Annotated in this window: 50 protein-coding genes (1 of these 50 only partly in view); 20 read left to right on the top strand and 30 right to left on the bottom strand. The window is 71.1% G+C overall.

Features of this window, described 5'->3' with window-relative positions; all coding sequences use genetic code 11:
• From AB0H93_RS33285 to AB0H93_RS33275, 3 genes are all read right to left on the bottom strand, one after another.
• Window positions 1–625, bottom strand: the 5' portion of a protein-coding gene (locus tag AB0H93_RS33285; protein WP_358578251.1) for an ATP-binding cassette domain-containing protein. It extends 287 nt beyond the left edge of the window; only the first 625 of its 912 coding nucleotides appear in the window; the start codon lies at window positions 623–625; the stop codon falls past the left edge of the window.
• Window positions 626–797: 172 nt separating this feature from the next.
• Window positions 798–2,372 carry a glycerol-3-phosphate dehydrogenase/oxidase gene (locus AB0H93_RS33280; RefSeq protein ID WP_358578249.1) on the bottom strand — a complete coding sequence of 525 codons (1,575 nt, stop codon included), beginning with the start codon at window positions 2,370–2,372 and terminating at the stop codon, window positions 798–800.
• Window positions 2,373–2,483: 111 nt separating this feature from the next.
• Window positions 2,484–3,140, bottom strand: a complete 657-nt coding sequence (locus AB0H93_RS33275) for a TetR/AcrR family transcriptional regulator (RefSeq protein WP_358578246.1) — start codon at window positions 3,138–3,140, stop codon at window positions 2,484–2,486.
• Window positions 3,141–3,156: 16 nt separating this feature from the next.
• Here AB0H93_RS33275 and AB0H93_RS33270 point away from each other — a divergent pair, with 16 nt between their 5' ends.
• Window positions 3,157–4,800 (top strand): FAD-binding oxidoreductase, encoded by a 1,644-nt coding sequence (locus AB0H93_RS33270; RefSeq protein WP_358578243.1) that lies wholly within the window; start codon window positions 3,157–3,159, stop codon window positions 4,798–4,800.
• On the opposite strand, the gene AB0H93_RS33265 is transcribed toward AB0H93_RS33270, so the two are convergent.
• From AB0H93_RS33265 to AB0H93_RS33255, 3 genes are all read right to left on the bottom strand, one after another.
• Complete coding sequence (locus tag AB0H93_RS33265; RefSeq protein WP_358578240.1) at window positions 4,781–5,518, bottom strand: GNAT family N-acetyltransferase; 738 nt, start codon at window positions 5,516–5,518, stop codon at window positions 4,781–4,783. The two genes, AB0H93_RS33270 and AB0H93_RS33265, sit on opposite strands and share 20 nt — an antisense overlap.
• 91 nt (window positions 5,519–5,609) lie before the next feature.
• Window positions 5,610–6,761 (bottom strand): MFS transporter, encoded by a 1,152-nt coding sequence (locus tag AB0H93_RS33260; RefSeq protein WP_358578238.1) that lies wholly within the window; start codon window positions 6,759–6,761, stop codon window positions 5,610–5,612.
• The gene (locus tag AB0H93_RS33255; RefSeq protein ID WP_358578236.1) at window positions 6,758–7,933 is read right to left on the bottom strand and encodes an MFS transporter; all 1,176 of its coding nucleotides are present in this window, start codon (window positions 7,931–7,933) and stop codon (window positions 6,758–6,760) included. The genes AB0H93_RS33260 and AB0H93_RS33255 overlap by 4 nt, the downstream gene beginning before the upstream one ends.
• Before the next feature lie 90 nt (window positions 7,934–8,023).
• Here AB0H93_RS33255 and AB0H93_RS33250 point away from each other — a divergent pair, with 90 nt between their 5' ends.
• Window positions 8,024–8,572 (top strand): helix-turn-helix domain-containing protein, encoded by a 549-nt coding sequence (locus tag AB0H93_RS33250; RefSeq protein WP_358578234.1) that lies wholly within the window; start codon window positions 8,024–8,026, stop codon window positions 8,570–8,572.
• 72 nt (window positions 8,573–8,644) lie between these two features.
• Here AB0H93_RS33250 and AB0H93_RS33245 read toward each other — a convergent pair whose 3' ends face one another.
• A complete protein-coding gene (locus tag AB0H93_RS33245) occupies window positions 8,645–10,021 on the bottom strand; it encodes an MFS transporter (protein ID WP_358578232.1) in 1,377 nt (458 codons plus the stop codon).
• Window positions 10,022–10,088: 67 nt separating this feature from the next.
• Here AB0H93_RS33245 and AB0H93_RS33240 point away from each other — a divergent pair, with 67 nt between their 5' ends.
• Complete coding sequence (locus tag AB0H93_RS33240) at window positions 10,089–10,703, top strand: TetR family transcriptional regulator C-terminal domain-containing protein (protein WP_358578230.1); 615 nt, start codon at window positions 10,089–10,091, stop codon at window positions 10,701–10,703.
• A gap of 101 nt (window positions 10,704–10,804) precedes the next feature.
• Here AB0H93_RS33240 and AB0H93_RS33235 read toward each other — a convergent pair whose 3' ends face one another.
• The 5 genes from AB0H93_RS33235 to AB0H93_RS33215 all read right to left on the bottom strand — a co-directional run bounded on the left by AB0H93_RS33235 (window position 10,805) and on the right by AB0H93_RS33215 (window position 16,149).
• Window positions 10,805–11,197: a hypothetical protein gene (locus tag AB0H93_RS33235; RefSeq protein WP_358578228.1), complete on the bottom strand. Its 393-nt coding sequence runs from the start codon at window positions 11,195–11,197 to the stop codon at window positions 10,805–10,807.
• On the bottom strand, window positions 11,190–14,015 hold the full coding sequence (locus AB0H93_RS33230; RefSeq protein ID WP_358578225.1) for an FtsK/SpoIIIE domain-containing protein: 2,826 nt from the start codon (window positions 14,013–14,015) through the stop codon (window positions 11,190–11,192). Before AB0H93_RS33230 ends, AB0H93_RS33235 begins: the two co-directional genes overlap by 8 nt.
• A gap of 137 nt (window positions 14,016–14,152) precedes the next feature.
• Window positions 14,153–14,404, bottom strand: a complete 252-nt coding sequence (locus AB0H93_RS33225) for a hypothetical protein (RefSeq protein ID WP_358578223.1) — start codon at window positions 14,402–14,404, stop codon at window positions 14,153–14,155.
• A 134-nt stretch (window positions 14,405–14,538) separates the two neighbouring features.
• Window positions 14,539–14,799 carry a hypothetical protein gene (locus AB0H93_RS33220; protein ID WP_132488400.1) on the bottom strand — a complete coding sequence of 87 codons (261 nt, stop codon included), beginning with the start codon at window positions 14,797–14,799 and terminating at the stop codon, window positions 14,539–14,541.
• 507 nt (window positions 14,800–15,306) lie between these two features.
• The gene (locus AB0H93_RS33215) at window positions 15,307–16,149 is read right to left on the bottom strand and encodes a hypothetical protein (RefSeq protein WP_358578220.1); all 843 of its coding nucleotides are present in this window, start codon (window positions 16,147–16,149) and stop codon (window positions 15,307–15,309) included.
• Window positions 16,150–16,358: 209 nt separating this feature from the next.
• Here AB0H93_RS33215 and AB0H93_RS33210 point away from each other — a divergent pair, with 209 nt between their 5' ends.
• The gene (locus tag AB0H93_RS33210) at window positions 16,359–17,213 is read left to right on the top strand and encodes a polysaccharide deacetylase family protein (RefSeq protein ID WP_358578218.1); all 855 of its coding nucleotides are present in this window, start codon (window positions 16,359–16,361) and stop codon (window positions 17,211–17,213) included.
• A 191-nt stretch (window positions 17,214–17,404) separates the two neighbouring features.
• Here AB0H93_RS33210 and AB0H93_RS33205 read toward each other — a convergent pair whose 3' ends face one another.
• The 3 genes from AB0H93_RS33205 to AB0H93_RS33195 form a co-directional block, all read right to left on the bottom strand.
• Entirely contained in the window at window positions 17,405–17,752 is a 348-nt protein-coding gene (locus tag AB0H93_RS33205; protein ID WP_358578215.1) for a PRC-barrel domain-containing protein, read from the bottom strand.
• Window positions 17,753–17,975: 223 nt separating this feature from the next.
• Window positions 17,976–18,779 (bottom strand): lysophospholipase, encoded by an 804-nt coding sequence (locus AB0H93_RS33200; RefSeq protein WP_358578212.1) that lies wholly within the window; start codon window positions 18,777–18,779, stop codon window positions 17,976–17,978.
• Window positions 18,780–18,906: 127 nt separating this feature from the next.
• Window positions 18,907–19,605: a DUF4232 domain-containing protein gene (locus AB0H93_RS33195; RefSeq protein ID WP_358578210.1), complete on the bottom strand. Its 699-nt coding sequence runs from the start codon at window positions 19,603–19,605 to the stop codon at window positions 18,907–18,909.
• A gap of 386 nt (window positions 19,606–19,991) precedes the next feature.
• On the opposite strand from AB0H93_RS33195, the gene AB0H93_RS33190 reads away from it, so the two are divergent.
• Both AB0H93_RS33190 and AB0H93_RS33185 read left to right on the top strand, forming a co-directional pair.
• Window positions 19,992–20,786: a GH25 family lysozyme gene (locus AB0H93_RS33190; protein WP_358578207.1), complete on the top strand. Its 795-nt coding sequence runs from the start codon at window positions 19,992–19,994 to the stop codon at window positions 20,784–20,786.
• Window positions 20,787–20,972: 186 nt separating this feature from the next.
• Window positions 20,973–22,112: a hypothetical protein gene (locus AB0H93_RS33185; protein WP_358578204.1), complete on the top strand. Its 1,140-nt coding sequence runs from the start codon at window positions 20,973–20,975 to the stop codon at window positions 22,110–22,112.
• Here the strand turns inward: AB0H93_RS33185 and AB0H93_RS33180 are convergent.
• The gene (locus tag AB0H93_RS33180; RefSeq protein WP_358578201.1) at window positions 22,067–23,146 is read right to left on the bottom strand and encodes a CopD family protein; all 1,080 of its coding nucleotides are present in this window, start codon (window positions 23,144–23,146) and stop codon (window positions 22,067–22,069) included. The genes AB0H93_RS33185 and AB0H93_RS33180 overlap by 46 nt on opposite strands.
• A 953-nt stretch (window positions 23,147–24,099) precedes the next feature.
• Here AB0H93_RS33180 and AB0H93_RS33175 point away from each other — a divergent pair.
• From AB0H93_RS33175 to AB0H93_RS33160, 4 genes are read left to right on the top strand one after another with little or no spacing between them, the layout of a single operon-like run.
• On the top strand, window positions 24,100–25,089 hold the full coding sequence (locus tag AB0H93_RS33175; protein ID WP_358578198.1) for a hypothetical protein: 990 nt from the start codon (window positions 24,100–24,102) through the stop codon (window positions 25,087–25,089).
• Complete coding sequence (locus AB0H93_RS33170) at window positions 25,086–26,318, top strand: glycosyltransferase (protein ID WP_358578195.1); 1,233 nt, start codon at window positions 25,086–25,088, stop codon at window positions 26,316–26,318. Before AB0H93_RS33175 ends, AB0H93_RS33170 begins: the two co-directional genes overlap by 4 nt.
• 6 nt (window positions 26,319–26,324) lie before the next feature.
• Window positions 26,325–27,245, top strand: coding sequence for an alpha/beta hydrolase (locus tag AB0H93_RS33165; protein ID WP_358578192.1), 921 nt, complete (start codon window positions 26,325–26,327; stop codon window positions 27,243–27,245).
• Window positions 27,242–28,411 (top strand): glycosyltransferase family 1 protein, encoded by a 1,170-nt coding sequence (locus AB0H93_RS33160; protein ID WP_358578189.1) that lies wholly within the window; start codon window positions 27,242–27,244, stop codon window positions 28,409–28,411. Before AB0H93_RS33165 ends, AB0H93_RS33160 begins: the two co-directional genes overlap by 4 nt.
• Before the next feature lie 172 nt (window positions 28,412–28,583).
• Here the strand turns inward: AB0H93_RS33160 and AB0H93_RS33155 are convergent, their stop codons facing one another.
• On the bottom strand, window positions 28,584–28,922 hold the full coding sequence (locus AB0H93_RS33155; RefSeq protein ID WP_358578186.1) for a peptidase inhibitor family I36 protein: 339 nt from the start codon (window positions 28,920–28,922) through the stop codon (window positions 28,584–28,586).
• Window positions 28,923–29,267: 345 nt separating this feature from the next.
• On the opposite strand from AB0H93_RS33155, the gene AB0H93_RS33150 reads away from it, so the two are divergent.
• Both AB0H93_RS33150 and AB0H93_RS33145 read left to right on the top strand, forming a co-directional pair.
• Window positions 29,268–30,923 carry an FAD-binding dehydrogenase gene (locus AB0H93_RS33150; RefSeq protein WP_358578183.1) on the top strand — a complete coding sequence of 552 codons (1,656 nt, stop codon included), beginning with the start codon at window positions 29,268–29,270 and terminating at the stop codon, window positions 30,921–30,923.
• 45 nt (window positions 30,924–30,968) lie between these two features.
• A complete protein-coding gene (locus AB0H93_RS33145; RefSeq protein ID WP_358578180.1) occupies window positions 30,969–31,259 on the top strand; it encodes a YrhK family protein in 291 nt (96 codons plus the stop codon).
• A 33-nt stretch (window positions 31,260–31,292) separates the two neighbouring features.
• Here AB0H93_RS33145 and AB0H93_RS33140 read toward each other — a convergent pair whose 3' ends face one another.
• The 3 genes from AB0H93_RS33140 to AB0H93_RS33130 all read right to left on the bottom strand — a co-directional run bounded on the left by AB0H93_RS33140 (window position 31,293) and on the right by AB0H93_RS33130 (window position 34,231).
• Entirely contained in the window at window positions 31,293–31,655 is a 363-nt protein-coding gene (locus AB0H93_RS33140; RefSeq protein ID WP_358578177.1) for a hypothetical protein, read from the bottom strand.
• 567 nt (window positions 31,656–32,222) lie between these two features.
• Window positions 32,223–33,815, bottom strand: a complete 1,593-nt coding sequence (locus AB0H93_RS33135) for a cation acetate symporter (RefSeq protein ID WP_358578174.1) — start codon at window positions 33,813–33,815, stop codon at window positions 32,223–32,225.
• Window positions 33,812–34,231, bottom strand: coding sequence for a DUF485 domain-containing protein (locus tag AB0H93_RS33130; protein ID WP_358578172.1), 420 nt, complete (start codon window positions 34,229–34,231; stop codon window positions 33,812–33,814). Before AB0H93_RS33130 ends, AB0H93_RS33135 begins: the two co-directional genes overlap by 4 nt.
• 707 nt (window positions 34,232–34,938) lie before the next feature.
• Between AB0H93_RS33130 and AB0H93_RS33125 the strand changes: the two genes are divergently transcribed.
• From AB0H93_RS33125 to AB0H93_RS33110, 4 genes are read left to right on the top strand one after another with little or no spacing between them, the layout of a single operon-like run.
• On the top strand, window positions 34,939–37,899 hold the full coding sequence (locus AB0H93_RS33125) for a nitrate- and nitrite sensing domain-containing protein (protein ID WP_358578169.1): 2,961 nt from the start codon (window positions 34,939–34,941) through the stop codon (window positions 37,897–37,899).
• Window positions 37,900–37,953: 54 nt separating this feature from the next.
• Window positions 37,954–38,394 carry a roadblock/LC7 domain-containing protein gene (locus AB0H93_RS33120; RefSeq protein ID WP_358578166.1) on the top strand — a complete coding sequence of 147 codons (441 nt, stop codon included), beginning with the start codon at window positions 37,954–37,956 and terminating at the stop codon, window positions 38,392–38,394.
• Between the two features lie 7 nt (window positions 38,395–38,401).
• Complete coding sequence (locus AB0H93_RS33115; protein WP_358578163.1) at window positions 38,402–38,983, top strand: DUF742 domain-containing protein; 582 nt, start codon at window positions 38,402–38,404, stop codon at window positions 38,981–38,983.
• A complete protein-coding gene (locus tag AB0H93_RS33110; RefSeq protein ID WP_132488436.1) occupies window positions 38,964–39,593 on the top strand; it encodes an ATP/GTP-binding protein in 630 nt (209 codons plus the stop codon). Before AB0H93_RS33115 ends, AB0H93_RS33110 begins: the two co-directional genes overlap by 20 nt.
• Before the next feature lie 59 nt (window positions 39,594–39,652).
• Here the strand turns inward: AB0H93_RS33110 and AB0H93_RS33105 are convergent, their stop codons facing one another.
• Complete coding sequence (locus AB0H93_RS33105; protein WP_358578159.1) at window positions 39,653–40,468, bottom strand: SAM-dependent methyltransferase; 816 nt, start codon at window positions 40,466–40,468, stop codon at window positions 39,653–39,655.
• A 77-nt stretch (window positions 40,469–40,545) separates the two neighbouring features.
• Window positions 40,546–41,649 carry a winged helix DNA-binding domain-containing protein gene (locus tag AB0H93_RS33100; RefSeq protein ID WP_358578157.1) on the bottom strand — a complete coding sequence of 368 codons (1,104 nt, stop codon included), beginning with the start codon at window positions 41,647–41,649 and terminating at the stop codon, window positions 40,546–40,548.
• A 125-nt stretch (window positions 41,650–41,774) separates the two neighbouring features.
• Between AB0H93_RS33100 and AB0H93_RS33095 the strand changes: the two genes are divergently transcribed.
• Window positions 41,775–42,518: a decaprenylphospho-beta-D-erythro-pentofuranosid-2-ulose 2-reductase gene (locus tag AB0H93_RS33095; RefSeq protein ID WP_358578154.1), complete on the top strand. Its 744-nt coding sequence runs from the start codon at window positions 41,775–41,777 to the stop codon at window positions 42,516–42,518.
• Between the two features lie 249 nt (window positions 42,519–42,767).
• Here AB0H93_RS33095 and AB0H93_RS33090 read toward each other — a convergent pair whose 3' ends face one another.
• Complete coding sequence (locus tag AB0H93_RS33090; RefSeq protein ID WP_358578151.1) at window positions 42,768–43,478, bottom strand: helix-turn-helix domain-containing protein; 711 nt, start codon at window positions 43,476–43,478, stop codon at window positions 42,768–42,770.
• A 64-nt stretch (window positions 43,479–43,542) separates the two neighbouring features.
• On the opposite strand from AB0H93_RS33090, the gene AB0H93_RS33085 reads away from it, so the two are divergent.
• Complete coding sequence (locus AB0H93_RS33085) at window positions 43,543–44,331, top strand: isocitrate lyase/phosphoenolpyruvate mutase family protein (protein WP_358578149.1); 789 nt, start codon at window positions 43,543–43,545, stop codon at window positions 44,329–44,331.
• Here the strand turns inward: AB0H93_RS33085 and AB0H93_RS33080 are convergent.
• The 7 genes from AB0H93_RS33080 to AB0H93_RS33050 all read right to left on the bottom strand — a co-directional run bounded on the left by AB0H93_RS33080 (window position 44,286) and on the right by AB0H93_RS33050 (window position 52,957).
• The gene (locus AB0H93_RS33080) at window positions 44,286–45,029 is read right to left on the bottom strand and encodes an alpha/beta fold hydrolase (RefSeq protein ID WP_358578146.1); all 744 of its coding nucleotides are present in this window, start codon (window positions 45,027–45,029) and stop codon (window positions 44,286–44,288) included. The genes AB0H93_RS33085 and AB0H93_RS33080 overlap by 46 nt on opposite strands.
• A 99-nt stretch (window positions 45,030–45,128) precedes the next feature.
• Complete coding sequence (locus AB0H93_RS33075) at window positions 45,129–46,634, bottom strand: helix-turn-helix domain-containing protein (protein ID WP_358578144.1); 1,506 nt, start codon at window positions 46,632–46,634, stop codon at window positions 45,129–45,131.
• Window positions 46,631–47,710 carry a DUF917 domain-containing protein gene (locus AB0H93_RS33070; protein ID WP_358578141.1) on the bottom strand — a complete coding sequence of 360 codons (1,080 nt, stop codon included), beginning with the start codon at window positions 47,708–47,710 and terminating at the stop codon, window positions 46,631–46,633. The genes AB0H93_RS33075 and AB0H93_RS33070 overlap by 4 nt, the downstream gene beginning before the upstream one ends.
• A gap of 150 nt (window positions 47,711–47,860) precedes the next feature.
• Window positions 47,861–48,961, bottom strand: a complete 1,101-nt coding sequence (locus tag AB0H93_RS33065) for a DUF917 domain-containing protein (protein WP_358578138.1) — start codon at window positions 48,959–48,961, stop codon at window positions 47,861–47,863.
• Window positions 48,958–50,028, bottom strand: a complete 1,071-nt coding sequence (locus AB0H93_RS33060; RefSeq protein ID WP_358578135.1) for a DUF917 domain-containing protein — start codon at window positions 50,026–50,028, stop codon at window positions 48,958–48,960. Before AB0H93_RS33060 ends, AB0H93_RS33065 begins: the two co-directional genes overlap by 4 nt.
• Window positions 50,029–50,030: 2 nt before the next feature.
• Complete coding sequence (locus AB0H93_RS33055; RefSeq protein ID WP_358578133.1) at window positions 50,031–51,581, bottom strand: hydantoinase/oxoprolinase family protein; 1,551 nt, start codon at window positions 51,579–51,581, stop codon at window positions 50,031–50,033.
• A gap of 47 nt (window positions 51,582–51,628) precedes the next feature.
• Window positions 51,629–52,957, bottom strand: coding sequence for a cytosine permease (locus AB0H93_RS33050; RefSeq protein WP_358578131.1), 1,329 nt, complete (start codon window positions 52,955–52,957; stop codon window positions 51,629–51,631).
• A 167-nt stretch (window positions 52,958–53,124) separates the two neighbouring features.
• On the opposite strand from AB0H93_RS33050, the gene AB0H93_RS33045 reads away from it, so the two are divergent.
• Both AB0H93_RS33045 and AB0H93_RS33040 read left to right on the top strand, forming a co-directional pair.
• Window positions 53,125–54,033, top strand: coding sequence for an erythromycin esterase family protein (locus tag AB0H93_RS33045; RefSeq protein ID WP_358578129.1), 909 nt, complete (start codon window positions 53,125–53,127; stop codon window positions 54,031–54,033).
• Between the two features lie 52 nt (window positions 54,034–54,085).
• Window positions 54,086–56,353, top strand: coding sequence for a molybdopterin-dependent oxidoreductase (locus AB0H93_RS33040; RefSeq protein WP_358578127.1), 2,268 nt, complete (start codon window positions 54,086–54,088; stop codon window positions 56,351–56,353).
• Window positions 56,354–56,505: the final 152 nt, after the last annotated feature.

Below are 56,505 nucleotides of genomic sequence, written 5' to 3'. Positions count from 1 at the left end.
CACTGCGGATGATGCCGACCCGGTCGCAAAGCCGCTGCACCAGGTCGAGCTGGTGGCTGGAGAACACCACCGGCACCCCGGAAGCGCACTTCTCCCGCAGCACCTCGCTCATCACGTCCACCGCGACCGGGTCGAGCCCGGAGAACGGCTCGTCGAGGATCAGCACCTCCGGGTCGTGCACCAGCGCGGCGGCCAGCTGCACCCGCTGCTGGTTGCCCAGGCTGAGCTTCTGCACCTCTTCGCCGCGGCGGGCGGCGAGTCCGAGCCGTTCGGTCCACCGCTCGGCGGCGCCACGAGCGTCCGCAGTGGACAGACCGTGCAGTTCGGCGAGGTAGGCGAGCTGCTCGGCCACCTTCATCTTGGGGTAGAGACCGCGTTCCTCCGGCATGTAGCCGATCCGGCGGCGGGCCTGCAGGTCCAGCGGCGCGCCGTTCCAGCGCACCTCGCCGGAGTCGGCGGCCAGCACGCCGAGTGCGATGCGCATCGTGGTGGTCTTGCCGGCGCCGTTGCTGCCGACGAACCCGAACATCTCGCCCGCGCGGACGGAGAACGTCATCTCCCGCAGCGCGACGACGTCCCCGTAGCGCTTGGAGATCCGGTCGATCTCCAGTTCGCGATCAGGCATCCCGTCTCCCTCGATTGGTGCTCGAATATCGATTCTGCCTGGTGACGGGCGAATATGCAGGATATTTGCGTTTGCCGGGAGGCGGTGCGAGGCTGAGCCGCTCGGACTTCGTGCGTTCTGGGTCGTGCGTGTTTTGTGCTGCTACAGCAACACAAAACCGCACGGTCCGTGATCAGCCCGAAACGCCGTGCAGCGCGCGCTCGACGAGCGCTTCGACCGCCGGGAGGGCCGCCTCGCGTTCCACCGGGTTCAGCCCGACCCGGCTGCGCCGGTCCAGGACGTCCGCCGCGTCGAGCGCGCCTTCGTGGCGGATCGCCCAGAGCACCTCGGCGGCCGTGAGCCGCAGGCCCGGCGCGATCGGCTCCGCGAGATCCGGGTCGAACTCGGCCAACGCGGCGACGCGCGCGGCCTCGGTGCCGTACTTCGCGATCAGCCGAGCCGCCGCTTCGACATCGGTCAGGTGCCGCCGCGGTGCGGCGCCGACCAGCGCCACGGCCGCGGTGCGCGACGGTCCGGCGGACAGCCCGCCGGTGCGCACCGCCGCATCGACCGCCTCGGCGGCCATCTTCCGGTAGGTGGTGAGCTTCCCGCCGACCACGGTCACCACGCCGTCCGGCGAGGTCAGCACCGCGTGCCGGCGCGACAGGTCCGCCGACCCCTTGCCGCCCGGCTGCGCCAGCAGCGGCCGGAGCCCGGCGAACGAACCGAGGACGTGCTTGCGCTCCAACGGCTGCCCCAGCGCGTCGCGCACGCCCGCGAGCAGGAAGTCCACATCGGACTGCGGAACCTCGGGAACGGACGGGATCGGCCCAGGCGCCGGCTCGTCGGTCAGCCCGAGCAGGGCGCGGCCGTCGGGCTGCGGCAGGAGCAGCAGGAACCGGCCCGACTCGCCCGGGATCGGTGCGACCAGCGCGGTCCCGGCGATCCCGGCGGCCTCCGCGTCGATCAGCAGGTGCGACCCGCGCGACGGCCGCAGTTCGACGTCCGGCGCGAGCTCACCTGCCCACACCCCGGCCGCGTTCACCACCGAACGGGCCCGGATCCGCAGCGATTCGCCGGTCTGCTGGTCCACCGCGTCGGCGCCGCGGCCGTCGAGTTCGCGCACGCGCACTCGGGTCAGGATGCGAGCGCCGAAACCGGCCGCGGTGCGCGCCAGCGCGACGACCAGGCGCGCATCGTCGACGAGCTGGCCGTCGAAGCCGAGCAGGCCGCCGCGCAGGTCGGCGGAGCGCAGGCCCGGGATGAGCGCGAGCGCCTCCGCGGCGGGAATCCGCCGGGGCGGCGGGAGCACGTCGGACGGAGTGCGAGCCGTGCGGCGCAGCGCGTCGCCGGCGTGCAGCCCGGCGGCGAGCACCAGCTCGGAGCGGCGCGACACGCTGCCGTGCAGCGGGATGAGCTGCGGGAGCGTCCGCACGAGGTGCGGCGCGGTGCGCGTCATCAGCACGTTGCGCTCGACGGCGCATTCGCGCGCCAGCGCGATGTCGCCGTGCGCCAGGTAGCGCAGGCCGCCGTGCACGAGCTTGCTGGACCAGCGAGACGTTCCCCAGGCGAGGTCCTCGGCCTCCACCAGAGCGACCGAGAGCCCGCGCGCGGCCGCGTCCAGGGCCGTTGCGGCGCCGGTCACGCCGCCGCCGACCACCAGCAGGTCCACCTCGTCTTCGGCGACTGCGGACAGATCGGCGGCGCGGCGCGCGGCGTTCAGCGAGGTGGCGCGCAGCGAACCGGCGGGCAGCGGGGTGGTGATCATCGGACCTCCGGGCGGGTTGGTGGGGTTCCGGGGGCCGCAGTTTCAATTGAAACTGCGCTCAGTCGACGGGTTCGGCGCAGTTTCAATTGAAACTGCAGGAAACCGGGGTGGTCAGGCATCGGTGGGCTCCGGGCCGAGGGCACCGTCGAGGAGGTGGGCCAGTTCGGTGGTCAGGGCCGCCGGGTCGATGTCGCCGGAGGCCGGGCGGGCGGAGATGACGAACGACTGCACGAGCAGCAGCAGGGCGCGCGCCTGCACGGCCGGATCGGCGCGGCGGATCGAGCCGTCCTCGTGGCCCCGCACGAGGTACTCGCGGATGAACCCCTCGGCGGCGAGCTGGGTGCTGCCGAGCCGCTCGACCAGGTAGGGCAGCAGGAGTTCGGCGTCGGTCTCCAGCACCCGCTGCAGCAGCGGCGCCGCCTGCAGCAGCCGGATGCCGCGGACCGTCCCCGCGACCAGGAGCTGCCGGCCGTTGCCGGTCTCCTGCCCGGCTTCAGCCAGCTGCAGGATCTCGCCGAACTCCACCGTCACCAGCGCGGTGACCAGGCTGTCCACGTCGGGGAACCGCCGGTACAGCGTCATCCGGCTGACCCCGGCGCGCCGCGCGATCTCCGTCAGCGTGGTGCGCCGGACGCCGTTGGCCAGCACGCACTCCCGGGCGGCGTTCAGCAGTTCGGCATCGCCGACCCGGTTGGCCGCCTGGCGGGCCGGGCGGGCGGTCGCCGGCGGGGTGCTGTCACCTCGCGTGCTGTGACATTGCGAAGTCATGTGTAACACTGTACTGGTGAACGGCCTGATCGAACACACCCTCCGCGGCAGCTGGACCCCATCGGGGGCCTCCGCTGCGCCGTTGTCACCACACGCGCTGCGCTGGTTGCGCCAGCGAACCGGCCTGGCCGAGACCGCCACGCCGGCGGTTCCCGCCTCGCTGCTGGAGGTCGCCGAGAGCGACCTGCCGGAAGCGGCGCGCGCCGAGCTCGCGGCCCTGATCGGTGGGCAGCAGGTGCTGACCGACCCCGCCGAACGGCTCGGCCGCGCCGGCGGGATGTCGTACACGGACCTGATGCGCCGCCGCGGCGGCAGCAGGCTCGCGGTGCCCGACGCGGTGCTGCTGCCCACGGACCCGGATCTGGTGCAGGGTGTCCTGGAGATCTGCGTCCGGCACGACATCGCCGTCGTCCCGTTCGGCGGCGGCACCTCGGTGGTCGGCGGCGTCGACGCGCTGCGCGGCGGCAAGACCGCGGTCGTCGCGCTGGACCTGGCCCGGCTCGACCGGCTGGTCTCGCTCGACCCGGGCTCGCGGATCGCCGTGGTGCAGGCCGGGATGCGCGCGGCGGAAGCCGAATCCCTGCTGGCCGCGCACGGTTTCACGCTCGGCCACTTCCCCCAGTCCTACGAGCGGGCCACCATCGGCGGCTTCGCCGCGACCCGGTCGGCGGGGCAGGCCTCCGCCGGTTACGGCCGCTTCGAGGACATGGTCGAGGGCGTCCGGCTCGCGACACCGGTCGGCGAGTGGCGGCTCGGGGTGTCCCCGGCGTCGGCGGCGGGCCCCGACCTGCGGCAGCTCGCGGTCGGCAGCGAGGGCGCGCTCGGCGTGATCACCGAGGTGGCGCTGCGCGTCCGGCCCGCGCCGGCCCGGAGCCGCTACGAGGCGTTCGTGGTCGACGGCTGGCAGTCCGGCGTCGACGCGGTGCGGGCGCTGGCGCAGGGGCGCGCGCTGGCGGACGTCACCCGCTTGTCCGATGTGGACGAAACCGACGTGCAGCTGGAGCTCTCCGGCGCGCTCAAGGCCCGATCCCTGAAGACCTACTTGCGCGGCAGGGGAATCCGGCAGCCCTGCCTGCTGGTGCTCGGCTGGGACGCGGCCTCGCGCGGCGAGCTGAAGCAGCGCCGGTCGGCGACCCTGCGCGCGCTGCGCGGAATCCGCACGGTCCGGTTGGGCCGCCCGGTCGGCGAAGCCTGGCGGTCGCACCGGTTCTCGGGGCCGCGGCAGCGCGACGCGCTGCTGGATCGCGGCGTGTGCGTGGAGACGTTGGAGACCGCGACGCACTGGACCGATCTCAGCGAACTGCGCTCCGCGGTGCGGACGGCGCTGGTGCGGAGCCTGCAGGTCAACGGCAAGTCGCCGATCGTGATGTGCCACATCTCGCACGCCTACGAGACCGGCGCCTCGCTGTACTTCACGGTGCTGGCGGCCCGCGACGTCGACGACCCGCTCGGCCAGTGGCAGCGGGCGAAGATGGCCGCCTCCGACGCCATCGCGGGCCGCGGCACGATCACCCACCACCACGCGGTCGGCGCCGACCACCTGCCGTGGCTCGAAGCGGAGATCGGCGACGTCGGCGGCGCGGTCCTCGCGGCGGCGAAGAAGGCCGTCGACCCCACGGGAATCCTCAATCCGGGCAAGCTCATCCGGCCAGCGCGGTGATCGCGCGGTAGCGGTAGCCGAGCCCGCGGTACACCCGGAGCGCGGGCTCGTTGCCCGCGTCGACCATCAGCGCCACGCCGCCGTCGCGGGCGAGCTCCGCGGTCAGGAACGCGCAGAGCGCCGTGGCCAGGCCGGTGCCGCGGTGGTCGGGGTGGGTGGTGACGCCGGAGATCAGGCGGAGCAGGGGCGCGGGCCAGGAGTCGGCGCCGACGGCGAGCAGTGTGCCGTCCGCGCCGCGGATCCCGGCCCAGCGGCGGGCCCCGGGATCGTCGGGGAACAGGTACGACGTCGGGTTCGCCTTGCGCAGCAGGCTGGCGATCGCGTCTTCGTCGGCGCCGGTGAGCCACTCGACGCCCGCGGTCGGGGCGCTCGGCGGCTCGGCGGCGAGGTGCATCCACCCGAAGGTCGCGCGCACGTCCAGCCCGAGGCGCTCCGCGACGGGCCCGGCGAGTTCGGCGTCGGCGAGCGGCCGGAGCCGGTCGCTGCGCACCTCCGCCATGACCCGCGCGAGGAGCTCCGCCGCGTCGTCGGCCGGGCCGCTGAACAGCACGCGGTCGTGCCGGCACAGCTTCGGCGCGTAGACGGCCACGGCGTGGCCGTGCTGCCACGCGGCCCCGGCTTCGTGCGGGTACTCCGGTGTCAACGCCTGCGCGCCCCAGCGGACCAGCAGATCATCGGTGGCTCCGGCGACGGCGTCGGCGGATAACAGCTCCTGCATGCCCCGATCGTCCCTCGCGAGCACCCGGCCGCAGGCACGGGGCCGTGAGTGCTTTGGGGTGTGATGGCACCCCAAAGCACTCGCGGAACCTTCAGTCGCGGAGGGACAGGAGCAGCGCCACCGCGGCGAGGGCGGCGGCGATGAAGCCCAGGTGTTGAGCGCCCGCCCACTCGATCCCGATCGCGCCGATGATGCCGGACGCCGCGATGGCCAGGTAGAGGATCGCGGCGTTGAGCGACACCAGCACCGATGCCGAGCCCGGCGACAGCGTGATCAGCCGGTGCTGCTGCGGCGTCGTGATCGCGAAGGCCGCGATGCCGAAGAACACGATCTCCGCCGTCGCCAGGCCGAAGCTCCCGGTGGTCAGCGGCAGCACGAGCAGGCTGACCGCCAGCCAGGCCAGGGCGAGCGCGACGACCTTCCGCCCGCCGATCCGGTCGGCCAGCACGCCGGCCCCGAAGTTGCCGATCGTGCCGATCACCCCGAGCAAGAACATCAGCACCGCCAGCCGGATTCCGCTCCCCGCGGTGGCCGGTGCGAACACGGCGGCGATGTAGGTGTACGGCAGGTACACGGCGGTGAAGCCGATGAGCGTCGTCACCAGCACCACCAGCACCCGCCGGTCGGCCAGCGGCGCGAACCTCTCCCGCAGCGACTCGGGCGTCGGCGCCGCCACCTCGGCGGGCACCAGCCGGAGCACACCCAGCAGGCCCAGCACCGCCAGGCCGGCGACGAACCACATCGTCATCCGCCAGCCGGACACGGCGCCCAGGGCGGTGCCCAGCGGCGCGCCGAACGCGGTCGCGGCGGTGAAACCCGTTGTCACGGCGGCGATGGCGCGGCCCCGCCGGTCCTCGGGCACCAGTGCGGACGCCGTGACCGCCGCCGTCGGCACGAACAGGCCTGCCCCCGCGGCCGCGACCACCTGCGCCGCGACCACCAGCGGGAACGACGGCGCGACGGCCGTGGCGATGTTCCCGATCAGGTAGACCGCCACCGCGAGCAGCAGGACCCGGCGCCGCCGCCAGCCCGCGGTCGCGGCGACGAGCACCGGCGCGACCAGCGCGCAGGTCAGCGCGAAGGCGGTCACCACCTGGCCCGCCGTGCTCATCGAGACCAGGAGGGTGTCGCTGAGCTGCGGAAGCACGCCCGCGAGCACGAATTCGCAGGTGCCGACCGCGAAGGTGCCGAACCCGAGCACCGGCACGGCCCAGCGGCTCGGGGTGTCCACTGTGGATGTCATCGGCGGGCTCCGACCCGGTTCGCGTACTCGGACATCGCCAGGCCCGCGACTACGAACACCGCTGCTACCCAGGGCAGTGCGGCGGGGGAGAACGGCAGCGCTGCGGCGCCGATGACCCCGGCCAGCGACGCCGCGAGGTATCCCCCGGAGGCGTTGAGCGAAATGACGAAGGAAGCCGCAGCCGGTGCGGCCGCGATCAGCCGGTGCTGCTGCGGCACCGTGATGCTCCACGAGGTGAGCCCGAAGACCACGATCGCGATGACCGCGCCGGCGAAAGTGGCGGTGGACCAGGGCATCACCGCGAAGTTGAGCGCGCCGACCACCATGGCGGCGGCGATCACCCGTCGCGGCCCGATCCGGTCGGTCCAGCCGCCGGCCGCCAGGTTCCCGACGGTTCCGGCGCAGCCGGACAGGAACAGCAGCACCGCCAGCAGCATGCCGCTGCCGCCGGTCGCGGCGCCGACGATCACGCTGACGTACGTGTTGACCACGAAGATCCCGATGAAGGCGGCAACCGTGGTCAGCAGGATCGCGACGACCTTTCCGTTGCCCAGCGGCGAAAGCCGTTCGCGCAGGCCCGCGGCGGGCGGTGCCGGAACCGGCGGCAGGAGCAGCGCAACGCCGATCCCGGCGGCGAGGCCGAGCGCGGCGACGAGCCACATGGTGCCGCGCCAGGTCGCGACCGTCCCGAGCAGCGTGCCGATCGGCACGCCGAGCGCGGTGGCCGCGGTGAGTCCCAGCGTCACCAGGGAAATCGCGCGTGCGCGCTGGTCCTCCGGAGCGAGCGCGGCGACGGTCGCCCCGGCGATCGGCGTGAACATGGAGGCGCCGGCGGCGGCGAGGACGCGGGTCGCGAGCACTGCGCCGTAGGTCGGGGCGAGCGCGGTGGCGATGTTGCCGACCGCGAAGACGGCGAGCGCGGTGAGCAGGACGCGGCGGCGGGGCCAGTTGCCGGTCAGCGTCGCCATGACCGGCGAGAGCACGGCGTAGGCGATCGCGAAGACGGTCACCAGCTGCCCGGCCTCGGCGATGCTCACCTGCAGATCCGCCGAGATCTCCGGCAGGACACCGGCGACGACGAAGGCGTCCGTGCCCACGGCGAACGTGCCCAGCGCCAGCACCGCCACCCGGAGCGGGACGCGGCCGGTGGTGGGTTCAGCGGTCTTGGTCAAGGGGGCTCCCCAAAACGGTACCGATCGTTTCCATGTGGCGAACGGTACCGATCGTTTCCGTTTTGGCGCAAGCTCGGATATCGTGGCGGCATGGCAACGCGCGCTCGAGAACGTCTCGTGGAGGCCGCGGAGCAGCTCTTCTACACCGAGGGCATCCGGGCGGTCGGAGTGGAACGGCTGGTCGCCGCCTCGGGAGTCGGCCGCGCCTCGTTCTACCGGCACTTCGACAGCAAGGACGACCTGGTCGTGACCATGCTGCGCGGCTACGCCGACGGCGTGCTGGAGCGGCTGAAGGCCGACGTCGCCAACCGCGGCGGCGGGCCGCTGGCGGTCTTCGACTCCTTCGCGGAGCGCTTCGCGGCGCCGGACTTCCGCGGCTGCGCCTCGATCAACACCATGGTCGAGATGGCGGACCCGGACAGCGCGGCGCACCGCGTCGCGGCGGAGCACAAGGAAGAGGTCACCGATTACCTGGACGGCCTCCTGGCGGAAGCGGGCTACCGCGGCCACCGGCAGCTGGCCGAACAGCTGATGCTGCTGATCGACGGGGCCAACGTCACGGCCCTGCGCGAACGAACGGCGGAACCGGCCAAACGCGCCAAGGCGATTGCCGCGGCCCTGCTGGAAGCCGCCGCCTGATCCGGCCCGCGACGCGCCGGGATGTCGCCGTTTTCGCTCGAAATTCACCCTCGCGCCGGGCTCGGCGTCGCTTTAGCGGTGGCCGTCGCGGCGCGCCGGTAGCGCCGCCGCCGCGACACCGGCCGCAACGAGAATTCCCGCGCTGGCCAGGAATGCCGTGGCGTAGTCCACCGATGCCTGCGGGTCCTGGGTGCCGGAGATGGAGATCAGCGCGGCAAGTCCGAATGCTCCGCCGATCTGCTTGGTGGTGTTCATCAGGCCTGCGGCGGCACCGGCGTCGGTGGCGTCCGCTCCGGCGGTGACCGTGGTCGTGAGCGGCGTGTTCAGCAGGCCGCCGCCGAAGGAGAGGACGATCGCCGGGCCGAGGATCCCGGCCAGGTATCCGCTGTCCGCGTCGATGCGGCTCTGCCACGCGAACCCGGCCGCGGCGATCAGCGCGCCGGCGACGATCAAGGTGCGGCCGCTGACGTGGCGCATCAGCCAGGGCGTGAGGAGCCGCCCGGCCACGATGGTCACGAGGGTGTGCGGCAGGAAGCCGAGGCCCGTTTGCAGGGCGGTGTAGTGCAGCACGTCCTGCATGTAGAGCGTGAGGAAGTACCACATCGGCGCCTGGAAGCACGCTCCTACCAGCAGCATCACCGCGTTGCCCACGGCGATCGAACGGTTCTGGAACAGCCTCGGCGGCACCAGCGGTGAGGCCGCGAATCGGCTTTCGACCACCGCGAAGAGCGCCAGCGCGGCAACCCCGGCGGCGAGCGGCACCAGGGTCTGCGGGGCGGTCCAACCGAGCGGGACGTTCGTGACGCCGTAGGTCAGGCAGGTGAGACCCGCCGTGGCGAGGATCGAACCGGGCAGGTCCAGGGTCCCGCGCGCCGCGGGAGGGTGGTCGGTGGTCAGTACGCGGGCCGCGGAGACCAGCGCCAGCGCGCCGATCGGCACGTTGATCAGCAAGGTGGCCCGCCAGGACAGGAACTCGGTGAGGGCACCGCCGACGAGGTTGCCCGCGGCGCCGCCCGCCACGCTGACCGCGGTCCAGGTCGCCAGTGCGCGTGTCCGATGTGGACCTTCCGCGAACGTCGTCGTCACCATGCTGAGGGTCGCGGGGGCGAGCACCGCCGCGCCGAGTCCTTGCGCGGCGCGCGCGGCGATCAGCGCGGCGGGGCCGGTGGCCAAGCCGCCCATCAGGCTCGCCGCGGAGAACGCCGCTAGGCCGGCCAGGAAGATCCGCCGCCGGCCGTGCAGATCGGCCAATCGCCCGCCCAGCAGCAGGAAGCCGCCGAAGGTCAGCAGGTAGCCGTTCGCCACCCACTGCAGGGATTCCGGGGTGAAGCCCAGCTCGGCCTGGATCGAGGGGAGCGCGACGTTGATCACCGAGACGTCGAGCACGACCATCAGCTGCGCCGCGCAGGCCAGCGCGAGCACCGCGCCGCCGGCTCGTCCCTGTCGCAATGGAGCCCTCCGCCGTTGATGATACGTCTGTATCAGATACACTTGTATCACAACGGAGGGAGTCGCATTGCCGAAGACCGTCGACCACGACCAGCGGCGGGCGCACATTGCCGAGGGCCTGGTGCGGGTGGCCGCGCGCGAAGGCCTGCACGCGGTGACGATGCGTTCGGTGGCCGCCGAAGCCGGTGTCTCGCTGCGGCTGGTGCAGTACTACTTCCAGACCAAGGCCCAGCTGATGCACGACGCCCTGCGCCACCTGGAACGGCAGAGCCAGGAGCGGTGGGCGGCACGGCTGGAGCGGATGCCGAGCCCGCCGTCGGGTCGCGCCTTCGTCGAAGCGTTCCTCTCCGAGGCGCTACCGACCGACGAGGTGAGCCGGGCCTTCCACCTCGTCGGCGCCTCCTACGCGGTGCTGGCGATGACCGATCCGGAACTCGCCGACCAGCCTTTCGTTGCGGGACTGAACCACCTCGAAGAGCAGCTCGCCGACGCGCTGCGCAGGGCCCAGGCCGATGGCGAGTTGCCGCGAGATCGCGACGCGTCCGTGGAAGCGGCTCGCCTGATCGCGCTGAACCACGGGCTGGGCACGGCAGTGCTCGTCGGCCAGCGCACCGGCCAGGATGCCGAGGCCGTGCTGCGCTGCCACATCGACGAGCTCTTCGCTGCCCCAGGCGAGTCCTGACCAGCCGTTTCCGCTGGTCAGGGCCCATACGTGGTTTGTGTTGCTATGGCGACCAAAAACGCGCACGGGTCCAGCCGGGCGGAACGGTGTCCGTGACCTGGTCAGGAATCCTTCTTGCGGCGGGGGCGGAGGCTCGCGGCGAAGCGGGGCTTCTCGAGCGCGTTGTAGAACGCCATGTAGGCCTGCTGGACATCGCGACGGGAATCGTCCGGTGTGGACGGTGCGGCCGTGCGGTCCGGGTCGGGCATGCTCGTGACCCGCATCCACCGCTCGTTCCACAGCGCTTCCATCGCGGCGTTCCACCGCTTGCGCACGTCGTCGAACACCTTCTCGCGCTGCTCGTCGGCGGCCTCCCGGCGCTGCTTCGCCGCCGCGACCGCCTCGCCGAGCTCGCCGGCCCGCTCGCGCTCGTGCTTGCGCAGCTGCTGCGCCGCTGTGGTGGCCCGCGCGGTGATCTCCTTGTACCGCTCCGCGGCCGGAATCTGCTCAGTCACCGGCTTCCTCCCGGATCTCGCACCGCTCGTCCGCCGCTCGCGGCGCCGGGACCGCCGGCACCGGTTTCGCCTGGTCGCCGAGGTCGAAGGGCAGGATCACCTCGGGCCGGGAGTGCACCGCGCGGTCGAAGAACAGGCCGCGCCGCGCCCGCGGCGACCAGTTGACCACCTGCCCGGCCGCGAACGCCGCCAGCTCCTGGCCGTGCACGTCGAAGGCGACCCAGGCACCGATGTCGTCGACCGGGCCCATGCCGAGGGTGTTCTTCACGCGCTGCGCGCTGCGCCACCAGCCGATCACGTGCACCCGCAATTCGGGACCCTGCTTGAGGATCTTCCGGAGGTGGTCGAGCCCGCTGACGCGGGTGGTCGGGTCCTTGCGCTCCAGCGTGGTGTGCGCCGCGTCGGCGGCGTAGAGCACCAGGACGTGCGGCACGTCGGCGCCGGATCGCTGGTCGATCGTCTCGGCGGTGGCGGCCAGCGCGGCCTCGATGCCGTCCAGGCCGACCAGCTCCACGTCATGACCGTCGATGCGCAACGCCTCGGCAACGCCGCGCGCGTCGTCGTCGACGTCGTCGAGCAGGGTCGCGATGGTGAACTTGATGCTGCCCGGAACGTATTGGCGCGCCAGGGAAAGCGTCGCCGTGCCGAGCACGCTGGTCGCATCCGCCAGCACCGAGCCGATCACCGCGATGTTGCGTCCCGGCGAGCGCACGAGCCGGACCGCGGCGGCCGTGCCGTTGACGTCGATGATCTGCCCGAGCAGGACCTTCGGCACCGCCACCGGCGCCCGCAGCTTCGCGTAGTCGTCCAGTGTGGACAGCGCTGGCAGGTTCGAGCCGTCGAACAACCGCGGCGGCGGAGCGTTCTCGTCGCGCCGCTTCCACAGCTCCTGCTGCAGCGCATCGAAGGTGTTCTTCGCAGTGGCGTCCGGGATGCGCGCGATCTCATTGCCGTGCTTGACGCCCGACTCGTGGTTGACGACCGCGTGCCAGCGCGGCAGCTCCAGCGCGGCGTTGTTCTGGTCGGCCAGCACCCGCCGCGCCTTGGGCAGCGCGATCCGCAGGATGAACTGCTCGAAGATCGCCGGCTTGCCCCAGAACGCCTCGATCCCGGACACGTCCTGGCTGGCCAGCACCAGGTGGATGCCCTGCGACCGGCCGCGCCGCGCGACGTCCTCCAGCAGCGTGGCGGCCTGCGCCGTGACCGGGTCGCGCTCGGCGAAGAGGTACTGGAACTCGTCGATCACGGCGACGATCCGCGGCCACCGGCCGTTCGGGTCCTCGGCGCGCAGCTCCTCCAGCTTGGTGACCTCGTGCTCCTTGGCGGACTCCGCGCGCCGCCGCATCTCGTCGGCCAGGAAGCGCAGCAGCGCCAGCCCGAACTCGCGGTCGGTGTTGACGTTCACCCCGACCAGCTGCGCGTGCGGCAGCCAACTCGGGTCGCGGCGGCCCGGGGTGAACTGGGCGAACGACACGCCTTCCTTGAAGTCCAGCAGGTAGAGCTCCAGCTCGTCCGGCGAGTAGCGGGCCGCGAGCCCGCCGAGCATGCCGTAGAGGAAATTCGTCTTGCCCGATCCGCTGGGGCCGCCGATCAGGGTGTGCGGGCTGCCGTCGCCGAGGGTGATCCACACCGGTTCGCCCTCGTTGAACCCGACCGGCGCGTGCAGCCCGGCCGTCGAGCGCTGCGTCCACAGCTGCTCCGGCACCAGGTCGTCGAAGGTCCGCACCCGCGCCCGCCGGGCGAGGAACGCCTCCGCGATCGCCGAGCACGCCTTGGTGACCTCGTTGCGCGACGGCGATTCGTCCAGCTGCACAACGGCTTCCGGCCCGGTCATGCTGGTGCGCGCCCGGTCACCGCCGAGCAGCCGGATGGACTCGATCGCGCTGTTCACGGTCAGCGAGAGGTCCACGACGATCAGCTGGATGCCGCAGGCCAGGCCGTTGCGCGCGATCCGCTGCAGCTGTTGCTGCTGCTCCTCGCGCAGCGCCTCGCCGTTGCCGAACAGCACCGCGACCCGCCAGGGCTCCGAGCGGTGCCCGCTTTCCGCGGCCAGCGAGCGCAGCGAGGTGTGGCCGCCCACCAGCGAACTGGTGTGGATCCGCCGGATGTGGTCGGAGAGCGCTTCGAGCATCTCGTCGAGCCGGGTCGGATCGTGCGCCGTCAGCAGGCCCGCGCGGGTCAGCGGGTAGAGCCCGGGCAGCGTTCCGGTCAGCTGCGCGACGTCCCAGACGTGGATGCGCACCAGGCCGGGCTGGAACCGGCTGAGCAGCCGCAGCAGCAGGTTCTGCACCAGGGTTTCGGCGGATTCCGGGTTGCCATCGGTGACGATCCGCAGGTGCGACTCGTCCAGCAGCGGGACGGCGGCCGGGAACGGTTGCGGGTCGGGCGAATCCGGGACGGTCGCGGTGCCGATCCGCCACAGCTCGGGCGGCGGATCGGCGGCGTCCTGGGTGCCGACCTCACCGAGCCATTCCGGCCATGGAAGCCCCGCAGCGCCAGGAGCCGCCTCCGCGACGAGCCCGCCGAGCTGCTCCGGGCCCTGCTCGCTCCACTCGGCGTAGATCTCCGCCCGATCGCGCAGCGCCTCCCGCATCGCGGCCTGGAAGACCGGGTTCGCGGGGTCGGCGATCTCCGCCGGTTCGCGTTCCGCCGCGGCCACCCCGACTTGGGCGATGCGCAGCGCGAACTCCTGCTGCGAGCATTCGGCGAGGACGCGGTCGTGCTCCTGCTCGGCGGCGCCGAGCGCGGAGGCGATGCTGGTTCGCAGGCGCTCGAAGGCCGCTTCGATCCGACTCCGCCGCTCGTTGCGTTTACCCACGCCCCACCTCGGAACCCGTGTTACAGACCGTGATCAAAATACCACTCGACGAGGAGCCGGGCAGGCCCCTGGTACACCCATGCACGAGGGCGAATGTGGCTCGGTTGAGCGCCGAAAGCCGAGGACGCCGCCGCGTCCTACAACCGGGTGGCGAAGTCGCGCACCGTGTCGAGGACGTGCTCGATCATCCCCTGGGATCGCTCGATCTGGTCATCTGCGCGGTGCAGGCTCGGCGGCACCACCGTCTCCGGGTGTTCCGGGTCGAGCTTCGCCAGCGCCTGCTCCGCCTCGGCCAGCGCGGTCCGGCTGGTGCCGAGGTGGGCGCCCGCGTCCGCCAGGTGTTCCTCCACGAGGCGCAACGTCTGGATCAGTTCGTCGAGTGTCGACACGGTGCCACAGAGCCTGTCTACGAGGTCGGGTTGGACTTCTGCCGTTGCGGCGGTTTCGCGCGAAATCGTCGCCCGGTACGCGTGGGGGACGGCGGTTCCGCGCGAAACCGCCGTCCCCGCCGAGCGGTCGGGACCTAGAGGCGGCCCGAGTAGCCCTCGGTGGCGTTGATCGTGGCGCTGATCTGCGCCTGCACGCCGCTGATCACCTGCATCACCTCGGCGAGCGAGCCGTGCGCGTGCTGCATCTCCTCCTGGGAGCTGCCCTGGGTGGCGGTGACAAGGGCCGATTGCGCCTCTTCGAGCGCGAGGTTGCCCTGTTGCAGGGCGGCGATGCTCTCCTGCATCTTCTGATTTGCCAAGGCAATTCCCGCGCGAACTTCTTCGACGCCCGCCATCTGGACTCTGGACCTCCGTGGTGCACAACGCTGTATCGGTCCACAAGTTAGCGCCCGGTGGCTGCGACGGCGCAGGCAGGTGGGTGCGGATGATCACGACGCGATCGCGGTGCGTGACGACCTGGGGAATTGATCACCCGGCCGGCAGCACGCCCTCCCGAAACGCACCTTTTGCCCGTTCGCTCCTCCGGTGTGCCCGCAATTTCAATGGAAATCAGACCTTCGATTTCGATTGAGCGTTTTTCATCCTGGTCGGCCCGCAGCCGCGGGCCGCAAAGCTGCACGTCGATGGGGTGCCGCATGCGCCGCAGGCGCATAGCCCACCTACGACACTTGCGCCGCCGCGGGTTCTCAGGGGCTTCCTGGCGAGGACGGCCCCTCCGCCGTGTATTGGACATACATCAGGAGGGGCACCCACAGTCCAGGGAGCCTCTGAGGTTCCGCTACCCGCACCGCCACGCAAATCGAGGTTGGAAAAACCTCATTGAAATTGCGGCCGATCGCCGGTCAGCCGCGGCCCGTGGTGCCCACTGTGGATTGTGGTTCGCCGGCCTCGGCCTCGACGGCGGACACCTCGATCGCCGCGACGCCGGACGGCGGCGTCGGCGCCGCCGACCACCGGGCGGTGGCGCGGTGTTCGTCGACGCGCAGCCGTGACCAGCCGTTGCCGCCGAGGGCCGAAATCGCGCCGAGCACGATCTCCGGCAGGTCGCCGAGCGCCGGCCCGAGGTCCATCGCGACCCGGACCAGCGGCGGATCCACCGCGTACTCGGTGATCGCGGCCATGTGCGACAGGCGGCTGGCCACCGCCCGCGCCGGCCACTCCGCGCCCGCCCGCCGCTCGGTGACCACGTCCACGAGCAGCCGCAGCCGCGGGCGCGGGTTGCCGCGCTCGTCCAGGTCGCCGATGCCCTCCGGCGCCTCCGCCGGCGGTTCGTCCGGGTCGCCGGCGTCGGACCTGCCGAACAGGATCGACCCGCCGGACCACGCCTCGACCAGCAGCCGCTCGCCGCCGGCGACCAGATCGCCCACCAGCTCCGGGTGCTCCACCACCGTCCACGCCGTCGGCGGCTCGCAGGCCACCCGGTGCCTGGCGTAGTCGGGGCCGAGCTCGCGCAGGAAGTTGCGCACCGCGCGGGACAACCCGGCCACGTGCTGCGCGGTTTCCGCGCTGGCCCGGCTGATCGTGACCGACCAGCAGCCGGGCTCCTCGTCGGAGCAGTCCCCGGACGCCACGATCCGGCCGTCGATCCGCCCCACCAGGCCGCGGCAGGCGGCGCGGGCGGCGGTCTCGTCGTCGGCCGCGACGACAACGGTGATCAGCAATTCGAGCTCGGTGTTCTCAGCCATCGCGAGAAGCATTCTCGCGCACTGAACCGGAACGTCGAACGGATGATCAGGTGAAGTCGCGACGCGCGGGCGGACGGCTTGTGTCCGACGACACAACCGACCCGTTTGACCCTCACACTGGTGTGATGGTTGGAGCATGGCCGCAACAGCCGGAAAACACCGCGACAGCAGGGAAAACCCGTCGCGGGCAGCCCGATCAGGAGGCGGCAGTGCACAACCAGCTCTTCGACTACAGCCCGATCGTCGACCGCGCCCCGCTGCGGTGGCCGGACGGCGCCCGGCTGGCGTTCTACGTGGGCCTCAACGTCGAGCACTACGAGATCGACCGGCCGTCCACCAGCATCTTCGCCGGGACCAGGGACCTCGCGCCCGACCCGCTGAACTACGGCTGGCGGGACTACGGCCCGCGGGTCGGCATCTGGCGGCTGGTGGACATCTTCGACCGGCACGGCATCCGCCCCAGCGTGCTGCTGAACTCCGACGTCACGGAGCACAACCCGCAGATCATCGACGCGGGCAAGCAGCGGGACTGGGCCTGGTTGGCGCACGGCAAGAACAACTCGATCCTGCAGGCGGACATGCCGGTCGACGAGGAGCGCGCCTACCTGCGGGACGTGGTGGACACCATCGAGGCCGCGACCGGCACCCGCCCGCGCGGGTGGATGGGGCCGGGGCTGACCGAAACGTTCCACACGCCGGAGCTGCTCGCGGAACTCGGCCTGCGGTACGTGCTGGACTGGAGCAACGACGACCAGCCGTACCGGCTGAACGTGCCCGGCCTGCTCAGCGTGCCGTACCAGACCGAGCTCAACGACGTGACGCTGTTCGTGGGCACCGGGGTGAGCGGCCCGGACTTCCTGCAGGCGGTCAAGGACCAGTTCGACCAGCTCTACGCCGAGTCGGCGGACAGCGGGCGGGTGATGTCGCTGGCGCTGCACCCGTTCGTCATCGGCCAGCCGTTCCGGGCCAAGTACCTGGACCAGGCGCTGGAGTACATCACCGGCCACGAGGGCGTGTGGCTGACCACCAGCGACGAGATCGCCGAGTCCTACGCCAGAAACTAGTTTCCCGACTCACCTCGCGTGGCGGTGCGGGTGGCGGAACCTCAGAGGCCTTCTCGCTGTGGGATCCCCGACTCATGAATGCCAAGTCGGGGCTGTCCTCGCGAGAAGACCCCTGAGAACCCGCGGGGCTGCGCCGCTTCAAAGACAACAACCCGCCCTACCGCACCCGTTCACGAATTCCCGAACGCCGCCTAGAGCTGCTGCTCGGCCTCGGCGGGCGGTTCGCCCTGGTCCAGGCCGTAGTAGTGGTAGAGGTCGCGGCCTTCCTGGTCGGAGAGGTGGCCGTGCTCGGCCTCGATGCGCGGGGCGTTGCGCACCCGGTCCTTGGAGACGCGCAGGTCGAGGCGGTTCTCCTCGGTGGTCGCGCCGGCCAGCGGCACGAAGGTCTCCTTGACGCCGAACACGCCGATCCGGACGGTGACCCACTCCGGCTGGTGGGTCACGTCGTCGACGTAGACGTTCCCGACCCGGCCGACGCGGTCGCCGTTGCGGTCGAACACCGGAGTGCCGATCAGGTCCTGTGCGCGCTCGACGTTCATGGCCACCTCGCTCGCTCCGCCCCACCCAGAGGCGCCGACCCCCCGTCGGCAATCCTCAAGCTGCCTGTGGAGCGCTTGAGCTGCAACTGCGCAAGCGACACGCCTCACCTGAACAGGTAATGATCGAGATTATTTGGCGTCCACTATTAATGATCCTTCATTTTTCGGACATGACTCGCGTGCCCCTGGCTTCGTCCTTGCGAAATCGCGCGGAGGCCAGTGGTTACGAGTTCAGTTCGCGGCCGATGAAGGTGAGGACGTCGTTCATCACCTCGGCCTTGTTGGTCTCGTTGAACAGCTCGTGGCGGCCGCCCGGGTAGATGTGCTCGTGGAACTCGCCGCCGCGAATCCGGTCGATGCCGGTGCGGGTGTCGGCCTCCGGGACCAGCTCGTCGTCCTCGCCGTGCACCCACAGCGTCGGCCGGTCCAGCGTCGGCCCGTCGTTGATGGCCAGCAGGCACTCGTCGATCGCCTGCAGCGTGGCGCGCTTGAACGGGCCGTGCCAGACCAGCGGATCGGCGATGTACGCCGCGCCGACCTCGGGGTCGCGGGACAGGATCGCCGGATCGATCGGGGCCTCCGGGATCTCGTCGTGCTCCAGCAGGTCCAGCACGTGCCAGGTGCCCAGCACCGGCGCGGACAGCACGACCGCCGCCAGGTGCTCCTGGTGCTCCTGCGCGTAGCGGGCGGCGAGCATCCCGCCCATGGAGTGGCCGATGAGGACGACCGGCAGGTCCGGGTGCTCGGCGGTGACCTGCCTGCGGAGCTCCTCCAGATCGGCAACGATCGTCTCGGCGTCCTCGAAGTAGACGCGGTCGCCGGGGGAGCGGCCGTGCCCGATGTGGTCCGGGGCGTAGACCAGCCCGCGGGCGCCGACCAGCTGCTCCGCGACCCACTGGTACCGGCCGGAATGCTCGCCGTAGCCGTGCACGACCAGCGCGATCCAGCCGGGGTTGGTCCCCGACCACTCGCGCACCGCCAGCTCGCCGTGCCGTCCGCTGACCACTCGATCCGTTGACTCGATCATGCCGCCACCCCAGCACACCTCATCCGGTCGGGCCAACCCCGGTCCTTCCCCGCCGAACGGCGATTTCGCGCGAAATCGACCGGCTCCCGGTGCGGGAGCGCCGATTCCGCGCGAAGCCGCGCTGCTGTCACTGGTGGTACGCGCTGTTGTCGATGCTGCCGAACCCGCAGACCGGGCCCACGTTCCAGGTGACGGGGAGCGCGTCGGTCTCGTCCGGCGGGATGACCTGCGCACGCACCGGAGTCGGCTGGCAGGGGCCGTCCATCGGCTCGCCCTCGTGCGGGACGGCCGTCCAGTGCAGCGTCGCGCGGGCCGACTCACCGGGCGCCAGCGTGATCAGACCCGGGCCGGGGTTCGGCGTCCGCTCCATCTTGGTGGGCACCGCCTGGCCGGAGGCGTCGACCAGCTGCATCCCGCCGTAGCCGTAGAGCGTGCAGGTCTCGTTGCTGGAGTTGCGCAGCACCAGCTCGGCGTAGCGCTGGCCCGCTCCGGCCTCGGCGCCCTCCACCGAGCCCGTGAGCATCGAGGTGTGGCAGCGCTCCACCTTCTTCGGCTGGACGCGCCCGGGCGACGAGGCTGGCGTCGTGCTGCCGCCCGTGGCGGGGCCGTTCCCGGCGGCCTCGGAAGCCTGGGGATCCGGTCGTGAATCCGTGCTCGTCGCCGGCGGTGCCGGCTGGACGTTCTGCTCCGGTGCCGTGATTACCTGGCCGGTCTGCGCGGTTTGCGCGCTGTGCGCTCCGCAGCCCGCCATCAGCCCGGCGATCAGCAGGGCCCCGGACGCCTGGAGCGTCCGCGAGCCGAAAATCCGCAATCGGTTCGGGGTCACGGTGACCACCTCCCGTCCCCGGCCTCGCGGGCGGGGTCGTCGGTATTTGCTCTGCTGTTCCTGAAGACGTCCGACCGTTGGCGAGGTTGCCCGCACGGTCGATTTTCCGCCGTCGGTGACTTCGTGACCTGCGGCGCGGCGGATGCTCCGGTTGCCCCGATCGACTGCCTCGACCAGCGGATCGAGTGACGGACGACTGCGCCGAATAGGTCTTGTCACGGCTAGGTGCAACCCGATTCGGGTAATTCACGGCGCCGCGAATCCGTTACGCATCGCGCAGATATCGACCGATCGGGTGGGGATCTTGACCTGAACGGCGGGACTGCCACTTTGCCCGACTTCGATAGTTTGGCAGCTGCAGAAAGGCCGAAGTCAGGGGGTTGATCATGGCCGAGCGAATTCCGGGCATTGACGTCGCGCGATATCAGGGGGAACCAGACTGGGGAGCGGTTCGCGGCGCCGGATATGCCTTCACGTACATCAAGGCGACCGAGGGAATCGGATATGTGAGCCCGACGCTGGACGCCCAGCTGGCCGGAGCCCGCGGCGCCGGGATGGTCACCGGGCTCTACCACTTCGCCCGCCCGGACACGAATTCGCCGCAGCAGGACGCGGCCGACTTCGCCGCCCAGCTGGCGCGGCTGAACTCCAGCGCGGCGGGCAACCTGCCGCCGTGCCTGGACATGGAGACCGACGCGCCGAACCTCGGCGGCTGGATCAAAGGGTTCATCGACGCGGTCCGCGGGCACACCGGGCGGCACGAGATCGTGGTCTACGCCTCGACGTCCTGGTTCCAGAGCAAGCTCGCGCCGGAGACCTGGGTCGACCCCGGCGTGTTCCTGTGGGTCGCGCACTACGGGCGCCCGCCGGGCGAGCCCGGCTACCTCACCGACCGGGTCGCCATCCACCAGCACGCCTCGGACGGGAAGGTTCCGGGCATCGCTGGCGACACCGACGTGAACGTCTCGCTGGTCCCGCTGGAGGTGCTCACCGGGGCCGGTGCCCCGCCGCCTCCTCCGCCGCCCCCGCCGCCGGCGGAGACCTACGTCGTGCAGCCCGGCGACACGCTCTCCGAGATCGGGCAGAAGCTGGGCGTCGACTGGCGGGAGATCGCGCGGGTCAACGGCATCGCCGATCCGGACCTGATCTACGTCGGCCAGGTGCTGAAGATCCCGCGCTGAGATGGCGCCGTTCTCCCGGCGGAGCCCCCGGCGATCCTCGTGACGGGCGTCCGGGGCTCTGCTGGCGTGCGCTTTTCCGGCGAATTGCCCAAAACGTTACTGCCGCGTACGTCGTTGCCGCACACTCGCGATCAGTACCGACTACCGTTTTTCGCGTGAACATCGCGCAAGGTGGAGGTGAACGCGATGGCGGGTACAGCTGAGCTGGTCCGAAGCCACTGGACGCGTGGCGAGCCGGGTCGGGAGGCTCCCCCGGAACTCGTGATCGCGCTCTATCGCTGGTGGGTGATCGCGATGGCGCTCAAGATCGCGGGCGCCACCTGGGACATCTGCTGGCATTTCCGGTGGCTCCGCGACGACCTCGCGCCACCGCACATGATCAACACGGTCGGCACCGTGATCGTGATCGGACTGGTGGTCTTCCACACCTACACCGGCATCGGCGCCGATCGCGCCACGCTGCGCTGGATGCAGTGGGGGCTGGGCATCTTCCTGGTCGCCGCGCCGCTGGACGTGATCAACCACCGGATCAACGGGCTGGACATCACCGCGTGGAGCCCGTCGCACGCACTGCTCTACCTCGGCACCGGGCTGATGAGCGTCGGCCTGCTCCGCGGCTGGGCCCGCTACGGCGGCGGCGACCGGTACTACTACCCGATCACCTGCTTCCTCTGGTTCACGGTGCTGGACAACTTCCTGTTCCTCAACCAGCACCAGGAATACGGCGTGCTCGGGCTGGCGGCGTGGGAGCGCGGCACGCCCTACGCCGAGGACATCCTGCTGCAGTTCGCCGCCGATGACCTCGGGCGGCCGCTGGACTGGATCGCCGTCAAGTCCTTCACGCTCCCGGTGCCGGACTGGGTCTACCCGACCTGGGCGGTCATGACCGGGCTGGGCACGCTGCTGCTGGCCCGGCAGCTGGTCGGGCGCCGCTGGACGGCGACCACCATCACCGCCGGCTACCTCGTTTTCCGCTGCGTGGCCTGGGGATTGCTGGCGGCGGCCGACTTCCCGATCTCGACCGTGCCGTTCTTCCTGCTCGCCGGGGCGGTGGCGATCGACCTGTCGTTCCGGCTGGCGCCGCGCATCCGGCCGTTCGCCGGGGCTGTGATCGTGACCGCGGTGGCGTACCTCGCCCTGCGGGCGCAGCAGACCTACATCGCCGCGCCGCCGGTCGACTACTGGTCGGTGCTGTACACGGTGGTCATGTTCGCCGCGGTGTGGTGGGGCATCTCGTACCTGGTCGATACCGAGCGCGGGCGCCGGCTGCTGTCGCGCGGTCAGACGATGACCGGGGCGCGGGAGAGCACGACGCCCAAGCCGTAGGCGATACCCATCACGCCGACCTCGGCAGCGGCCCAGCCGATCAACGCGGCGCGCTGGTGGCGCGCGATGCGGGGCAGCAGGCGGAACCGCATCTGCGACGCCACGATGCCCAGCAGCACCAGGCAGCCGGTCTTGGCCAGGATGATCTGGCCGTAGCCGGTGTTGATCAGGCCGGGCAGGCCGACGGTCGGCGTGATGATCAGCACCATCAGGCCGTTGAACAACCCGGAGGCGCCGACCACGAAGATCGCGATGGTGGCGAGCTTCGAGAACCGCGGCAGGGCCTCGGCGAGCAGCCCGCGGCGCGGGGCGACGAACAGCGCGATCGCGGCCAGGCCGCCGGTCCACATCGCTGCGCCGATCACGTGCAGTTCCATCGAGATCATGCTGAAGTCGTGGTACTGCCAGTCCGTGGCGTGGCCGGTCAGCGGGATCGGCAGCAGGCCGAGCAGCGCGATGATGGTGCGCAGTTCCGCCGGGACGCTCTCGCCGAACCGGACCGCGAGCAGGCCCAGCACCGCGCACACCAGCCCGGCGCCGGCGCTGGCGAGCAGGCCGGGGCCGGCCGGCACGTTCGCGACGTAGTCGATCAGCAGCTGGGTGGTCACGGGCCGGCCGGGGCTGAGCTCCGCGGCGTGCAGGACCAGCGAGACCAGGGCGCTGAGCATCCAGATCAGCGAGGTGATCACGGTGACCCGCCGGGCCAGCACCATGACCGGCTCGGTGTGCTTAGGGCGGTCGAAACCCAGCAGCTTCGGCAGCAGGCTCAGGCCGACGGTCCCGAGCGCCGCGATGTCGAGCACGGCCCGGGCGACGGGCAATCCGAAGTGCACGAGCGGCGGCGGGTCGGCGAGGCCGGGGATGGTGCCGACTGCGGTGTAGGCCGTCGCGGCGAGCGCGGTCAGCAGCGCGCCGCCCAGCAATGCGGCCACCACGGCTGCCTTGGCGCCGAACACATTGCGTTCGTCGGCGTCGGCGGGGTGCTCCGGCTTCGCGGTCCGGCCGTGCTGGGAGACATCAGAGTCGGCAGCCACGGGTGCATCGTCTCACCCGGACGAGCGCACATCTGCCTTCGGTCCCGAGGATGAGCCGAATCTGATCACGGGTCGTGACCGATTTGTTTCGGTGTGCGAACGGTTTGCGGGGCGTGATGTTGTCGTGGTGTCGCATTCGTCACCGGTTCTGCGACGATTAGTTGATCTTCATTGTTTCCGATTTCCCTGCTGGCGGGGTGTTTTCGGCGGCGCATCGCTATTCCGCGGGATTGCGGTCGAGACGCTGCCGTCGTCCTCCGGGCGAGTCGGGATGTGTTGCTGGCAAAGTCCTCAGCGACGTTGTTCTACAGTCGTGCACGTGGATCCGGCGGACAGTGCAGAAGCGCACGCGCGAGGTGCGTCCGGCGCGCCTCCATCGTGCGCGAGTGCAACGATTCCGAAACCGGTTGGGTTCATTCCACTTGTTTCTCCTGGCGGTCGACTTTCGTTCACCGGATCGGTTCACGCATATTCGTCTGGCGTTTCACGAGCCGCCGCAATTCCGTGCTTTGCTGTAATGCCCGCCGGGCGGGCCGGGATGTGCGTGCGGGTTACCCGGAGAGTTGGCCGGGTCGGTGCCGCAGCGTGTTTACGCAGGTCCGGCGGGGTTCTGGGGCTGGTTCAGGGGCGTCGTGGCCTGGGGGCCCGGCGGACGCCCCAGGGTGCGAACCCGGAACGTCTCAGGGAAATTGGGGGTCCGGCCCCGGATGTGAGTCGGACTCGCGAGACGCGAGATTGAGCGGTGTGGACGGACAGCGAAGGCGGGAATCAGCGGGTTCGGAGCCCGATACTGGTAGCAGGCCGTCGCGGCGGACGCCGCGGGGCTCGAAAGCGGGACGTGACATGGATCGCGCACTAGGGTGTTCGGTAGCCGAACGTTCCCGCAGCCTGGTGAAGAGGACTGATCCGGTCGTGCAGCACCATCCGGCCACCGTCGCGGGACGTGGTCCACGATGACTGCGCTCGCCGTACTGCTCGCCGCACTGGGGGCCTGCGGCTATGCCGTGGGGGCGAGGCTGCAGCACGCCGCTGTGCACGACGCGATGGACGGCCGCGGGCTCGGCCTCCGCAGCCAGGCCCAGCTCATCCGCAACCCCCGCTGGCTGGGCGGCCTCGCCGCGCTCGGCAGCGGCACCGTCCTGCACGCCTGCGCGCTCGGCCTGGCACCGCTGAGCGTGGTGCAGCCGGTCGGCGTGCTGGCGCTGCCGATCACCGTCCTGCTGAACCTCAGGCAGCAGGGCATCACCGCCCGGGACCTCAAGCCCAGCGTTGCGCTGTCGGTGGTCGCGGCCACCGGCGGCGTCGGCGCCTTCGTCTTCCTCGCCGCGGGCAGCGCGACGGCCACCCCGATCGCCGGTGACGAGCAGTTGCTTGCGACGCAGCTGGTGGCCGGCGCGATCCTGGCGCTGGGCGTGCTCGCGATGCTGACCCGCTCGAAGGCCCGCTGCATCCTCTTCGCCGCCGGTTGCGCGGTGGCGTACGGGTACGTGTCGGTGCTGATGCGGGCGGTGGCTCAGCAGCTGGGCACGACCGAGCTGCTGGACATCAACCCGCTTCCGCTGCTCGGCATCGTCGTCGCGATGGTCGTCGGCGGTTGGCTGCTGCAGCACGGGTACGCCAGCGGCCCGCCGGACCTCGTGGTGGCCTGCCTGACCGTGATCGACCCGCTGGTGGCGGTGGGGCTGGGCATCGGCCTGCTCGGCGAGGCCGATCAGGTCAGCGCCTGGACCGCCGTCGGCGAGGGCCTGTGCGCCGTCGTGGCCTGCGCGGGCGTCTTCGCGCTGGCCCGCTACCACCCCGACACCCAGGAGCGGAGCGAGTCCGCCGCCGCTGCGCTCCCCTCGACCACCGTGACCACTGCGACCTCACCGAACACTTCGAACGGCAGCAGTGATCTTGCCGGACCGAGTTCGACAGATCGTCCTGACGGGAGTTCCACTTGACTTCGCAACCGCCCAGCAGGCGCCCGATGCGGATCGTGGTCGGCGCGACCACCTATCCCCCCGACGTGAACGGGGCGGCGAACTTCGGCCACCGCCTGGCGACCGGGCTGTCCGGTCGCGGCCACGAAGTGCACGTCGTCTGCCACTCGACGGACCGGGAGTCGCGCTCCGAGGTCGAGGACGGCGTGACCGTGCACCGCGTCGCCTCCTACGGCTCGCCGTTCCACCCGTCGATCCGGGGCCTCCTCCCTTGGCAGGCCCGCCAGGCGGACCGGCTGATCGCCGAGATCCAGCCCGACGTCGTGCACGTGCAGTCGCACTTCTTCATCTGCCGCGGCCTGATCAACTCGGCGCGCCGCCGGGACATCGGGCTGATCGCCACCAACCACTTCATGCCGGAGAACATCTTCGGCTACTTCAAGGTCCCGGAGTTCCTCCAGCAGGCGGCCGGCCGCCTGCTGTGGCACAACCTGGTCAAGCACTACGGGAAGGCGCAGCTCGTCACCGCGCCGACCCCGCGCGCCGTCCAGCTGCTGCAGGAGAACGGGTTCACCGACCTGGCGCTGCCGGTCTCCTGCGGCATCGACGTCGAGCGGTACCGGCGGCGGGCCCGGAGCTACCGCAAGCAGAACCCGGACCCCGCCACCCGCACCGTGCTGTTCGTCGGGCGCCTCGACGAGGAGAAGCACATCGACGACCTGCTGCGGGCCATGGCGCTGCTGCGCACCGAGGTGCCGACGCGGCTGGAGATCGTCGGCAACGGCAGCCGGCGCGACGCCTTCGAGCAGCTCGCGGTGGAACTCGGCATCGCCGACCGGGTGCACTTCCACGGGTTCCTCAGCGATGACGAACTCCTGGACGCCTACGCCCGCGCGGACCTGTTCTGCATGCCCAGCATCGCCGAGCTGCAGAGCCTGGCCACCATGGAAGCCATGTCGGCGGGCACCCCGGTGGTGCTGGCCAACGCCATGGCCCTGCCGCACCTCGTGCAGCCGGGCGAGAACGGCTGGCTCTACCCGCCGCGGGACGTGCACGCCCTGGCCCGGGCGATCGACGACGTGATCAGCGATCGCGCGACGATCGACCGGATGGGCGCGGCCAGCGAGCGGTTCGTGTCCCGTCACGACATCGACGAGATCCTGGGCCGGTTCGAGGCGATCTACCACCACGTGACGGACCCGGAGAGCACCGTCGAGCTCGACGAGATCCGCACCGAGCTGGCGAGCTGACCCACCATGATCGTCCCGGAACTCCAGCCCGCGGAGCGGGTGGAGCACATCAGCGGCGCCGAGCTGCACTACTGGGTCTACCGCGACCACCTCGCCGAGAGCGGTTCCACCTCGCCGGTCGCGTCGACCGAACCGGTCGACGCAGCCGAGACGGTGGTGATGGTGCACGGCCTGCGCGGTACCCACCACGGCCTGGAACTCGTCGCGGCGAGCCTGCCGGACCAGCGCGTCGTGATCCCGGACCTGCCCGGGTTCGGGGACTCCGGGCCGATGACCGGGCGACGGCACGACGTCGCCGGCTACGCGCACGTCATCACCGAACTCATCGAGCGGCTCGGCGGCCGGACCCGGCCGGTGGTGCTGGTCGGGCACTCCTTCGGCTCGATCGTGGCGTCGCGCGTCGCTGCCGCCTCGCCGGAACTCGTCCGGCGCCTGGTGCTGATCAACCCGATCGCGACGCCCGCGCTGCGCGGGCCCCGCGTGGTGCTGTCCGGGCTGACCTCCGCCTACTACACGCTGGGCAAGCGGTTGCCGCTCCGGGCCGGGCACTCGTTGCTGAGCAACAGGTGGGTCGTGCTCGCCGCGAGCCGGGCGATGACGCGGACGAAGGACAAGCAGCTGCGCGGGTTCATCGACGAGAACCACCTGCGGTACTTCAGCCGCTTCCACAGCCCGGCGCTGCTCAGCGAGACCTTCGAGGCTTCGGTGACGCACACCGTCGCGGACCACGTCGACGAGCTCGGGATGCCGACCCTGCTGATCGCGGGGGAGTCCGACGAGATCGCGCCCCTGGCCGGCCAGCGCGCGCTGGCGGCCCGGTTCGCGGACGCCGAACTCGTGGTGATTCCGAACGTCGGCCACCTGGTGCACTACGAGACGCCGGAGCCGGCGGCCGAAGCGATCCGACGATTCCTCGGAACGCCATGACCGGCTTCGGACAGCACGGGAGCGGTACCTCCGGCCAGCGTTCGGGCGAGGCCGGGGCGGCGACGATGAACGTCTTCGTCGACGCGCGTTGGACGCGAACCGATCAGCACGACGGGATCAGCCGCTTCGGCGCGAGCTTGATCGAGGCATTGCACCACCTCCATCCGGTGACGATGTTGATCCATGACGAGCGGCAGTTGCGGCTGCTGCCGTCCGGGGTTCCGCACGTGAAGGTCAACAGCCCCTTCTCGCCGCGGGAGTTGTGGCTTTCCCGCACGCTCAACCGGCTCGGTGCGGACGTCGTGTTCAGCCCGATGCAGGTGATCGGCGGGTTCCGGCGCGACTACCGGCTCGTCCTCACGCTGCACGACCTGATCTACTACCGGCACCCGCAGCCGCCGGGTTTCCTGCCGCTGCCCGTGCGCATCGCGTGGCGGCTCTACCACAAGGCGTTCTGGCCGCAGCGGGTCATGCTCAACCGGGCGGACGCGGTGGTCACGGTCAGCGAGACGACCCGCAAGCTCATCGAGGAACACCGGCTCACCCGGCGTTCGGTGACGGTTGTCCACAATGCACCGTCTCCGTCGTCGTCGGGGGACGATGCCGGCGACGCGGAGCCCGGCGTCGGTTCCGGTGCGGAGCCGGGCGGGCCGCGGGAGCTCGTGTACATGGGCTCGTTCATGCCGTACAAGAACGTGGAAACGTTGATCGCGGGCATGGCTCTCCTTCCGGAACACCGGTTGCACCTGGTCAGCCGGATCGCAGCCGCGCGCGAGGCGGAATTGCGCGCGCAGCTGCCTCCGGACGCCGATGTCCTTTTCTGGCGTGGCATCAGCGAAAGCGACTACCAGGCGCTGCTCGGCAGGGCGAGCGCCTTGGTGACCGCTTCGCGGGACGAGGGTTTCGGGTTGCCGATCATCGAGGCGATGAACGCGGGGACGCCGGTGGTCTGCAGCGACCTGGAGATCTTCCACGAGGTGACCGGGGGACACGCGAGGTTCTTCGATCCGGGGTCGTCGAAGGACTTCGCCGCCGCGGTGCGTGCCGTGGAGGATCCCCGGACGCGTGCGGATCTGATCGCCGCGGCTCGCGGTCAGGCGGCGAAGTTCACCTGGGCCAACTCCGCCGAACGCCTGCTGGAGCTGATGCGGGACCTGGTCCGCTGAGTTCCTGCCGGGAATCGGTGCTGCGCGTGGTTCCTGCGGCGGGTTCTCAGGCGTCGCCTCGGGGGGACGGCATCGGCGCTGCGCATCGGTGAATGCGCGAACGGGATGTCGTCGGCGGCGTCTGAGATTCCGCCTGCGCCGCGAATTGCGTGTCGAGGCAGGATCTCGCCGGTCAGTGCGACCAGATCTTGATTGCTCGCGCGACGTATGCCGCCCGTGGATTCTGGGAACCCGTTGGATACGTGCTGAATTCCGCTTCGGTGTCGCAGTCGGGATCCTGGTAGACCGTCACCGGGCGGCCGGTGTTGTTCGCGAAGGACCGCGCCTCCGTGCCCTGTTGGAGCCGGACGCACTGCTCCAACGAGGTCGCCTGGAGGCCGACCTCGTGCGACTGGCCGGTGAAGTTCTCCTCCGGCCAAGTGCAGAAAGACCCTGCCGGGCAAGGACTTTCGGGTGGGGCGGCGTAAGCCCCGCCCGCGCCGACCGCGATCGCGGCGAGGACGGACAGCACCGGGACGACTATTCTCCGGAGGCCGCTCCGCCAGGCCCCTCGCCGGGCGGACGAGCGGATCGCGATTCGGCGCGACGCGGCGGAAGAAGCGCACTTGGACATGCTAAAGCCCTTTCATGAGCGGATAATGAGTGGATCGCGACCGAAATCGGCGCGCTGAAAACAAGATTCCCGAAGCCCGGATCGGAATGCCAGCGAATTTGCTGGATACACCCCGACCGGGTGGAATTCCGCGCCTGCGCGCAATGTCGCGGCGCCGCGGCGATCGGCCGGACGGGCTGTCGGAGCGTCCCCGACTGCGGTATACAGGCACTCGGTTACCACTCGGTAGTGCGGAGGTCGGCAGTGACGTTGGACGCTGATGTCATCGTGGTGGGCGCCGGCCTGGCCGGCCTGGTCGCCGCCGCCGAGCTGGCCGACGCGGGCCGCCGGGTCGTGCTGGTGGACCAGGAACCCGAAGCCTCCCTGGGCGGCCAGGCGCACTGGTCGTTCGGCGGCCTGTTCCTGGTGGACTCCCCGGAACAGCGCAGGCTGGGCGTCCGCGACTCCCACGAGCTGGCCCTCCAGGACTGGCTCGGCTCCGCCGGGTTCGACCGGCCCGAGGACCACTGGCCCCGGCAGTGGGCGGAGGCCTACGTTGACTTCGCCGCCGGGGAGAAGCGTTCCTGGCTGGTCGAGCAGGGCGTGCGCTTCTTCCCGCTGGTGCAGTGGGCCGAGCGCGGCGGCCACCTGGCGACCGGGCACGGCAACTCGGTGCCGCGGTTCCACGTCACCTGGGGCACCGGCCCCGGGGTGCTCGCCCCGTTCATCCGCCGCGTGCGGGAGGCCGCCGAGCGCGGCCTGGTGACGTTCCGGTTCCGGCACCGCGTCAGCGAGCTGATCACCAGCGGCGGAGCGGTGACCGGCGTGCGCGGCGAAGTGCTCGTGCCGAGCGCGGTGGAGCGCGGGCAGCCGAGTTCTCGCGACGTGGCAGGCGATTTCGAGCTGCACGCGCAGGCCGTGGTCGTCGCGTCCGGCGGCATCGGCGGGAATTTCGACCTGGTGCGCCGGAACTGGCCCAAGCGCTACGGCGAGCCGCCGAAGGAGATGATCGCCGGGGTGCCCGACCACGTGGACGGGCGGATGCTGGAGGTGGTGTCCCGCAGCGGCGGGCGCATCATCAACCCGGACCGGATGTGGCACTACACCGAGGGAATCCGCAACTACGCGCCGATCTGGAGCAAGCACGGCATCCGGATCCTGCCCGGCCCGTCGTCGCTGTGGCTGGACGCGCAGGGCAGCCGGCTGCCCTCGCCGCTGTTCCCGGGCTTCGACACCCTCGGCACGCTGGAGCACATCGTGCGGACCGGCCACGACTACACCTGGTTCGTGCTCAACCGGCGCATCATCAGCCGCGAGTTCGCGCTGTCCGGCTCCGAGCAGAACCCGGACCTCACCGACCGCAGCATCCGCAAGCTGCTGCAGCGCGGCGGCGGTGCCACGCCGGGGCCGGTCGCCGAGTTCGTCCGCCGCGGCTCCGACTTCGTCGTCCGGCGCACCGTGCCGGAGCTGGCGCGCGGGATGAACGACCTGGTCGGCGAGCCGCTGATCGACGCGGCCGCGCTGGAACGCGAGATCGTCGCCCGGGACCGCCAGGTCGAGTCGGGGCTGGGCAAGGACGAGCAGGTCATCGCCATCCGCGCGGCCCGCCGCTACGTGGTCGACCGGATGATCCGGGTCGCCGAGCCGCACCGGCTGCTGGACCCGGCCGCCGGGCCGCTGATCGCGGTGCGGCTGTCCATCCTGACCCGCAAGACGCTGGGCGGGCTGGAGACAGACCTGTCCGGCCGGGTCCTGCAGGACTCGGGCGAGCCGCTGCCCGGGCTCTACGCGGTCGGGGAGGTCGCGGGCTTCGGCGGCGGCGGTGTGCACGGGTACCGGGCCTTGGAGGGCACGTTCCTCGGCGGCTGCCTCTTCTCCGGCCGGCAGGCCGGGCGAGCGGCCGCCGCTGCCGTCGGCTAGCCCTGCTGACCTGCGGAGTTCGCCCGGCTCGCGGACAATCGGATCATGCGAGATCCGGCCGAGTCGGGCCCGTTTGTGCTGCGGATCGGGCGCGAGGAGCTGCTGATCCGGCGGCGGTACGAGGTCATCAGCATCGTCAACGACTTCCTGATCGCCGTCTGGTTCGCCGTCGGCAGCCTGCTGTTCTTCCACGAGTCCACGGTGACCGCGGGCACCTGGCTGTTCCTGCTGGGCAGCTGCGAGCTCGCGGTGCGGCCGGTGATCAGGCTCGCGCGGCACGTGCGCCTGCGTCGGTTGCGACCGGCCGGGCTGCGCGGATCTGATCAGGATTTCTGACCCGCCCATTCCCGGCGGTCGAATGCGACTCGATCACAGGAAGCAGCCGCTGACGAATCCGCTGACGCGGGTGCGGCGATTCGTGATGTCGAACCATTCCGAATTCGCAGATCCGTTCGGGCAGCGGACGGATTCCCCGCGGGTCGCCTGGCGAATGCTGACGTCGTCGCCGGGATTTCCCACGCCGCGTGCGGCGCTGCCGGTATCGGGCGCCGAGCGGATCAGCACCCCGGGCTCGCGGAAGTCGCCCGACCGGCCGTGGGAAGCCTTCTGGACCAGCTCGACCAGGCCGTTCTTGACTTCGGCCGCGATGATGACGACCTGGGTGCCCAGCCCGGACATGGGCAGGACGGCGGCGGTGACCGCAGCGAGCAGTGCATTGCGAACCGTTCGCATGGAATACCCCCCGATTCGCCCGCCGGACCGCTTCCCATTGCCCCCTGCTATTGCCGAAGCGCCCCGTTGGCGGGCAAGTTCCATTTTATGGAGAATTGCGGCCGCCCGGCAGTATCCGATTGGGTAGAGCGCAATCGAGCACGGCGACCGGACGGCCGGTGACCCATGGCGATCGGGCACCCGGCGGAGCCCACCTGTGGGTTAGCACCGGTCGGGCCACCGCTGCCGGTGCGTGCAGACGAAGACGGCCCCGGGACACCGAGGTCCCGGGGCCGTTCGCCAGCGTTTCCAGCACTTGCCCGCGGAGCGCCGCGACTGCTTCGAACTACGGCCCGAACGAGACCGCGAAGCTTGGCTCGCATGATCGAAAGCTGTCGCAAACGGCGTAGCCGCTCAGCCCACCCTCGCAGCCGGCACCGCCGCGGGTTCTCAGACGTCGTCTGGCGAGGACAGCCCCGATGCCGCGTATTGGTCTATACGCAAGTCGGGGATCCCGGAGTTCAGACGGCGTTTGAGGTTCCGCCACCCGCACCGCTCCGCAGAACGAGCCTGGGAATCCAGGGACGCTCAGCCGGCTCGGGAGCCGATGCCGGTCAGGGCGCGGACCTCCATCTCCGCCTGGCGGTCCTCGTCGACCGCGTCCTTGCCGACGAAGGTGCCGATGATGCCGCAGATGAACGAGACCGGGATGGACACGATGCCCGGGTTCTTCAGCGGGAAGAAGGCGAAGTCCATGCTCGGGATGATCGAGTCCGGCGAGCCGGACAACACCGGCGAGAAGATCACCAGCAGCAGGCAGGAGCCGAGCCCGCTGTAGATGCCCCACAGCGTGCCGGTGGTGTTGAACCGCTTCCAGAACAGCGAGTACAGCAGCGTGGACAGGTTCGCCGAGGCGGCGAACGCGAACGCCAGGCCGACCAGGAACGCGATGTTCTGCCCGATGACGAGGATGCCGCCGAGGATCGACGCCACACCGATCACCAGCGCCGTCAACCGGGCCACCCGCACCACGGAGTCCGAGTCGATGTCGCCGCGGCGGATCACGTTGGCGTAGATGTCGTGCGCGAACGACGCCGATGCGGTCAGCGTCAACCCCGCGACCACCGCCAGGATCGTGGCGAAGGCGACCGCGGCGATGATGCCCAGCAGCACCGTGCCGCCGATCCGGTAGGCGAGCAGCGGGGCGGCGGAGTTCTCCGCGCCCGGCGCGTCGAGGATCGCGTCCGTGCCCACCAGCGCGGCCGCGCCGTAGCCGATGACCAGGGTGCAGATGTAGAACGTCGCCACCACCCAGGTCGACCAGACCACGGAGCGGCGGGCCTCGCGGGCGTTGGGCACGGTGTAGAACCGCATCAGCACGTGCGGGAGGCCGCCGGTGCCGAGCACCAGGGCCATCGACAGCGACACGAAGTCCAGTTTGGTCAGTTCGGACTTCCCGTACTGGACGCCCGGGGCGAAGATGTCGCGGCCGTGCGGGTTGTTCTCGGCGGCGTGCTGCAGCAGGTTCGTGAAGCTGTAGCCGAACTTGCCGAGCAGGAAGATCGTGATCATCAATACCGACAGCAGCAGCATGGCGGCCTTGATGATCTGCACCCAGGTGGTGCCCTTCATGCCGCCGACCAGCACGTAGATCATCATGATCGCGCCGACCGCGGCGATCACCAGGGCCTGGCCGAACTTGCCGTGCACGTTGAGCAGCAGGGCGACCAGGCCGCCAGCGCCGGCGATCTGGGCGATCATGTAGATGATCGTGATGGCCAGCGTCGAGGACGCCGCCGCGGCCCGCACCGGGCGCTGGCGCATCCGGAAGCTGAGCACGTCGCCCATGGTGAAGCGGCCGGTGTTGCGGGTGCGCTCGGCGAGCAGCAGCAGGTTGATCAGCCAGGCGACCAGGAAGCCGATGGAGTACAGGAAGCCGTCGTAGCCGTAGACCGCGATCGCCCCGGCGATGCCCAGGAACGACGCGGCCGACAGGTAGTCACCGGAGAGCGCGATGCCGTTCTGCACACCGCTGAACGAGCTGCCCGCGACGAAGTAGTCGCTGGAGGTGCCCCGGTTGCTCACCCGGTACACGACGAACAGCGTGATCAGCACGAACGCCGCGAAGACGCTGGTGTTGATGATCGCGTTGTCGGCCGGGAGCAGCTGCGGTTCGTTCACTGGTCGGACTCCCCAGCGTCCTGTCGGATCCGGTCGACCTCGGGGTCGATGCGGCGGCGGGCGAACCGGACGTAGAGCGCGGTCAGGCCCAGGGTGGTGACGAACTGGCCGACACCCATGACCAGGCCGACGTTGATCTCGCCGATGAGCGGTTGGGCCATGAATTCCCGGGCGTAGGCGGCGATCGCCACGTACCCGAGGTACCAGATCAGGAAAAACGCCGTAGCCGGGAAAATGAACCATTTCAGTCGGCGGCGCAGGTCGCGGAATTCAGGGCTCTGCTGGATAGCGACGAAATCAGGACGTTCGTTAGTCGCGCGAACGGAGCTCTTGTCGATTCCACCGAAGGCCACCCGCGGATTTCCGGGCTGGTCGCGGGGACCGCCGCGCAGCGCGGATTGCGTTGCGTTGCTCATGCATCCTTCCTGGAACTTCGCGGTTGGCCGCTCGGCTGAAGGGCCTGGCGGTGGCGGGGAATTCTAACCATGCGTCGCGCGAGATCGACAGTGTGGTGATCACCACGTGGTTTCGGTGGTTGCGGAGCGGCTCGCGGGCCTCGGCGATGCCGGTCGTCGACGCTTGGTTACTGTCCGGTATTGCCAGGTCAAAGGTCTGGCTTCGGCGTTCATGATCTTGCTGACCAGGTCTTTTGCGCCGCTCGCGACCAAAGTGGATTACCCCGCTCTAGGCTGAACGAGTGAAAAAGTCGCAGGGCATGGAGTCGGGTTCGAACACTCGGTGTTACATCGCCTGTTTGTCGTAGCGGAATGGGAAAAAGCCCCCGGTGCTATCCGTGGTTCTGGGCCTTATAGTGCTTGGGCACTGAAAGACAGTCGCGCGATCTGGAAGGTCACGGTTCGGTACCAGTGTTCGAAATGCGCCAACCGGGGACGCTCGTGGTTACTCTGAGTGAATCTGATCACGCATTGGTACGGTGCCGTGCCGTAAGCCGTTTCCGGGCGTCGGGTGGTGCTCGACCGTGGCTGGATTTCACCCCCGACAGCCCAGACGACGATTGCGGGACCGCACGCATGCGCCGTTCTCCAACGCATTGTTCGCCCGAGAGGGTCCAGACCTTGGTTGACCTGCACGAGGCCCCGAGCTCGCAGCCTGGAGGGCGCTCGTGACCGCGGGTGGATTCGAGCGGGTGCGCGACAACGTCGTGCAGTGGCGCAACTGGTCGCTGCCGACGAAGCTGGGCGCGGTCGTGCTGGTGCCGGTCATCTTCGCGATCACGCTCGGTATCGGGCAGATCCGGTGGCAGGTCGACCGCGCCGCCGAGTACGGCCGCGTCGCGGACGTGCTGAACGCGGTCGACCAGATCGAGCCGCTGCTCGTCGGGGTCCAGCACGAGCGCACCCGCTCCATCGAGTTCCTGGTCGGCGACGGCGACCTCGCCGCCGCCGAGGAGCCGGCCGCCGCGGTGGACCGGGCGGTCGCCGACCTCGGACAGATCCTGGCCTCGCCCGACGTCGACACCGGCGTCGTCGCCGACCGCTACGGCGAGCTCCGGCCCCTGCTGGACGGGCTCGGGCAGCTCCGCCAGCAGATCCGCGAGCACCGGATCAGCCCGGCCAAGGCGATCGGCGACTACACCCGCGTGATCAACTCGGTGCTGGCCCTCGACCGCGCGCTGAGCAGCAGCGTCGCCGACCGGAGCCTGTCCAGCACGGCGACCGCGCTGCAGGACATGCTGGGCCTGACCGAAGAAGTGCGGCTGCAGCAGGCCTGGGTGCTGACCGGGTTGACCGAGGCCGACATCGAATCGGTGGCGCTGGAGAACCTGAGCGGTTCGCGGGCCCGCCTGCTCAGCAAGATCGGCGATGCTCGTTCCACCGTCGCCGCGTACTGGCAGCAGCGGCTGGACCAGACGCTCACCGCTCCGGCGATCGTGGATCGCAACCGGATGCTCGACGCGATCGTGCGCGAGAGCACCGACAACATCTTCTCCGGCGAGTTCTCGGTGCAGCGCGACGCCTGGAACGCCGCCACCGATGCTTCGGTGGCGCTGATCGACCAGGGCCACGACGACCTCGCGGCCGACGTGCGCGCCACCGCCTCGCAGCTGGAAGACGAGGCCAGCAATGCCGCCGGCTGGGACTCGGTGCTGCTGCTGTCCGCGCTGATCGCCGCCGCCGCGATCATCATCGTGATCGCCCGGCAGCTGCTCGGCTCGCTGCGCGACCTGCGCAGCAGCGCGCTGGACGCCGCGGAGTACGAGCTGCCCGCGGCGGTGTCCAGCATCCGGCAGGGCCGGATCGCCGACGCCGTCGTCGAGCCGTTCCCGGTCGACACCACCGACGAGGTCGGCCAGCTGGCCCGCGCCTTCGACGAGGTGAACCAGCAGGCGCTGCGGCTCGCGGTGGAGCAGGCGGACCTGCGGCGCGGCTACGGCGAGGTGTTCATCAGCATCTCGCGGCGCAGCCAGAGCCTGCTGGAACGGCAGCTGCGGCTGTTCGAGCAGCTGGAGCAGGACGAGGAAGACCCGGACCAGCTCGCGCGGTTGTTCCAGCTGGACCACCTGGCCACCCGGATGCGGCGCAACAACGAGAACCTGATGGTCCTCTCGGGCAGCGACCTGGCGCGCCGCTTCACCCAGCCCACCGACATGGCGGACGTGCTGCGCGCCGCCGTGTCCGAGATCGAGCAGTACCCGCGGGTCGTGGTGCAGCCGCCGCCGGCGGTCAAGCTGCGCGGGCACACCGCCAGCGACCTGGTGCGACTGGTCGCCGAGCTGCTGGACAACGCGGCCAACTTCTCCGCCCCGGACACGACCGTCACGGTGTCCAGCTACCAGTCCGGCGACGGCACGGTGGTGCTCGACGTGCTGGACCAGGGCATCGGCATGGGGCACGAGGAGATCGCCCGGGCCAACGAGCAGCTGGCCCACGCGGACGAGGACGACCTCGGCACCTCGCGGCGGATGGGGCTGTACGTCGCCGGGCGGCTGGCGGTTCGCCACGGCGTCGGCGTCGAGCTGCACGGTGGGCCGGACGTCGAGGGCGTTCGGGCGACCGTGATGATCCCGGCCGAGCACGTCGTCTCGGTCGAATCCGGGCCGGCCCTGCAGCCCACGGCGACGCCTCCGGGGCAGCGCAACGGGCACTCGCACACCGACCTGCCGACGTCCGGTGTGCTGCCGCGCCGCGGTGCGCAGCCCGAACCGGCGCAGGACAGCTCGCCGTGGCAGGAACCGGCGTCGGCAAGCCTCTTCGAGCCCGGTCCCACCCGGGAGGAATCGCCGACGGAGCACCTCTTCGACGCGCCGATCGACATCCCGCAGCAGCCGCGCGCGGTGTCCTCGGACCTGGGCGTCGACTGGCCGGATGCCGAGCCGCCCGCGGAGCGGCCCGCGCCGGAGGCGCCGCTGTTCACCGAGGCATCGACCCAGTGGTTCCAGCCGGCCGGCGAGAACCCGTTCGCGAAGGAGCGGGCCGCCGCCGACGACGATTTCGGCTGGCCCGACGCGGAGGGCGAACCGGCGGGTTTCCCGTCGAGCTCGGACTTCCCGCCGGACGACAGGCAGCCGGAGGAGCCGTCGTTGACCTCGTCCGGGCTGCCGCGCCGCGTGCCGCGCGGGCAGCAGCAGCCGGAACCGCCGGCCGACAAGCCCTCCCGCAGCGCGGAGGACATCAGCCGGCGGCTGGCCCAGAACGGGGTCCAGTTCGGGCACCCCGCCGACGTGCCTGCGGAAACGCCCGCGGAGACCTCCGGGGCGGGTTCCTGGTTGTCGGAGCCCGCACAGCGGGACCCGTGGACGGAGCCGGCCGGATCGGACGGCTCGGCGGCCGCCGAATCGTCGTGGATCCCGGACACCTCCGGGACGGACGCCTGGAACTTCGCCGCCGACAAGGCGCGCGAGGCGGCGGAGGCCGCGGCGAACCCGCAGCCGACGTCGTTCACCCAGGCGGGCCTGCCGCGCCGGACCCCGAAGGCGCACCTCGTGCCGGGCAGCGTGACAAATGCCGAGCGTCCGGCCGAGGCCGAGCCCTTCCAGCGCGACGCGGATCAACTCCGCGGTCGGCTGGCCGACTTCCAGAGCGGTATCAGTCGTGGTCGGCATCGAGCAACCGACGAGGGCTGACATGGATTCCGCAGCGCGAAGGCGTGATCACCGCGGCAACGAACAGGAGGTTGCATGACTGCTCAGGAGATGATTTCCCGCAGGTTCGGCTGGCTGATCACTGACTTCACCGAGCGCGTGGCCGGTGTGGCGCACGCGATCGTGGTGTCCGCCGACGGCCTGGTGCTGACCGCCTCGGCGAAGTTGCCCAGGGACCGGGCCGATCAGCTGGCCGCGGTCGCCTCTGGGCTGTTGAGCCTCACCCAGGGCTCGGCGAAGTGCTTCGAGGCCGGACGGGTCGTTCAGACCATTGTCGAGATGCAGCGCGGCACCTTGCTGCAGATGGGCATCAGCGACGGCTCGTGCCTGACCGTGCTCGCCGCCCCGCAGTGCGACATGGGACTGGTCGCCTACGAGATGACCATGCTCGTGGAGCGCGTCGGCCAGATGCTCACCCCGGAGATCCGGTCGCAGCTGCAGGGGGCGCCGAACGCGTTCACCGGCCAACTGGTGTGAGGATGCGATGAGTAGACGCTCTGAATATCCACGGCAGGGCCGAAGACGGGACAGCTCGGGGGACGACAGCTTCGCCCACGTCGTCAACGGGTTCACCTTCGGCAGCGGGCGCAAGAAGCGCAAGCGCGACGAGCCGCAGGAACAGCCCGTCGAGTATTACGAGGACCAGTACGACGACCAGTACGGCGACTACGGCGATTACGACGACCGGCAGGCGCCGTACCCGGACGAACCCGTCGAGCCGGAGGCGCCGGCCGCGTCCAGCATCCGCTCCTACACCTGGACCGGCGGGCGCACCAGGTCGAACCACAAGCTGGAGCTGGAAACCCTGGTCTCCACGGGGGACGTGTACCAGTCGGGCGCGGCGGTTCGGCTGGAGCACCAGTCGATCGCCGAGCTGTGCCAGCACCCCAGGTCGGTGGCGGAGGTGGGGGCGCTGTTGTCCGTGCCGATCGGGGTCGCCCGCGTGCTCCTGGCCGACATGGCCGAACTGGGGTTGATCACCGTCCACCAGACGGTGAGCGAAAGCGGTAGCGCACCACACATGGTGTTGATGGAAAGGGTTTTGAGTGGACTCCGTCGGCTATAGCGCGCCCCAGCTCGGCTCCGCGCCGCCGCAGGCCGTCAACCAGGGCAGCACCACGTCGACGTCGGCGAAGATCGTCGTCGCGGGTGGATTCGGGGTCGGCAAGACGACGTTCGTCGGGTCGGTGTCGGAGATCGTGCCGTTGACCACCGAGGCGGTGATGACGGAGGCCAGCCGCGGCGTCGACGACCTCGGCGCCACGCCGAACAAGACGACCACCACGGTGGCGATGGACTTCGGCCGGATCTCGCTGGCCTCCGACCTGATCCTGTACCTGTTCGGCACGCCCGGGCAGCAGCGGTTCTGGTTCATGTGGGACGACCTGGTGCGCGGCGCGATCGGCGCGGTCGTGCTGGTGGACACCCGGCGGCTGGCCGACTCGTTCTCGGCGATCGACTTCTTCGAGGACCGCGGGCTGCCCTACCTGGTCGGCGTGAACCTGTTCGACGGCCAGATGCTGCACTCGATCGAACAGGTCCGCGAGGCCATGGCGATCGGCCCGGACGTGCCGATCGGGCCGTGCGACGCCCGGGACCGGGAGTCGACCAAGCGAACCCTGATCGCGCTGGTCGAGCACGCCATGCGGCACTGGACCTCTCGGCAGCCCGGCTGATCCAGGCACGAGATCGGGGGTGTTCCGGGCAGCCGCCCGGAACACCCCCGGCTCTTTTTTCAGGGCTTGCGGGCGACGCCGCCGAGGAGGTTGTGCTCGGCGTCGGACGGCTCGGTGAGGCGCGGGCCGTCGGGCCACCAGTCGAAGAGGTACGCCAGGCCCGGCTCGACCATTTCGAGCCCGCAGAACAGATCCTGGATCTCTTCCCGATTGCGGTAGTAGCAGCTGCCCATCATCGAGTTGAACCGCACCTGGGACTCCGTCGCGAGCTTGGCCCGCGAGCTGCCGTCGGCCGGGTTGTGCAGGTGCGAGATCGCGAGGTAGGAGCCCGGCGCCAGCGCGTCGACGTAGGCCGACATGATGCCCTGCGGGTCCTCGTCGTTGGTGACGTGGTGCAGGGTGTTGCACTGGATCAGCGCCACCGGGCGGCTCAGGTCCAGGTACTTGGTCACCACCGGGTTGGACAGGATCTCCGCGGGATTGCGCAGGTCGCCGACCGCGAAGTGGGTGTAGTCGTTCTCCTCCAGCAGCGCGCGGCCGTGAGCCGCGACCGACGGGTCGTTGTCGATGTAGACCACCCGGGCCTCGGCGTTGAGCCGCTGCGCCGCCTGGTGGGTGTTCTCCGCGGTGGGCAGCCCGGAGCCGAGGTCGAGGAACTGGTCGATGCCGGCGTGGCCGGACAGGAACCGGACCACCCGGATCAACCACGCCCGGCACTGCCTGCCGACCTGCACCGCCTCGGGGGCTATCTTCTGGATCTGCTGCAGGACCTGGCGGTCCACCTCGAAGTTGTCCTTGCCACCGACGAAGGCGTCGTAGACCCGCGCGATGCTGGGCTTGGTGGTGTCGATCTGCGGCCTGTCAGCAGTTGCCATGGGGAAGGGTCCGCTCGGTCCGGGGTCGAAACGATCAAGAGCAGGGTATTCCGCCGAATGCCCCAGGTAAACACCTGTTACTGATCGACTTCGGTGATCCGGACGTCGTGGCCGGCATCCGGCTCGGCGAATTCCAGCAGCCGGCGGCCTTCCGCCTCGATGGCATCGGCATCGTCTTCGGACAGCTTCCGGTACGGCTCGACCAGGAGCGTCGCGGAGCTCTTCCGCCGGTCGATCCGCCAGGTGCCGTGCAGGAAGCCGTTGACCAGGATGGTGCCCGGCAGCACGGCGTTCTTGACGGCGAACAGGCGCTTGCGGTCGTCCTCCCGCATGACGCGGGTGCGGTCCTTGTGCGAGAGCAGCAGGTTGTCGAACGGCGGCAGGAAGCGCGGCGGGCTGGGCACGTCGGGATCCGGGCGGGGCGCGTCGGGGAGGTCGAGCAGCTCGCGGCCGTTCTCGTCGCGGAAGCTGCGCAGATCCAGCTTCGACGCGACCACCTTCAAGCCCGTGAGGCCGGACCAGGTCTGCATGTCCGCGACCGTGGCCGGGCCGAAGGCCGCGAGGTAGCGGCGCAGGACGTCTTCCGGCGCGGGCTCGGTGGCCAGCGGTCGCCCGAGCCAGGTTTCGGCCGTCGCATAGGTCGGCTGGCCGCTGCGACCCCAGATCGCGCGCGGCGGGACCTGCACCAGCGGCAGCAGGCTGCGGGCCGCGTGCGCCAGCGACGCCGGCTTCCGGTCCGGCCACCGCTCGGCGAGCAGCGGGCCGAGCTGGGCGGCCGTCCGGGGCTGCTCGTCGAGCAGTTCCCGGGCAGCGGCGGCGAGCTCGGCGTGGTCCAGCTCCGCGATCTCGTCCCGGTGCTGGTTGTTCGTGCGCAGGCCGCGATCCATGATCGGCTGCACCAGCGGGCGCAGCAGCAGGCAGTCGGCGGCGGAGACCAGGTGGACGGTGCCGCGCATCAGCACGATGCGGACCACGCTGCGGTCCAGCAGCCGCTGCGCCAGGTCGTCGGGCCGGAACCCGGCGATTCGGGTCCACAGGCCGAAGTACGGCGGGAACGGCGCCTGCGCCTGCATCCCGACGAGGTGGTCGATCACCTCCACCGCGGACCGCTCCGAGCGGCGCAGCAGCAGTTGCCGCTCCAAGGTCGCGCGGTTCAGCTCGCGCAGGCTCAGCACCGTCATCGTTTTCCTCTCGCCGGCGCCGACCTTATGTCGTGGGACCGACGGGTTCGCCTCGATGGGCGGCGCGAACAGGCCGTTCGTGCCGGTGCGAGGCGGGCGGGGTCGCCGATGGCAGACTTGCGGCGATGAGCGGAGCGGTATTGGTCCTCGGGGGCCGCAGCGAAATCGGTGTGGCGGTGGCGGAGCGCCTCGTCAAGCGCGGGCACGGCACCGTGGTGCTGGCGGCGCGGCGGTCGGCTGACCTGGACGCAGAGGAGGCCGCGCTTCGCGAGGCCGGGGCCACCGACGTGGCGCGGGTGGAGTTCGACGCCTCGGACGTGGACAGCCACGCGGAGCTGCTCCGCGGCCTCGTCGACCGGCACGGGCCGATCGCCGTCGCGGTGACCGCCTTCGGCTTGCTCGGCGACCAGGAGCGGGCCGAGCGGGACGCGGCCCACGCGATCGACATCGTGCACGTCGACTACGTCGCGCACATCAGCGTGCTGACGCACCTGGCGAACCTGCTGCGCGAGCAGGGCAGCGGCGAGATCGTCGTGTTCTCGTCGGTCGCTGGCGTGCGGGTGCGGCGCGCGAACTACGTCTACGGGTCGGCGAAGGCCGGGCTCGACGGGTTCGCCAACGGGCTGTCCGACGCGCTGGTCGGCAGCGGCGTGCGGTTGCTGATCGTGCGGCCGGGGTTCGTCATCGGCCGGATGACCCGGGGCATGAGCCCCGCGCCGTGGTCCAGCACGCCCGACCAGGTCGCGGATGCGACGGTCAACGCCCTGCGGCGGGGGCGGCGAGTGGTGTGGGTGCCGCCGATCCTGCGCTGGGTGTTCGCGGTGATGCGGCTGGTGCCGCAGGCGATCTGGCGCCGCATGCCCCGCTGATCCTCGGTCTCGTTCCGCGCGGCCGCGCCTGCCGCGTGGGTGCGGTTTCAGTTGAAACTTGACCTCGTCGGGTGATGGGGTTCTGGTGCATGGCCGCAATTTCCATTGAAATTGGACCTTCGATTTCAATGGAAATTGCGTCACCACCCGGCGTCGGTGCGGTATCCGCAGGTCGCAGGCCGTGAGTGTTTCTCGCTGCTTTGGCGGCACAACGTGCTTGCGGATGCTGAACTGCGGAGATGTCCGCGTTCACGTCAGGCCCTGGGCCGTTGCGTCGATCGCGAGGAGATCGCGGAGGGCCTTGGTGCCCGGATCGGTCAGGCGGACCGCTCGGCCCGTGCCGATCCGCTTGATCCAGCCGTTGTCCAGGAAGCTGCGCAGGAGGTGGGCTCCGGCCGCTCCGGCCAGGTGGGAGCGGCGCTCCGTCCAGTCCAGGCAGGCTCGGGCCAGCGGGCGCCGGGTGCCGGTGAGGTCCGCGGCGGGGATGCCGAGGGTGCCGGTCAGCCAGTCCACGCCCGCCTCGGTCATCGCGAATCCACCGGCCTGGTCGAGCAGGCCCGCGGCGGTCATGCCGTCGGCGATCGCGACCCCGATCCGGCCGGCCAGGTGGTCGTAGCAGGTTCGGCCCCTGGCCAGGGCGGCCGAGGCGCCGACCGCGCGCAGGCCGCGCGGCTGCTCCCGGCTCGGCCCCAGGTGGCCGATGAACGCCTCCAGCAGGTCCGCCGCCTGCGAGTTCGCGAGCTGGACGTACCGGTGCCGTCCCTGCCGGCGCTCGACCAGCAGCCCGCCCGCGACCAGCCGGTTCAGGTGCTCGCTGGCCGTCGAGGCGGCGACCCCGGCGTGCGCGGCGAGCTCGGTCGCCGTCCAGGCCCGGCCGTCGAGCATCGCCAGGCAGAACGCGGCACGGGTCGTGTCGGCCAGCAGCCCGGCCAGTTGCGCGACATCGCGTGCCATCGTCATGCGGTCATCCTGCAACACCGACGGTTCGGCGGCTGCCGAACCGTCGCGGTCCTATGGTGCGGGCATGTTCCGAGAATTCCACGCGCTGCACCACGCTGACGCCCCGCTGCTGCTGCCGAACGCCTGGGACTTCGCCACCGCTGCGGCGCTGGTCGAGGCCGGTTTCGAGGCGATCGGCACGACGAGCCTCGGCGTTGCCGCGGCCCACGGCCTGCCGGACGGCGAGGGGCGCACGCGCACGCAGACGATCGAACTCGCCCGTCGCCTGGCGGACCTGCCGCGGCCGGTCACCGTCGACATCGAATCGGGCTTCGGCGGTGGCCCCGGCGAGGTCGCGGAGCTGGCCGCGGAACTGGCCGCGGCGGGCATCGCCGGGATCAACCTCGAAGACGAGCTCGGCGATCCCGCGCGTCATCAAGAACTGATCGGCGCGGTGAAGGAGCGGGTGCCGGATCTGTTCCTCAACGCCCGCACCGACACCTACTGGCTGGGCGACGAACCGTCGCTGGCCGACACGATCGACCGCGCGAAGCGCTACGTCGCCGCTGGTGCGGACGGCGTCTTCGTGCCAGGCATGGCCGCGGACGACGACATCCGCGCGCTGCGGGACGCGATCGGCGTGCCGATCAACATCCTCTTCCAGCCGGGACAACGCATCGAGCACCTCGCGGAGCTCGGCGTCCAGCGCATCAGCACAGGCTCGCTGCTGTACCGCGCCGCGCTGCACGCAGCAATCATCACGGCGCGCAGCGTCCGCGACGGTGCGCCCCTGGCGACCGGTATCCCCGCTTATTCGGTTGTGCAGGACTACGCGATCGGTGGCCGTCGGCGGGGTTCCGGCGGCTTCCAGTGACCTCCGTCCGGGCCGGTCCAGCGCTCGACCCCGGCGCCGAGGTAGTTGCGGAACCAGCTCGCGGCCAGCTCCGCGACCTGGTCCAGCGCGCCGGGCTCCTCGAAGAGGTGACCGGCGTGCGGCACGATCTCGATCTTGACGTCCGTCAGCGGCAGCGACGTGAGCAGCTCGGCCGCCTGCCGGTTCAGGTTGAGCACCTCGCGGTCGTCGCCGCCGACGATCAGCAGCGTCGGCGCCTGCACCGATGCCAGGGCCTCGCCGCCGAGATCCGGGCGGCCGCCGCGCGACACCACGGCGGCGACGCGGTCCGGTCGCCGGGCGGCGGCCTTCAGCGCGGCGGCCGCGCCGGTGCTGGCGCCGAACAGCCCGATCGGCATGCGCTTGGTGGCCGACCACTCGTCGAGCTGGTCGATCGCGGGCACCAGCCGTTCGGCGAGCAGCTCGATGTCGAAGCGCAGTTCGTGGGTCCGCTGGTCGAACTTCGCCTCTTCCGGGGTGAGCAGGTCCAGCAGCAGGGTGCCGAATCCGGAGTACTGCAACGACTCCGCTACCGCGCGGTTGCGGGGGCTGTGCCGGGAGCTCCCGGAACCGTGCGCGAAAAGAACCACCGCCCGGGCAGGCGGTGGCACGACGAGATCCCCTTCGAGGTCGCCCTTGGGGGTCTTGACGATCACCGGCTCGGTTGCGACTTGAACCATGTGAGCCTCCTCCAGTTCCGCAAGCTCCGACTACCCCGACCCGCGTGCGCCGACACGCGCACGCCGCCGATCGACCACTTCGGGCTGGGACTGCTCCGCCTAGCCCTCGGCGAGGGTGACCGCGCGGCAGGCCAGGTGCAGGGCCAGGCGTTCGTCGCGGTGGCTCAGGTCGACCGCGAGGAGGCGCTCGAGCCGTTCGATGCGGGCCGCGACAGTGTTGCGGTGCACGCCGAGCACCGCCGCCGTCTCCGCGATCGACGACTCCGCGTCCAGGTAGGTCGCCAGGGTCCGGATCAGGTCGCCGGGTTGGCCGCGCAGCGGCGCGATGAGCGCGCGGGCCGCCGGTTCGAAGGTGTCCGTGCGGGTCCACTCCAGCAGCAGCTGGGCCATCCCGAGCTGGTCGACGTGCAGGAACCGGCCGGACTCCGGGCGGGTCCTGGCCATCCGCGCGGCGTCGGTGGCCTCGGCGATCGTCGTCGCCAGCCCGTCCGCCTGCGGGTGCGGGCGACCGACTCCCATGTGCGCGTCCAGCGTGCGCTGCAGCTCGTGTGTGGCGGCGCGCAGCTGGGCGGCCAGTGCTCGCACCCGGTCGGCCGTCGGCTCCTGGTCGAAGGTGACCCAGCCGGTCCAGCCGTCGCCGTGCTCGACCACCACCGCGTCGACGCCCTCGCCGTGCAGCACCCGCTCCACTTCCCGGCCGCGCGCGACGGTGTCCACTGTGGATTGGGTGCCGATCCGGATGCCGACGTGCCAGCCGCCGAGCCCCCAGCCCGCGTCCGCCGCGCGACGGCGCAGGTCGGCGGTCGGCTCGTCGTCCAGGCGCAGCAGGTCGCTCAGCAGCGCGGCCCGGGACCGAGCGTCGCGTTCGAGTTCGAGCCGGTTGGCGAGCAGCCAGCGCTGCACCGCCGCGGCGGCGACGGAGAGAGCAGGCGGCACGATGTCGGCCCGCGCCGCGTTGGCGCCGGGCAGCTCGGTGGCCAGCCAGAGCGTCGGTCGGGCCGTGTCGGGGAGCAGCACCGGGTGCGCGAGCAGCACGCTGTCGTCGAGCTCGACGCGCTGCGGAACCGGCTCGTGCACGCGGACTTCGTTGGCGTGGGGGAGTTTTCCGGCGAGCAGCGTGCCGCTGTCGTCGAGCAACGCGACCGGCGCGTCCAGCAGACCGTTCAACGTCGCGACGATCTCCTCGGGCGAGCGGATGCGCGAGCCGAGCGCCTCGTGGGTGGCCAGCACCAGGTCCGCGCGGTCGAGCGCGGGAGCCGCCAGCAGGAGCCGGGCGGAGATCAGCAGGTCCAGCGGCGATGCGGCGGCCGCCAGCAGCGGGATGCCGAGCCGGTCGGCGAGCAGCCGGGTGGTTTCCAGCAGCTCCCCGGCCGGCAGCAGCACGCCCGCGCCACCGCCGTCGGCGACCCGGCGGAGCAGGGCGTCGATGCGCCAGTCGGTGGCCGGTATCGGTTGCACCAACACCACGAGCTCGCCGGGCTCGACGGGACGGTCGGGCGCCATCGGCCGCGCCAGCCGCACGACGCGCTCGACGTCGCCCGCCAGCACTCCCACCGACTCGCGCCACTCCGGCAGCGCGAGCAGCCGGCGCACGCTGATGCTCATCGCCGCACCTCCAGCAGGATCGGGTCGCAGTCGATGCCGAAGGCGCGCGGCTCCAGGACCGGCAGGCGCCGCGGATCGGTCCAGAACTCCGCGGCGGGCAGCTGCAGGACGGTGACCTCGACGCCTTGGCGGACGACGTCGCAGGGGATCGGCACGCCGGTGCGGCGATCGAGCACCGCGAGAACGTCCGGTGTGGACGCCACCGGTTCGCCGTCGAGCATCGCGAACAGGTACTCGTTCTCCATCTCCAGCCGCAGCAGCGACCGGCTGCGGTGATCCAGGATCGTCGCGCTGCCGCGGGCGAACCCGGTCCGGCCGTGCTCGCCGGGGCCCGGCCGTCGCGACACCTCGACCACCCGGCCCAGCCCGATCACCCGCCCGCCGGTGGCCGCCGCCAGCTCCTCGGCGCCGGATCGTTCGCCCACCGAAAGTGCTTGCTTGCCAAGGGAAACAGCGGAACTCATGGTGCCGGGAATCACGCAGGACGGCAGCTCGCGCGCGGAGATCGGGGCGAGCGCGAGAACCGCCCAGCCGCCGGAACCGGCGAGGAAGGCGCGCGCGGTGCGCTCCAGCTCGGCGGCGGTCGCCTCGGCGAGCACCAGCACCTGACCGCCGGGCTCGGCCAACGCCGCGGGCGTCAGCCCCTTGCCCGCGGCGGCCACGGAGAGCTGGTTCAGCCGGGGCACGCCGCGCCCCGACAGGTCGGCATCCACCACCGGCAGGCCCAGCCGCCCGCCGACGACCAGCGGCAGGACCCCGTTGAGCCCGCCGACCTCGATCGAGACCAACGCGTCCGCGCGCCGGCCGGTCCACCGCTCGATCGCGGCGATGGCCGCGCCGAACTCCGCCCCGCTGGGCAGCTTCTCGGCGAACACGGCGGTCGCGCCGACCACGCCGACCGGCACCACCTGCGCATCGGCGTCGAGCTCGCCGACCGGGGTGAGCGCCACCCGGTGACCGGCGGCGAGCCGGTTGCGCAGCAGCGCGGCGCCGGTGACGGTGTCGCCGCCACCGCCGGAACCGAGCAGCGACACGCCCCGCTCCAGCGCGGGCACGTCCGGCAGACCGATGCGCATGTCCCACAGCCTGCCCCACCAGCGAAGATCCAGCGCGGACGGCCCGCCGTCACCCGGGCACCGGCAGTTTCAATTGAAACTGCACACACCGCCGGTGCACTCCGCCGAACCCGTGACCGATCCATCCGCAGTTTCAATTGAAACTGGGGATCAGGGGTCGACGAGGTCTTCCACGGGGTGGAAGTCGTAGGGGAGGCCGAAGGCCGCCGGGCCGAAGACCGCCAGGGCTTCCGGGGTTCGCATCAGGTCCGGGGTGGAGATGCCGATGACCGTGACCCGCTGGCCGTAGCGCAGGGTTTCGGTGGTGATCGGCTCCGCCTGCTCGGATTCCAGCACGCACACCAGGTCCGGCACCACGCACCGCACCTCGCCGTCGACCAGCGCCACCAGGTTCTCGTTCTGGAACTCCAGCTCCAGCTTGTGCTCGCCGTCGAAGGACACCGCCGCCGCGCGCCCGCGGGCGAACCCGGCCTCGGTGCGCCGCTCCACGTCCGAGACCTTGCCCCGGAACAGCACCCGCAGGTTCCCGTACAGCGTGTCCTTCAGGACCTCGCCGAGGTGCGCGATCGGATCGCCGTTGCCCTCCCGGGCCTCGCGGATGGCCTTGCCGACGGTGTGCGCCAGCGTGAGCGTGCGCGGGATCGCGGTGCGCTTCACGTCCGCGCCGCTCATCGAGTACTCGGCGATGTGCGCGACGCCGCCCAGCCTGATGGTGATGCCGCGCGCCAGCCACTCCATCCGCTCGTTGTCGTCGCCGGCGTCGATCACCGCCGTCTCGCCGCGCTCCCCGGCCACCGCCATCGGCGAACCCGTCACGCCGTAGACCCCGAAGGTCTCCATCTGCAGTTCCGGGAACGCCCGGCCCATGCCGTCGGCGTCCACCACCGGCAGGCCGGTGCGCGCGGCCACCACCAGCGGGATCATCGAGTTGATCCCGCCGCACTCGATCGGCATGGTCGCGCTCGCCGCGGCCCCGAGGTAGGACTCCAGCGCGCGCAGCGCCGACACCGGCTCGTCGCCGCTGGGGATCTTCTCGTGCACCACCGTGGGCGCGCCCATCTGCGCCGTCGGGATCACCAGCGCGTCATCGTCCACTTCGGACGGATCTAGCACCGTGATCGGCCCGGACTCGCGGATCGCCTGCTGCACCAGCAGGCGGCCCACGTACGGGTCGCCGCCGCCACCGGTGCCCAGCAGCGCCGCGCCGCGGGCCAGGTCTTCGAGGTGTTCCTCGGTCAGCTGCCAGCTCACCGCGCGACCCCCACCGGGTCGATGTCGTAGCCGAAGTAGCGCGGCCCCGCCAGCTCCAGGCCCGCCGGGGTGTGCCAGCGCGGGTCGGCCGGCGCGGCGATGACCGCGATCCGCTGGCCGAAGCGCAGCGCCTCGGTGGTGACGGCCTCGCCGGACTCCCGGTCCAGCGTGCAGATCAGGTCCGGCACTGAGGCCAGGACGGCGCCGTCGCGCTCGGCCACCAGGTGCTCGTTCTGGAACCGCAGCACCAGCTCGCTGCCGCTGTCGCCGTCCATGCCGGTCAGCCGCGCGTCGCCGCGCGCGAAGCCCGAGACGGTGCGTCGCGAGACGTCGACGACCTTGCCGGTGAACAGCCGCCGGCCGCCCAGCCGCGCGACGACCGCGTCCACCGGATCGGCGTGCTCGGCCTGCGCAGTGCGCACCAATCGACCCAGCTCGGCGCAGAGCGTCAAGGTGCCCGGCACCAGCGAGTCGCGAGCCTGCTGCCCGGTCATGGCGTACGTGCTGATCATCGCCGAGCAGCCCATGTCGATGGTGGCGCTGCGCGCCAGCCGCTCGGCCCAGTGGTTGTCCACCGTGTCGAGAACGCCGCGGTTGCCCTTCTCGTCGGCGATGGCCATCGGGGTGGCCTCGACGCCGTACAGCGTCGGCAGCACCATCTGGATTTCGGGGAACGCGCGCCCCATGCCGTCGCCGTCGATCAGCGGCAGGCCCAGCTGCGCGGCGGCGGCGACCGGGATCAGCGAGTTGACCCCGCCCGCCTCGGCGCACGCGATGTGCGTGAGCTCGCGGCCGAGGTAGTCGGCGAGGGTGCGGGCCGCCAGGCCGATCTGCTCGATCGACGGCAGCTTCTCGACCATCACGGTCGGCGCGCCCATCATCGCCACCGGCAGCACCGCGGCATCGGCGGGCACTTCTTCCAGCGGCGTCAGGGAAACCGAGCCGTGCTCGCGCACCGAGGCGGCGGCCAGCAGTCGGCCGATGTGCGGGTCGCCGCCGCCACCGGTGCCCAGGATGGCCGCGCCGCGGGCGATGTCGTCCAGATCGGACAAGGTGATCTCGTGCATGCTCAGGCCCCCAGTTGCAGGTCGCCGACGGCCTTCGCCCGGATCCGGGTCGCGTTGCCCGGCAGGTACGGGATCGGCACCTCGTCGAAGTCCATGATGTCCACTGTGGACGGGCTCGCGCCCGCCGCCACCGCCCGGTCGATCGCCTCCTGCTTGGCCTCGTCGACCACCGACTCGCGGCGGCCCGGCTCGATCGCGTACACGCGGTCCACCTCGCCGCCGATCTGCGCGATCGCGGCCCCGATGGCGTTGGCCACCGCGTAGTTCTCCGGCCGGTGCACCTCGCCGGCGTCGCCGAGCTCGTCCGGCAGCAGCACCGAACCGCCGCCGACGGCGACCACCGGCAGCGGCTCCGCTGAGGTCCGCATCCGCTCGACCGCGTCGGCGTTGTCCGCCGCGATCCGCTCCAGCGCGGCCCGCACCAGGTCGCGGTCCAGGTGCTTGACCAGCTCCGGGTCGCCGATCTCGGCGCGCCCGGCCGCCACCGCGATGTCCGTCGCGGTCAGCGTGTCGCCGCCGAACACCAGCGCCTTCGAGGTCAGCCGGTAGCCCACCGACTCGGGCCCGACGGTCACCGCAGACGGCTCGCCGCGCACCAGGCTGCCGCCGCCGATGCCGATCGACAGCACGTCCGGCATCCGGAAGTTCGTGCGGATCCCGGCGACGCTGACCGCCGTGGTCGCCTCGCGGGGGAAGCCCTGGTTGAGCACGCCGACGTCGCTGGTGGTGCCGCCGACGTCGACCACCGCGCAGGTGTCCAGACCGGAGAGCACGGCGGCGCCGCGCATCGAGTTCGTCGGGCCGGAGGCGAACGTCGCCACCGGGTAGCGGCGGGCGAAGTCGACGTCCATCAGGGTGCCGTCGTTCTGGCTCAGGTAGAGCGGGGCGGTGATGCCCGCGCCGGTCACCGACGATGCCAGGCCGTCGACGATGTTGGCCGCGAGCTCGCGCAGCGCGGCGTTGATGACGGTGGCGTTCTCCCGCTCCAGCAGGCCGATCCGGCCGATCTCGTGGGACAGCGAGATCGCCACGTCCGGAAGCTCCGCGGCGATGAGCTCCGCAGCGCGCTGCTCGAACTCGTGGTTGACGGGCGAGAACACCGAGGTGATCGCGACGCTGCGGATGCCGTTGCGGCCCATGTCGTCGATGGCCTTGCGCAGCTCGGCCTCGTCGAGCTCGGCGATGTGCCTGCCGTCGAACTCGTGCCCGCCGTGGCACAGGTAGCTGCGCCCGGAAACGGCGTCCACCAGCCGCTGCGGCCAGTCCACCATCGGTGGCAGCGACGCGCCCGCGGGCAGGCTGAGCCGCACCGCGGCGGTCGGGGCGAGGCGGCGGGCCTCGACGAGGGCGTTGATGAAGTGCGTGGTGCCGATCATCACCGCCCGCACCCCGGCCGGGTCGAACGGGTGCTGCCGCTGCAGGCCGTCGATGGCCGCGACGATCCCGGAGGTGACATCGGTGGTGGTGCTCATCTTCACCGCGGCGAGCACCTCGGTGCCGTCCAGCAGGACGGCGTCGGTGTTGGTGCCGCCGACGTCAATGCCGATGCGCAAGTCGGAACTCCTTGTCTGGGTTGGTGTCGTGAGCGCTGAGTCCGGTTCTAACCGGCGTCGGCGCTCACGACCTCGGCGGTGGTACGGGTGCTGCCGACGCCGCGGACGAGGCCGAGCTTCCCGGCGACGACGTAGAGCACGAACGCGAGCACGAGCGAGTTGATGCTCGGCAGGCCGATCTCGACGAACCCGCCGACCAGCGCGGAGACCAGCCAGACGACCAGCGTCGCGGGCACCCAGTTCGGCGCGGAGGCCGGGATCTCGCCCAGCGCCCGCGACGCCTCCAGCTCGCCCCGCCAGCGCCGCACGATGAAGTACTCGGCGACCATGATCCCGCCGATCGGCGGGAACACCACGCCGAGCACGGTCAGGAAGCCGGTGAACTGGTCGAGGATGCCGACGGCCGCCAGCACGCTGCCGATCAGGCCGAACACGGCGGTCGCGACGCCGCGGTTGAGCTTCTTGCCGAAGACCGTGCCGACGAAGTTCACCAGGCCCAGCCCGGACGAGTACAGGTTCCAGTCGTTGATCTTCACGGTGCCGGCGACGACCACCAGGATGCCGACCCAGCCGACCGAGGAGGTGACGATGGTGGTGATGTCGGCGGACCGCACGGCGTGCGCGAGCAGCACCCCGGCCAGCCCGATCACGTACTCGCCGAGGGTGATGCCGACCAGTGTCTGCTTGACCACGTCGCCGACGGAGCGGTTGAAGCGGGTCATGTCCGGGGTGATCACCGCGCCGGTGATGAAACCGCCCGCCACCAGCGTGGTGCCCTCCAGCAGCGACAGCTGCGGGCCGGGCGGGGCGGAGGCCATCAGCGCGCCGATGTCGTGCTGCGAGAGCTCGACGCCGATCGACCAGCCGACCAGGACCAGGAAGGCCGGCACGGTCACGTAGGCGACCCAGGCCATCGAGCCGAACCCGCGGAGCACGACCGCGGTGACGATCAGCCCGAAAACCAGCGCCCAGCCCCATTCCGGCAGCCCGCCGACCAGCGCCACCAGGCCCTTGGCGGACACGGCGGACTGGATGCCGAACCAGCCGATCAGGCTGATCGCGATGGCCAGCCCGATCAGCGCGGACCCGGCGCGGCCGAATCCGGTCCAGCGGGCCAGCATCGAGGTGGACAGGCCCTCGCGGGCGCCGATGATGCCGACGAAGATCGCGACGATCTCCAGGATCACCGCGCCGAGCGTCAGCGCGAGGAAGGCGTTCCAGAAGGTCATCCCGAAGCCGAGGGTGGCGCCGAGCAGGAACTGGCTGAGCGCGGACACCTGGCCGAACCGCTGCACCGCGACGGACCACCAGGAGTAGCGGGCGCCGGCGGGAACCCGGGTCAGCGCGTAGTCGTCGACCCCGACGGATGCGGCCATGGCGAGCTCCTTCGGATGGGCGCCGGTGTTAGCCGGTAACCGTAAGCCCAGGTCAGTTCGCCGTCAGTGGGCTTAATGCACAGTCTGGACGGCGGGAGAGTGCCTCTTGCACAGCCTGCGTCCGTTGGTGTTGACCTCTTCTTTAGTCGAGGTTTTACGTTCGGATCATGGAACGAGCAGAGCAGTGGATCAACAGCCAGGCGGTGCGGCTCACCTCGCTGGACCCCCGCGGCCCGCACGAGGACCTGCGGCCGCTCCGGGACCGGCTGCGCGACGCCACGGTGGTGGCGCTCGGCGCGTCGTCCCGGGGAACTCACGAGCTGGCGGCCGTCGCGCACCGCCTGCTGCGGTTCTTGGTGGAGGAGCTGGGGTTCCGGTCGCTGTTGCTGGAAGGCGACGACGTCGCGAGCGCGGAGCTCGACGCCTACGTGCGGACGGGGCGGGGAGATCCGCGCGAGGTGCTGGCCGGCGCCCGGCCCTTCCTGCGTGCGGAGGAAGTCCTCGATGCCGTGCGGTGGATCCGCAGTCACAACGAGCGGCACCCCGACGACCAGGTGCGATTCGCCCTCGCGGAGCAGGCGGTCGGGCCCGGGCCGGACCTCGCGGACATCGAGCACGGACTGGCAGAGAACACCATCCGCTGGCACGAGCGCACCGGGCACAAGATCGTCTACTGGGGCGGCCTCGCGCACCTCGTCAACGGTGCCGCGCGCACGTTGTCGCCGGGGGCGCTGACCCACCGCAACGCGGGCAGCTACCTGCGCGAACGCTTCGGCGCCGGATACGTCGCCGTCGGGTTGACCTTCCAGCGCGGCCACGAGGTGCCCGTGCCACCCGCGGACTTCGCCGAAGCCGTGCTCGCCGCCGGGCCGGACGCCTACGTGCTCGACCTGCGCGCCGATGCTCCGGCGGACGTGCGCGCCTGGCTCGACGCCCCGACGCGGACGCGGCTGATCGGCCCGGACTACGACCCCGCCGACGACGCCTCCTACCACCTCTCCGGCGGATCCCTGGCCGAATGGCTCGACCTCGTGGTCCACGTCCGCGAGGTCGGCGCCGCCCGCCTCCTCCGCTGATTCCGGTCCGCAGGGCTTCGGCAGAGGGCAGTTGGTTTGCGACGATGCTGAGGTGACCACGCATCGGCAGCAGAGCTCGCACTGGGGACTGTTCACCGCAGCCGGCACGCCGGATGGCCTGGACGTGATCGCCGATCCGGACGACCCGGACCCGGCTCCACTGCTGCGGAACGTGCCCGCAGCGCTCGACGAACGGGTGCGCGTGCTCGCGCCGCACGTGCGGAAGGGCTTTCTGGACGGCCGGGGCGTGCGCGGCCGGGACGAGTACGTGCAGGTCAGCTGGGCCGAGGCGGTCGAGCTCGCGGCGGGCGAGCTGGACCGGGTCCGCCGCGCCCACGGCAACGAGGCGATCTACGGCGGCTCCTACGGCTGGGGCAGCGCGGGCCGGTTCCACCACGCGCAGAGCCAGATCCACCGGTTCCTGAACGTCATCGGCGGCTACACCCGCTCGGTGAACTCCTACAGCCTGGGCGCGGCCACGCCGCTGCTGCGGCACGTCGTGGGCAACGAAGACCCGATCGGCCGCCCGACGGCATGGCCGGTGCTGGCCGAGCACACCGAGCACTTCGTCTGCTTCGGCGGTATTCCGGCGAAGAACTCGCAGGTCAACTCGGGCGGCATCAGCAGGCATTCGGTCGCCGGGCACCTGCGCCGGGCGCGGGCGCGCGGCGCGCGGTTCACGCTGGTCGGCCCGCTGCGCGACGACCTCGCCGCGGAGCTCGACGCCGAGTGGCTGGCGCCGGTGCCCGGCACCGACACCGCGCTGATGCTGGCGCTGTGCCACGTGCTGATCGAACGCGGTTGGCACGCCGAGGAATTCCTCCGCACGCACTGCGAGGGCTTCGAGGAGTTCTGGAAGTACCTCTCCGGCGCGGCGGACGGCACCGCGAAGAGTCCACAGTGGGCAGAGGGGATCTGCGGCATCGACGCGGCGGTGATCGTCGGGCTCGCCGAGTCCATGGCGGCGCGGCGGACGATGGTGACCCTGAGCTGGTCGCTGCAGCGCTCCCGCTACGGCGAGCAGCCGCTGTGGGCGGGCATCGCGCTGGCGTGCGTGCTCGGCCAGATCGGTCTGCCCGGCGGGGGATTCGGCCACGGTTACGGCTCGATGGCCGGCATCGGGGTGCGCCCGCTGCCGTACCGGTTGCCGAAGTTGCCGCAGGGCGTGAACCCGGTGCGGCAGTTCATCCCGGTCGCGCGCATCGCGGACATGCTGCTGAACCCGGGGCAGGAGTACGAGTACGACGGCGAGCGGCGCACGTACCCGGACATCAGGCTGGTGTACTGGGCCGGCGGGAACCCGTTCCACCACCACCAGGACCTGACGCGGCTCGCCGAGGCGTTCAACCGCCCCGAGGCGGTCATCGTGCACGACCCGTTCTGGACGGCGACGGCGCGGCACGCCGACATCGTGTTCCCGGCCACGACCACGCTGGAGCGCAACGACCTGGGCTGCGCCCGGGAGGATCGCGCGCTGGTCGCCATGCGCCAGGTGGTTCCGCCGCTCGGGGAGGCCCGGTCGGACTTCGAGATCTTCGCCGCCCTGGCCGAGGAGCTCGGGCTGGCGCAGGAGTTCACCGAGGGCCGCGACGAGCGGGCCTGGCTGGAGCACCTGTACGAGCAGTGGCGGCAGAACTTCGATCCGGGCCTGGACTTCGCGCAGTTCTGGGAGAACGGCCGGCTGGACCTGCCGGGAGAGCCGGACGACCAGGTCCTCTACGACCGGTTCCGCGCCGACCCGGCCGGGAACCCGCTGCCGACGCCGAGTGGGCGGATCGAGCTGTTCTCGCAGCGCATCGACTCCTTCGGCTACGCCGACTGCCCCGGCCACCCGGTCTGGCTGGTCCCGGAGGAGCTGCAGGTCCCGCCGGGATCGGGCGAGTTCCCGCTGTTCCTGGTCGCGAACAACCCGGCGACCCGCCTGCACAGCCAGCTCGACCACGGCGCGACCAGCGCGGATTCCAAGGTCCACGACCGGGAACCGATGCGCATCCACCCCGCCGACGCGGCGGCGCGAGGACTGTCCACAGGGGACATCGCGCGGGTCGTGAGCGCCACGGGCAGCGCCCTAGCAGCGGTGGTGATCAGCGACGCCGTGCGGCCCGGCGTGGTCCAGCTCTCGACCGGTGCCTGGTTCGATCCGAGCGCGCCCGAGGTCGCGACCTGCATCCACGGCAACCCGAATGCGGTGACGCGGGACATCGGAACCTCGAGCCTGGCCCAGGGCTGCACGGGCCAACTGACCCGGGTCGAGGTCCGACGCCACGAGGCTCCGCCACCGCCACTGCGAACCCGGACCCCTCCGATCACCCCGAGGTGACCGGCCCGAACCCCGGTTTTCCCGCAATTTCAATGGAAATCAGACCTTCGATTTCAATGAGCGTTTTTCATCTTGTTTCGTGTTCGAGGGTGAGGATGGCTTTGGCGAGGGTGCCGACTTGGTGGGGGCAGCAGCGGACGCGGTCGAGGACG

Source organism: Saccharopolyspora sp. NPDC050642 (assembly GCF_040654735.1).
Classification (GTDB): Bacteria; Actinomycetota; Actinomycetes; order Mycobacteriales; family Pseudonocardiaceae; genus Saccharopolyspora; species Saccharopolyspora elongata.
Note: the sequence above shows the minus strand (reverse complement) of the source record. Positions and strands in the feature narration are given on the sequence as shown.

Excerpts from the sequence above, each read along its gene's own strand:
- AB0H93_RS33205 (WP_358578215.1), bottom strand. The coding sequence starts at position 17,752 with ATGAACGTCGAGCGCGCACAGGACCTGATCGGCACTCCGGTGTTCGAC.
- AB0H93_RS33220 (WP_132488400.1), bottom strand. The coding sequence starts at position 14,799 with ATGGCGGGCGTCGAAGAAGTTCGCGCGGGAATTGCCTTGGCAAATCAG.
- AB0H93_RS33260 (WP_358578238.1), bottom strand. The coding sequence starts at position 6,761 with ATGACATCCACAGTGGACACCCCGAGCCGCTGGGCCGTGCCGGTGCTC.
- AB0H93_RS33070 (WP_358578141.1), bottom strand. The coding sequence starts at position 47,710 with ATGCGCATCGGTCTGCCGGACGTGCCCGCGCTGGAGCGGGGCGTGTCG.
- AB0H93_RS33060 (WP_358578135.1), bottom strand. The coding sequence starts at position 50,028 with ATGCACGAGATCACCTTGTCCGATCTGGACGACATCGCCCGCGGCGCG.
- AB0H93_RS33120 (WP_358578166.1), top strand. The coding sequence starts at position 37,954 with ATGACTGCTCAGGAGATGATTTCCCGCAGGTTCGGCTGGCTGATCACT.
- AB0H93_RS33085 (WP_358578149.1), top strand. The coding sequence starts at position 43,543 with ATGTTCCGAGAATTCCACGCGCTGCACCACGCTGACGCCCCGCTGCTG.
- AB0H93_RS33190 (WP_358578207.1), top strand. The coding sequence starts at position 19,992 with ATGGCCGAGCGAATTCCGGGCATTGACGTCGCGCGATATCAGGGGGAA.
- AB0H93_RS33160 (WP_358578189.1), top strand. The coding sequence starts at position 27,242 with ATGACCGGCTTCGGACAGCACGGGAGCGGTACCTCCGGCCAGCGTTCG.
- AB0H93_RS33100 (WP_358578157.1), bottom strand. The coding sequence starts at position 41,649 with ATGACGGTGCTGAGCCTGCGCGAGCTGAACCGCGCGACCTTGGAGCGG.
- AB0H93_RS33185 (WP_358578204.1), top strand. The coding sequence starts at position 20,973 with ATGGCGGGTACAGCTGAGCTGGTCCGAAGCCACTGGACGCGTGGCGAG.
- AB0H93_RS33105 (WP_358578159.1), bottom strand. The coding sequence starts at position 40,468 with ATGGCAACTGCTGACAGGCCGCAGATCGACACCACCAAGCCCAGCATC.
- AB0H93_RS33090 (WP_358578151.1), bottom strand. The coding sequence starts at position 43,478 with ATGACGATGGCACGCGATGTCGCGCAACTGGCCGGGCTGCTGGCCGAC.
- AB0H93_RS33250 (WP_358578234.1), top strand. The coding sequence starts at position 8,024 with ATGGCAACGCGCGCTCGAGAACGTCTCGTGGAGGCCGCGGAGCAGCTC.
- AB0H93_RS33050 (WP_358578131.1), bottom strand. The coding sequence starts at position 52,957 with ATGGCCGCATCCGTCGGGGTCGACGACTACGCGCTGACCCGGGTTCCC.
- AB0H93_RS33080 (WP_358578146.1), bottom strand. The coding sequence starts at position 45,029 with ATGGTTCAAGTCGCAACCGAGCCGGTGATCGTCAAGACCCCCAAGGGC.
- AB0H93_RS33075 (WP_358578144.1), bottom strand. The coding sequence starts at position 46,634 with ATGAGCATCAGCGTGCGCCGGCTGCTCGCGCTGCCGGAGTGGCGCGAG.
- AB0H93_RS33200 (WP_358578212.1), bottom strand. The coding sequence starts at position 18,779 with ATGATCGAGTCAACGGATCGAGTGGTCAGCGGACGGCACGGCGAGCTG.
- AB0H93_RS33265 (WP_358578240.1), bottom strand. The coding sequence starts at position 5,518 with ATGCAGGAGCTGTTATCCGCCGACGCCGTCGCCGGAGCCACCGATGAT.
- AB0H93_RS33095 (WP_358578154.1), top strand. The coding sequence starts at position 41,775 with ATGAGCGGAGCGGTATTGGTCCTCGGGGGCCGCAGCGAAATCGGTGTG.
- AB0H93_RS33140 (WP_358578177.1), bottom strand. The coding sequence starts at position 31,655 with ATGCGAACGGTTCGCAATGCACTGCTCGCTGCGGTCACCGCCGCCGTC.
- AB0H93_RS33280 (WP_358578249.1), bottom strand. The coding sequence starts at position 2,372 with ATGATCACCACCCCGCTGCCCGCCGGTTCGCTGCGCGCCACCTCGCTG.
- AB0H93_RS33045 (WP_358578129.1), top strand. The coding sequence starts at position 53,125 with ATGGAACGAGCAGAGCAGTGGATCAACAGCCAGGCGGTGCGGCTCACC.
- AB0H93_RS33145 (WP_358578180.1), top strand. The coding sequence starts at position 30,969 with ATGCGAGATCCGGCCGAGTCGGGCCCGTTTGTGCTGCGGATCGGGCGC.
- AB0H93_RS33175 (WP_358578198.1), top strand. The coding sequence starts at position 24,100 with ATGACTGCGCTCGCCGTACTGCTCGCCGCACTGGGGGCCTGCGGCTAT.
- AB0H93_RS33130 (WP_358578172.1), bottom strand. The coding sequence starts at position 34,231 with ATGAGCAACGCAACGCAATCCGCGCTGCGCGGCGGTCCCCGCGACCAG.
- AB0H93_RS33165 (WP_358578192.1), top strand. The coding sequence starts at position 26,325 with ATGATCGTCCCGGAACTCCAGCCCGCGGAGCGGGTGGAGCACATCAGC.
- AB0H93_RS33275 (WP_358578246.1), bottom strand. The coding sequence starts at position 3,140 with ATGACTTCGCAATGTCACAGCACGCGAGGTGACAGCACCCCGCCGGCG.
- AB0H93_RS33215 (WP_358578220.1), bottom strand. The coding sequence starts at position 16,149 with ATGGCTGAGAACACCGAGCTCGAATTGCTGATCACCGTTGTCGTCGCG.
- AB0H93_RS33115 (WP_358578163.1), top strand. The coding sequence starts at position 38,402 with ATGAGTAGACGCTCTGAATATCCACGGCAGGGCCGAAGACGGGACAGC.